Below are 57,671 nucleotides of genomic sequence, written 5' to 3' on the forward strand. Positions count from 1 at the left end.
CATCGACGGGCTTGAAGCCGATGTCGTGACGCTGGCGCTGGAAAGCGACATCAATGCGATCGTCCAGAACGGTGGCAAGATCAAGGCGGATTGGCGCGGGCGCCTGCCTGACAATTCCTCGCCCTATACCTCCACCATCGTCTTCCTCGTTCGCAAGGGAAACCCGAAGAACATCCACAATTGGGGTGACCTGGTGAAGGGTGACGTCCAGATCGTCACCCCCAATCCAAAAACCTCCGGCGGTGCGCGCTGGAACTACCTTGCCGCTTGGGCCTGGGCGAACGAAGAATTCAAGGGCGACCAGGACAAGATCAAGGCCTACATCGCCGACCTTTACAAGCGCGCCCCGGTGCTGGACAGCGGCGCGCGCGGCTCCACCGTCACCTTCGCGCAGCGCCAGATCGGCGATGTCCTGCTCGCCTGGGAGAACGAGGCCTATCTGGCCGGCGAGGAGTTCGGCAAGGACGCCTTCGAGATCGTCGTGCCACCGATTTCCATTCTCGCGGAGCCGCCGGTCGCAGTGGTGGATGCCAATGTCGACGCCAAGGGCACGCGCAAGGTGGCGGAAGCCTACCTGCAGTATTTGTACTCCAGTGAGGGACAGAACCTTGCCGCCAAGCATTTTTACCGCCCGGCCAAGCGTGACGTGGTCAAACCCGAGCTGCTGAAGGCCCTGCCGGACATCAAGCTGGTGACGATCGACGATCCGCTCTTTGGCGGCTGGAAGAAGGCGCAGCCCGAGCACTTCGGCGATGGCGGCATCTTCGACCAGATCTACAAGCCCGCGCGCTAGGGAGTCCGCTGCGAATGACATCCGCAACCGCATCGAAGCGGTGGCGAATGAAAGAGCCGAGCATCATCCCGGGCTTCGGGTTGACGCTCGGTTTTTCAGTCGCCTACCTCTCGCTCATCATCCTCATTCCGCTGGCGGGTCTCGTCTGGCGCGCCAGTTCGCTGTCCGGCGCCGAGTTCCTGGCCATCCTCACCGACGTCCGCACGCTCGCGGCGCTGAAGATCAGCTTCGGCACGGCTTTGATCGCAGCGGTCATCAATGCCGTCTTCGGCGTGCTGATCTGCTGGGTGCTGGTCCGCTATGAATTTCCGGGGCGCCGGCTCATCGATTCGATGGTTGATCTGCCCTTTGCGCTGCCGACAGCGGTCGCCGGCATTGCGCTCAGCGCGCTCTATGCGCCGCAAGGCTGGATCGGCTCCTGGTTCACGTCGTTCGGCATCCGCATCGCTTATACGCCGATCGGCATCACCATCGCCCTGATCTTCATCGGCCTGCCCTTCGTGGTGCGCACCGTGCAGCCGGTGATGGAGGAGATCGACCGCGAGGTGGAAGAGGCGGCGGCGACGCTTGGCGCCAACCGCTTCCAGACCATTTTCAAGGTGCTCCTGCCCAGCCTGACGCCAGCGATCCTGACCGGCTTCGCGCTGGCCTTCGCCCGTGGCGTCGGGGAATACGGCTCCGTCGTCTTCATCGCCGGGAATATTCCGTATGTCTCCGAGATCGCACCGCTTCTGATCGTCATTCGCCTGGAGGAGTTCAACTATGCCGGCGCGACCGCCATCGCGACGATGATGCTGGCGATCTCCTTTGCCATGCTGCTCGTCATCAACCTGATCCAGGCCTGGAGCCGTGGGAGATATGGACATGGCTGAGCGCCCATCGCGCACGCGCGCTTTCCGCAACCCCACCGACGAGACACCGCTGACCAAGCTGGTGCTGATCGGCATCGGCGGCGCCTTCCTCGCATTCTTCCTGTTTCTGCCGCTGATCACCGTCTTCGTCGAAGCCTTCCGTAACGGCGTCGAACGTTACGCGGAGGCGCTGGTCGAGCCGGATGCGGCTGCGGCCATCCGGCTCACTCTCACGGTCGCCGCCATAGCTGTGCCTTTCAACCTCGTCTTCGGTCTCGCCGCCGCCTGGGCCATCGCCAAGTTCGAGTTCAGGGGGAAGGCCTTCCTGATCACGCTGATCGATCTGCCGTTTTCGATCTCACCGGTGATTTCCGGTCTCGTCTATGTCTTGCTGTTCGGCAGCCAAAGCGTGCTTGGCCCGATGCTGAAGAGCTACGGGATCGAAATCCTGTTTGCCGTGCCGGGCATCGTGCTTGCCACCGTCTTCGTCACCTTCCCCTTCGTCGCGCGTGAACTGATCCCCCTGATGCAGGACCAAGGCACCGGTGACGAGGAGGCGGCGCTCTCGCTCGGCGCATCCGGCTGGCAGACCTTTTGGTACGTGACACTGCCCAATATCAAATGGGGCCTGCTGTATGGCGTATTGCTCTGCAATGCCCGCGCCATGGGCGAGTTCGGCGCGGTCTCGGTGGTCTCGGGTCATATCCGCGGGCTGACCAACACCATGCCGCTGCATGTCGAGATCCTCTACAACGAATACAACATGGCCGCCGCCTTCGCCGTCGCCTCGCTGCTGGCCGCCTTGGCGCTGGTCACGCTTGTCCTCAAGACCCTTCTGGAAATCCGCTTCGGCGCCGGCAATGCCGGCGGTCGCCGACACTGAAAGGCCTGAAAACATCATGGATGTTTCCGTTTCCCATGTGACCAAGGAATTCGCCCGCTTCCCGGCATTGAACGATGTCTCGCTCGATATCCGGTCCGGTGAACTGATTGCGCTGCTCGGGCCGTCCGGCTCCGGCAAGACGACTCTTCTGCGGCTGATTGCGGGTCTGGATCAGCCGACCGAGGGGCAGATCCTGTTCGGCGGCGAGGATGCCTCGCACAAAAGCGTTCAGGAGCGGAACATCGGCTTCGTCTTTCAACATTATGCGCTGTTTCGTCATATGACGGTGGCGGAAAACATCGGGTTCGGGCTGAGGGTAAGGCCTGCCGCGACGCGTCCCTCCAAGGCGGAAACACGCCAGCGGGTCGCAGAGCTTCTGGACATGGTGCAACTCACCGGTCTGGAAAAGCGCTATCCCAACCAGTTGTCCGGCGGCCAGCGTCAGCGCGTGGCCCTTGCCCGCGCCATGGCAATCGAGCCGCGCGTGCTGCTGCTCGACGAGCCGTTCGGCGCGCTCGATGCCAAAGTGCGCAAGGAATTGCGAAAATGGCTGCGCGAGTTCCACGACCGGACCGGACACACGACCGTCTTCGTCACCCATGACCAGGAAGAGGCACTGGAGCTGGCCGACCGGGTGGTCGTGATGAGCCAGGGCAGGATCGAACAGATCGGCTCCGCCGATGATGTCTATGATCGGCCGGGATCGCCCTTCGTGCACCGCTTTATCGGCGAGGCATCCGAACTTCCCGTCCGCGTGGAGAACGGCGTCGTCTGGCTTGACGACCGGCCGACCGGCCTCAAGAGCGAACAGGCCGGACGGGGCTCTCTCTTCTTCCGTCCGCACGATGTGGATTTCGTCGATGGCTGCGGCGGCTGCCTGAGCGGCGTGGTCATCGGCAGCCGAAGGCTTGCCGGCTCACGCCGAGTGGAGCTTGAACTCGGCGGTGGGCGTCTTCGTGTCGAGGTCGACATTGCCCTCGACAACCCAGCCGCACTGAAGACATCGGTATCGTTCAGACCGCGTCATTGGGCAATATTCCCGGCTGCAGGCGAAGATTATGCATAGGTCAGGAAGCCGCCAACGCTCACAGCTGCTGCCATCGAGCGGCAAACTGACGCTCCGTTATCCGTTAAACAGCGACTGGGCGACAAACACAGTTGCGTTGACGAACGGCTTGCAGTTGGGATCGAACTACACTCTCAAACGTCATGGGGACGTTAAGCGACGCCCTCAACCTGCGTCTTCCCAGGGCCACGGACCAAACATGCCTTGCTGGGCGCTTGTCGGATCGCTATTGCTTTTCGGCGCTTCGAATCAAAGAGGATAAAGATGGCAACTGGTACCGTAAAGTTTTTCGCTCAGGACAAGGGCTTCGGCTTCATCACCCCGGACAATGGTGGACCGGATGTGTTCGTCCACATCTCGGCTGTAGGCTTCGGCGCTTCGCTGACCGATGGCCAGAAGGTCAGCTACGACGTGGGCCAAGACCGGAAGACAGGCAAGTCGAAGGCTGAGAACGTTAGCGTCCTCTGAATTCAAAATCCCCGGTCTCGCTGAAAAGGCGAGATCGGGGGCCATAGGATCGTCTTCTCCTGGATGGGAGTTGAGCAGCTTGCGCGCGCCGAACTGGTGCAGTCGGCTGACCCATTTTTGCATGCCTTTTACGGCTTCGACATTGCCTTGCACTGAGCGGAAATGGCTCAGGAGCGCGGCATGGCCTTATCCAGAAAAGCCAGGACGTGCCTCCAGTTTTCCGCGGCGCCCACGGGATTGGCGTCATGTCGAAGGCTGGAGGAACCATGGACGCCGTGCCTTGGCACATATTGTTGCGCCAGACCGTTTGGCACAGCTTTCGCCAAGGCCATCGCACTCATCACTTCCTCGGCGTCCGGTGCAGAGGTGATAAAGACCGGAATCGTCAAACGGGATGCTTCTTCCTGGATCGAGTAGCCGCTGATATATTCGGCCGGCGAAAATGCCAGGAGCGCTTTGACCTCCGGATGGTGTGCCGCAACGACAAACACGAGCGCCGACGAATAGCTCGATCCCCACACAGCAATGGGAGCGCTGGTATGTGCTGTCGCGTAACCCAGGGCTGCCTCAAGATCAGGTAGGGCGTCCGCGTAGGTGTGGCTTGTCCGGGAATTCGCAGCCGTTTCGTTCACGGCCCCCCACAGGTCGCCGCCCGAACGTTGATCGACGGCAAGGGTCCCGAACCCCGCCTTGTTGAGGAGCGGCGCGAGAGGTTCATATTCGCTTTTGTTCGATCCGGCCATGTGGAACAGGAGGATCGTGCCTCGGCTGGTCCCGATCGGCTTGCGAAGATCTGCGTGGATCTGCACCCCATCTTTGGCCGCGAAGGACACGTCATCGGCGAGCGCCGGATACGGCGCGGTAAAGCTCAAGGCTACGGCGATGGCGAGACGGATAAGTCGAGGCAAGCGCATGGGAACTCCAGGGATTATTTGTGTTGAGCCCTTGGTTCGCACGCGCCTCTACCATTGTTACAGAGCGTATTGATAATCGTCGCAGGCTCACGAAGCTGTGACACCGTAACATTCCCGCATGTCTCAACGAATTCACTGTGTCACCTTGGATCCACCAGGGTGTGATGATCCTTTTCGGGAGCGTGCCATGGCTCATGTCAATGAAATTCAGAAAGCGGCCTTTGCCTTCTCTGTCGTCGTGGGGATGGCAATGCCTGCTCATGCGGCAGATCGGTCACTGACCGTCGTCGAACTGTTCACCAGTCAGGGCTGCTCGTCCTGTCCGCCGGCCAATGCCAATCTTGGCAAAATCAGCCGGCGGCCGGATGTTCTGGCGCTCAGTTTTTCGGTGACCTACTGGGACTATCTCGGCTGGAAGGACACCTTCGGAAAGCCGGAATTCACCCAACGGCAGATCACCTATGAGCCGGCTCTCAACCAACCCGGTCCTTATACCCCGCAGATGGTGGTGAATGGACTCGCCACCACCGTCGGCAACCGGCTCGACGATGTTGAAGCGCTTCTTGCCGCGGCTCAACCGCTGAACGGGCCAAGCCTGGCGCTGCGCGGAGGGACAGTGCAGGTCGGTTGGTCGGAGACAACACTTCCGGCCGATGTCTGGCTCATTCGCTATGATCCTGCCATTGAAGCGGTTCCGGTGGCGCGCGGTGAAAATCGCGGCAGCACACTGCCGCATACGCATGTGGTTCGCCGTCTTGACCGCTTGGGAATGTGGAATGGCCGGCGTGCGTCTTTCACCTTGCCGGCCTCGGAACATGGCTTGAAGACCGCAGTCCTCGTCCAACGCCCGAACGGCGGCCCGATCCTGTCTGCCGTTACGGACTAGAACCAACCGGCACCTGGGGTTGATTGGTCACAACCTCCGCTTCTGTTCAAGCTCTAGAAAGGTTTCACGACGGCCAGCCACGCAATCGCGGCGAATGCGACGAGCGTGGCGACCGGTGCGTGCCGCACCAACGCCGGCAACTTCACCTGTCCGCGGAGCGCGCGGCGAAGCATGTCAGCCCCGATGGTGTGGAGCCCCGTCAGGAAGACAACAGGTATCATCTTCAGCAGAAGCCATATCGACGTATCCCATCCCGCCCCGAACGCCATGGTGAAGCCCGCCAACCAGACGACCGCCAGGGCCGGTGTGGTTACGACGATATCCCACCTCAGGACGCTCTCAACGACGTGGCGGGATCGTTCATCAATCCGGGGATGGATGGTTCTCAACGTCATGGCGAGCAACAAAACGCCGCCGATCGTCAGAACGACGGCAAAAACATGAACAGTCTTTACAAGGAGATACATGCCGGCAGATCCTCTCCTTGTCCCCAGCGGACGCCAAAATTCTCGACGTCCTTTTGCGTGCCAGGCAGGGTCGTAACGGGCACAGCGTGACCATCAAGAGTTCGCGCGGAACGATATTGCCGATGGAGATAATATCCGCGTTGCATCTGCCAGTGCAGATGCAACTGGCCAGCGCCTCCCCGTCCGACGCAGAGCTTGCACACCAGGGGAGTTTCGGATGCCGACACAGCGGCTGTCGTTGTCATGAAGGCCAATGAGGGACATTCCGGCGATGCGAGGCAAGGCGATCATGATCCACCCGGTCACTTGGGTCTGACGGGATGCCCATCCGCGCGGCGGATGGGCTTTTGCCGGAGAGGCAGGCCAGGATCACGGCTCCGGCTGCAATTTGACCGTATCCCAGTTCGCATCGGCCTTCGCGATATTGCCGGGCACATCCTCTCGCCAGGCCTTAAGGACGCTGTCGTCGTAATTGAGGTAGAGCTTGTTCCCCACCACGGTGAACGCCTGGGGTTCGGTCGGGGCCTTGTGTCCCTGAGCGGTCCCGTACGCACAGTAGCCGCCATATTGTGGCGCGAAATGCGCCGGATCGGCGATGAATGCGTCCCGATGGGCCGCCGATGCGAAATGGAAGGTGGCTCCCTTATAGTTTGCTGTATATTTGTCCGAGCCTTTTACCGGCTTGTGATCGGTGAAATAGGCGACGGGATCATAACCATTGATCGCGACCCCTTTGGTCGCGAAGATTTCTTCCGCAAACGCGTTGGCAGCCAGGGAGAGCGTCAGAGCAGAGGCAAGCGGGAGTAGTTTTCGTAACAAGCCGGTCATTTTTCGATCCTTTTCCGGGATAATCACCACCCACCTATTTCGCCGTGGCCAGGGGAAAGGTTACATCCATCACGATCAAGCGTTTGTGCGGGCAGACCAGGAAACCGGACCTATTGGGAACACATGGCGAGCGCCACCTTCCCGGTGAGCTCTCGGATCAATCGGTCTTTTTCTGCGACTTCCCGGGTCAGGTTGCGGATCTGCGCTTCCGAAGACGGCGCAATCTCCCAGAACGTCACCGTAAAGATGATCGGAACCGTCATGGCGGCGCCATCGTGGGACTGCGGGTCCCATGGGGGCGCCTGTTCGTCCTTCGCAACACGGCCCCACAGCTTGAGAACGCAGGCATCCCCGACCTCGCATCGAAGCACTGCATCCGGCGTTGCCTCGGGGCTGCTCATCGCCTGGCGAAGTGTTGCGGCGTCGGCATGGAACCGGAAGGTTGATTGGTCGATGACGTGGGGTGTCATCACCTGACCGGACACAACCTGAAAAACGATCCCCGGCGCGATGCGCGCATAATCGATAGCAATCCGCCGTTGGGTTTGCACCAGATGCGCAATGCTCGGGGTGATTGCCTGCCCCCATACGGCAGCACCTGACGCAAAGTAGTAGACGACGGGATGTCCCCTGTTGGGCGTGACAACCGAATTCAGCATCGCTTTGCTCCTGTTGGGCACCGGCGCCACAATGGGGCCGGACCGATTGAAAACTGCGTGGGAGCACTTCCACTCTTGTCCGATACGTCTGGGGATGACAGTTTGTTACAGGCTGCGGAAGCAACTCATGAAGCGGCGGGGAGTGGCTATTTCGGGAAGCCCAGAACGGCAAGGCCAGCGTCGAGCCACCCCGCGCGCGCCTCGTGGCCGCGGTTGTGAAGACACATGATGCTGTCACCGCGAAGGCAATCGGGAACATCGTCACAGACGATACCGCCCACGACAATCTGTCTGGTCTCCGTCACATCGCATCGTGCCCGCTGGCGCATGATGGCAAGGCTTTTGAAGGCGTCCCCTTGATGAAAATGGTCGCCGATGGCCCGCCCTTCCAGGGGGAATGTGGTGTCGGCGCGACCGTGAAAGTGCACCATTGGCGGGATTTCGGACACGCAGTCGGAGGGCTTTGGTAACGGGTTCCAGAACACACCGGAGAACGTCACCATTCCGGCCGCCTTTTCACCCTGTTGGCATGCAGTATACCAAGCCATCGACGCGCCGATCGAAAACCCGCCGATGACGATCCTGTCCGGCGTAAAATGATACCGCTGCCTCAGATCATCGAACAGGGCTCCGATAAAGCGCCTTTCATCCCGCCGGACGGTCGGACTGCCGGGAAAGGACCATCCTCCCTCGATGCCATCGACCGCCACATAAGCGAGGTGATGAGCAAGCGTCATGGCGACCAGGGGCCGCTGCTCCATTTGCAGATCCGCCGATCCCTTCCATCCGTGAAAATAGACGAAGGCACCTCTCACGTCGCCGTCCGCGGGAAAGGCAATGCGATATTCTCCGCCCGGAATCGGACAGCCGGTACTTGCGCCGCATGGAACCTCTGCAGCGATTGGGGAAGCCAGCGCTGCCGCCAGCATGGCGAGAAGGTAGATACGCATCGCCGGCACCTCATCTCAATGGACAGAAGGAAAACCCTCGGTCGGCTTGGGGACCACTCCACCTCTCCGAACTGATGAACCCGAGCATTAAGCCCGTGTCCCCGAGGTGACATCGGTCATCTCGTGCACGGGGCGTCTGGCCTCGATCTGGTTCGCGGTGGCGCACGATGGACATTTCGTCAAGGAGGGGCGGTTCGTTACATCGAAGTTGGAGCGCGTCATCACATCGCCGTGCATCAAGGTCGGTCGCGCGCCTGCCATCGGAACGGCGGTGAGATTGTGCTGGTGAGAACGCCCGCACGGACATCCCCGGTGGTTGCGCAAATTCACTCCTGAACCGGTCGATCCCCACGGCGCTTGAGTTCCTCGATATCACGCTCCAGCGCCGCAATCTTGAGGTCACGTTCGGCGATTGCAGCCCGCAGAGGCTCCGGCTCCACAAGATGCGGGATATGCTGCGGACAATTGACATCCCATGTCTCGACCGTGAAAAGCATGGCTCGCTCGATCCGCGCCCGATAGTCGGGCGGCGACAGACGGGCAATCAGATCCCGGTCGCCCTCGACAACCAGAACCCGGCCCCACAGCTTGACGCGCTGACGCAGATCGTAATCGATCAGGAACAGGTGGGCCTTCGGGTTTTCCGACAGATTGCCTATGGTGATGTACTGGCGATTTCCCGCGTAATCGGCAAAAGCCACCGTACGCGGATCCAGCACCTTGAGAAAACCGGCAGGACCGCCACGATGCTGGATATAAGGTTGTCCGTCGGCGCTTGCCGTTCCCAGAAATGCGCTCTTTCTGCTTTCGATGAACCGAACAAGGTCCGGGGACAGATCCACCGGCCAGGAGCCATGGTCCTCCATGCGTGCATAAGCTGCCCTCGAATTCCTCCGGGTCTGGGCAGCCTTCACCGCAGACGTGAAGGCGACGTCGCTGGGGACAGGGTTTCTGATTTCGGACATGGACCTGATCTCCTTTATAACCCCAGTTCGCTCAACGACGGATGGTCATGCGGCCTGGGACCAGGCCTCCAATGAAAGACACGTTGACCGTCATGAATGGGCAAATCGTTGATGCTGGCGATGCGCAACCGCATCAGACCCTCGCCATCGAACTCCCAGTTCTCGTTTCCGTAAGACCGGAACCATTGGCCGGAATGGTCGTGCCATTCGTACGCAAACCGCACTGCGATGCGATTGTCCTGATAGGCCCATAGTTCCTTGATCAGCCGATATTCGAGCTCGCACGCCCATTTGCGCGCAAGGAAGCCACGGATCTGTTGCCGTCCCTCAATGAATTCCGATCGATTTCGCCAACGGCTGTCAGGGGTATAGGCCAGACACACAACATCCGGATCGCGCCCATTCCAGGCATCTTCGGCCCGGCGGACCTTGATGATGGCGCTTTCCTTGTCAAACGGCGGTAAAGGGGGTCGGGACATATCGCTCTCCGGTTCAAGCGGAAGTCGACCGCGATACCCGGCCGACTTCCATTCAGCGCTTCAGGATACGGCGGGAAAATCGATTTCCGTGCCAGCGACTTCGTTGATGTAATTCGTCCAGGTATTGAGGGCTACGTGCTGGACGATCTCGACGATCTGCGCGTCGTCGTAACCGGCTGCCTTGACGACACTGACATCCTCGCGGGTGACATGGCCGCGCTCAACCGCGACCTTGACGGCAAATCGGACGGCGGAATCCACCTTGGCGTCGATGGATCTGCCGCTGCGATTGGCTGCAATTTCAGCGTCGTCGATCTTTGCGAGGTTCTTGCCGATGTAGGTGTGTGCCGCAAGGCAGTAGCCGCAGCCATTGATCTGCGCCACGGCCAGGGCGATCCCTTCGCGGGTCTTGGCGGGAAGCCTGCCCTTGCCGAGCGCACCCGACATGGCGAGATAGCCTTCCAGGGCCGCCGGGCTGTTGGAGACGACCCGAAAGAGGTTGGGAACGCTCCCGAGTTGCGATTTGACCTGCTCCAGCAAGGAGCGGGATGCTTCGGGCGCATTGGCAATATCAGCGGGAGTTGCGATGTTGGTCATTGTCTTCTGCCTTTCGTGAGGTTCAAGCGACGACAACACCATCTCATCTTCCGTTTTTCGGGTATATCCGCTATCTTTGGAAGACAATCTCTCATTTTTTGGAAATCAAAATGGACCGTCTGGACTCCATGGCTCTCTTTCTCGACGTACTGGACATGGGAAGTCTTTCGGCAGTGGCGCGCGCGCGATCCATACCGCTTGCCACCTTGAGCCGGAAAATATCCGATCTCGAGGCCCATCTGGGGACACGGTTGCTGCAGCGCGCAGGACGCGGCCTGGTTCCGACTGACGTTGGCGTTGATTTTGCCACAGCATGCCGCCGCATTCTTGATGATGTCGCCGAAGCGGAACGGGTTGCGGGTGGAGAACTGTTCCGACCGAAAGGCAGCCTGATCATTACGTCGCCCGTTGTGTTCGGCCGACTGCACGTGCTTCCTGTCATCGCTGACTTTCTCAAGATGTATCCCGACATTCGGGTCCGCCTCATCCAGTCCGACAGGATCGTTGACCTGGCGGAGGAGCATGTCGATCTCGCCGTGCGTATCGGCACTCTCAGGGATAGCGGCCTTGCGGCCCGCACCATCGGCACGCTGCGCCAGGTCCTTTGCGCGAGCCCCGACTACCTTTCGCAGCATGGCCGCCCCACCCGACCGGAAGAGTTGGAGAACCACTTCTGCGTGAGTTTCCAAACGCTGACGAGTGGCAGCAACTGGACTTTCCGGTCAGCGGATGCGGATGTGCAGGTGGAGATCCATCCCCGGCTGACGGTCAATACGGCGGAAGCAGCCGTCGACGCTGCGATATCCGGTCTTGGTCTGACACGGGTCCTGTCCTATCAGGTGGACGATGCACTGCGGGCCGGCAGGCTCGAAACCTTCATGGAAGATTTTGAGGGGCCGGATTGGCCGGTGAGCCTCATGTACCCCAAACGCGGATCGGTGCCGAAAAAGATCAGGGTCTTCATCGATTTTGCCGCGGATCGGCTGAAGTCACGCTTGTCCGCCCTCGGCCAATCCAGTTGATCACATAACGATGAAACCTTACAAAATACATTTATAACGTTACTCTTCATGTTATGCAGCGCCACTCCCATAACATGAGGACTGAAATGAACCCGAAAAGTTCTCCTTATTCACACGCCATCATCATCGCACTGTCGTTGACCTCATCGTTTGCGCGGGCTGAGGATGCGTCGCCGAGACTGTCTCTTTCCGAGGCCCGCAAGTTGGTGGACAACGCAATCAGCGACTGCGAGGCGAAAAATTTCAAAGTCTCGGCTGCGGTGGTTGATGCGAGCGGCCAAATGATCGCCTTCGGGCGAGGCGATCGCGCCACACCGCACACGCAAACCTCAAGCTTTCGCAAAGCCTACACGGTCGCGACACTCGCGCCGATCTTCGGCTTCTCAAAGCTCGGCGACTTCGTGCAGAAGGTAGGCCAAACGCCCCAGGGTGCTGCGATCGCAACCCTTCCCGATATCCTGCTCCTGGCAGGCGCTGTGGCAATTGTGAAGGATGGCGTGGTCGTCGGAGCCCTGGGCGTGGGTGGAGCACCGGGAGGTGACCGGGACGAAGCCTGCGCCATTGAAGCCGTGAACTCTGCCAAATCTTGAACCGGCCTCGATCTTCAGATGAAACGACGCCAGCAGCGAGAACTGCTGGCGTCCACGGGCCACAGGTACTGGAGAGAGGATGCCAGCCACGGCATCCCCTCACGTTCATAAACAGGCATCAGTACGCCCGCGATTGCCCCGGGTTATCGGACGTTGGCCGCGAGGAAACGGTTTGTCGCAGCCGCAATCTCTTCCGCATGCGTCTCAAGCGCAAAATGCCCGGCGTCATAAAGCTCCGTGGTGGCATGCGGCAGCAAGGCTTGAAGAGCTTCGACACCAGCCATGGTGAAGAACGGATCGTTCTTACCCCAGGCGATCAGTGTGGCGGGCTGGTTGCGCTTCAGATAGGCCTGCCATGACTCATACCGCGCAAGATTATCCTGGTAGGACCAGAGATATTGCAGCATGACGGCATCAATGCCCGGGCGATCGAGCAAAGCCTGATCAAGCGTCCAGGCATCGGCATTCAAACGCTCTGCCCGGACCGCCCCTTGCGTGTACTGCCACTTCGTGGTCTCGGCGGCCAGGAAACCGCGCAGGGGCTTTTCCGTCTCCGCCGTGCGCGCTTTCCAGAAGGGCCCGAAATTCTTTGCGACATCCGGATTCCAGCCCTCGGCATGGAAGGTGGCATTCTGGACGATCAGACCCCTCACCCGCTCCGGATGCTTGACGGCAAGACGCATTCCGACCGGGCCGCCGAAATCCTGCATGTAGATGACGTAGGACGTCGCGCCCAAGACATCGAGGAAATCGTCCATCACGTCGGTGACCCGCGAGAAGTCATAGCTGAACTGGGCCGGATCAGGGGCCGCGCTATAACCAAAGCCGGGATAGTCGGGTGCGATGACGCGATATTTGGGATCGATCAGCGGCATCAGATCCCGGAACATGTGCGAGGACGAGGGAAAACCGTGGAGCAGCAGCAGCACGGGCCCATTCGGGGATCCGGATTCCCGATAGTGGATGTTGAGACCATCGACGCTGACATGATGGCTGAGCACGCGGTGATCTGCGGCCCCGGCAGCGCGTGGCGTTGCGGCAGCCAGCAAGCCGCTGCCGACTGCAAGGGCTGCGAGGCCGATTGAGAAACGAGAGGAGGATAAGGTCATTTACAGGCTCCATGTAACCGTTAATTTGAATTTTATCGGTTACATGGGCGCTGTAACTTGTCAACTCGATTTTTTTAGGTTACTTATCGGTGATGAATGACACAGACCCTTCCCGTCCGACAGCCGGTTCGCACTGGGCAATGCCAGCCATTGCCCTTGGCGATCATCTGGCGCTTGATTTTCTCAACTCCGTCGCCACCCCCCAAGGTGAGATCGTCGATTGGATACGCTCGGGCAAGGATCTGGTGGATTGGCTTGACGTGTTCGGAGCGATCAGCAAAAGCGACGCTGCAGACATCCACGCCACGTGGAATGCCGTGACTCTGGATGCGATTGCGCGCGAAGCCGTGGCCTGGCGCGAGGAATTTCGGAGCCTGGTTGGACGAATGGCATCCGAGGGGCGCTCGGCGCTGCGCATTGATGACTTGCAGCTTATCAACCGCTGGCTGCTGCCGGACAGGATGGCAAGCCAGCTTGTGACGGACGCGACCGGCGATGTGGTGCTGGTGCATCGGCGCTTGTGGACCGATGCTGCGCAAATCATGGCGCCCGTCGCACTTGCCGCCGCCGAGATGGTCGCCGGTGGCGACTGGGATAATATTCGTAAATGTGAAAATCCAGCGTGCTCGATCTGGTTTCAGGATCGAACAAAAGGGCACCGGCGCCGCTGGTGCAGTCAGGCCCTTTGCGGAAACCGCTTCAAGGTTGCCGCCTTTCGCGAGCGCCAAAAGCGCGGACGCTGAGCCCTGGTGCCACCGCTCCGAGCGTTTCGGCGGCGCCAGCCGGAGGCGGAACGACGCCAAGCCATTGTTTGCTTGTATTTCAGGCCCGCGCGGGACAGCCATGCGCGCCCAGTCTCACCGAGAGAAGCTTGCTATCGCATTATCTTCTCGAACAAAAATCCCTCGTCGTCCGGCAAATCACGCGGGCCGGGCTGGTGCGGATCCGGGTGCTTGGCGTGGTGAAACGCGGTGATCTTGAATCCGCATTTGTTTACATAGAAGTGGATGTTCCGTTTCTCGAAATACGGCGTATGGGTTTGCCAGGTGATTGTCTGCGGATAGCGCGCTTCAATGGCAAGCCAGGCTTTATGACCCAGACCCCGCCCATGCTCGCCGACCTTCAGGAAGAACAGGTCCAACGTGTTGTGATGTGTCTCTTCATCGATGGTCACCACCGCGCCGCCCACCGTCTTGCCGTCTGAACGAATGCGCAACGCGACAGCTCCCGATGCTTTGATGGCCTTGTCGAGATCCTCATCGGACGGAATGGGACCATCAGGCAACGCCCCGTATTCATCGATAACTGCGACGGAAAATGCCTCCTGGAGTTCCTCCTTGAAGTGCGGAAGATCATCTGGATCTGCAACGGTGAGGCTTACAGTTTGATGGGTCAAAACGTCTCTCCAACGGCCAATGAACAGGGGGCGGCCTTGCCCCCGTATGCGCCCTTTCCGTTCATCCCCGGCAGAACATCTTGAACGCCACTGGGATGATTGCGCACGACAAAAACTAGCAAGCCGGGTTTACGACTTCGTGGAGGCAAGGCGTACTGCTGAACCATCCGCAGACTTCCGCCCCGGAGCCGCAGTCAATGGAGGCTCAGGAGACTGGGTTTCCAAGAAAGATCTCGAACATCGCGCCGCCTTTTTCAGACGGCGCGTGGCGAACTGTGCCGCCATGCGCCTCGACGATCGCACGGACCACGGACAGACCGAGCCCATTTCCGCCCTTCTCCAGCGAGCCGGACGCTCCGCCTCTCTTGAAGGGTTCGAACGCGGAAGCGGCGATATCGGACGCAAGGCCCGGACCTTCGTCGGCGACACGCAGGATCACCTGATCCCTCTCCACACGAAGGCTGATTTCGATAAGGCCACGATGGGCGTAGCGGCGTGCATTGGTGATGAGGGCAAGAAGGACCTGCCGGATTCGCATGGCATCCACCCGGACCGTGACATCGGCCAGGTCGAGCTGCAGTCCAAAACCGTCCTGTGTCAGCTCCTCATCCAGCACCCCCGCCAGCCGCAGGATCTCTTCCTTCAGCCTGACCGGCTGAAGGCGAAGATCGAGGTGACCGCTATCGGCAAGCGTGACCGTTCGCAGGTCTTCCACCAGCCTGGCAAGCGAATCCACCTGAAGCACCAGGGCATGGAGCGACGTCTCGTCCGGTTCGAAGACACCGTCGATCATGCCTTGCAGGCGCCCTTTCAGGATGGTCAGCGGCGTTCGCAATTCATGGGCTATTTTGGCATTCCACAAGGTCATGTCCGCAGCCATATCCTGGAGACGCTGCGCCATGGCGTTGAAGTCTTCGACAAGAAGGGCGGTCTCGCCCAAGGAGTGGTCGCCGGGGATGGCACGGGCAGACAGATCACCCTCTTTGATGCGCCTCGCGCTCACCGCCAGCGATTCCAGCGGCTCGAGAATGCGGCGCGCGAGCCTGAACGCCGCGACCGCCGCAACGATGAGCGCGATGAAGATGAGGATGGCCAGGATGACAAAATCAAAGCCCGTCAGCCAGCCGTCGGTGTCTTCCGACCAGGGAGAAAAGTAGAAAAGGACGGTGAAGGCAAGGTAGGTTCCAAAGAACACCAGCAGGCCCGCGGCCACGGTGACGGACGCCATGGCGACGAGGATCTGCCGGCTGAGGCCCTTCCCGATCATGCATCGACCGCCAGACGGTAGCCGACACCTCGAATGCTGGCCAGCAATCCCTCGCCCCCAGCCTGCTCAAGCTTTTTGCGCAATTTGCTGAGGTGACTGTCAATGGTGCGATCCAGCGCATCGGAACCCGGCAGGCAGGCATCCACGAGTTCGCTTCGAGTGAAAACTCTGGTTGGAGTCCTCGCGAGATGCGCGAGCAGCCTGAATTCGGTCAGCGTCAGGGAAAGAGTGGTCATTGCACCGTCCCTTTCGATCTTCACCTGATAGCTGTCGAGATCGATTGTCAGGGTTGCGACGCGAATGACTGCACTTGTCTGGCCAAGACCGGCGCGGCGCAAGACAGCCTTGGCCCGCGCGACGACCTCGATCGGATTGAACGGCTTGACGATGTAATCGTCAGCGCCGATCCGCAACCCTTGAAGACGGTCGCCGTCTTCATCCAAGGCTGTGATCATGATGACGGGCGTGCGGTCTCGCCTTTGAATTTCAGCAAGAAGCTCCCAGCCATCCAGCCGCGGCATGGTGATATCCGCCAGAACGATGTCTGGTTTCAGTGCGCGATGCAGATCAAGGGCAATCTGCCCGTCGCGGGCATGCACCGTGCGAAATCCCTCACGGGTAAAATAGGCCTCGAGAATGCCCGCGATCTCCGCATCGTCTTCGGCAATCAGAACAAGCTCTGTCATGGTCATCGAACTCCTGGCAACATCAATGCCATCCAATTGTCCAGGGGTCGAGTGGGCGCCCCGCGCCTCCATACGTTCGCAACAGAACCTCCACAAAGCACCAATGCAACCCTTCTAAAGGATAGCCCTCAAGCTTTTCCTCGCACGAAGGACGATGCCTCCCATGCGGACTGTAACGCTGATCTGGATCTTTTGCTTGTGCTGCCTTCCGATGTTGGTTCTCGTTGCCTGCAGCGATCAGCCGAACGTCAAGGCGCATGCGTCCGCCGAAACGCCGCCAGTGCGCGTCAGCGTGATGACGGTGCTGCCGCAAGCCGTCACTGTTTATGACGAACTGCCGGGACGTGTCAGTGCCTTGCGCACGGCCGAGATCCGGCCGCAGGTCAGCGGCATCATTCAGAAGAAGCTCTTCCAGGAGGGCGCTTTCGTAAACGCCGATGCGGCACTCTTCCAGATTGACCCGGCCCCCTTTGCAGCCGATGTCGATGCGGCCACCGCCGTGCTGGCGCGTGCCGAAGCCGAATTCGTCAACGCGAAGGTCAAGTTCGAGCGTGCTCAGCTTCTCTCGGCGCAGAAGATCACCAGTGACGAGGCTTTCAACAATGCGACCGCGGTGCTCGCCCAGGCGAAGGCGAGCGTCGCCGAGGCCACGGCCAATCTGGCACGGCGAAAGCTCGAATTGGCAAATGCCACGATCCGCAGCCCGATCAGCGGGACGATCGGCCAATCCTTCATGACGGAAGGTGGGCTTGCCTCCACTTCCGCGAACTCGCCTCTCGCTGTCATCCAGCAGATCGATGAGGTCTATGTCGATGTCCGTCAATCGTCGATGAGCCTGGAAAGGCTGCGCGAAACGGCATCCGGATCCGATCTCGACGATCCGGAAAAGCTGCCCGTCCGAATCAAGACGATCATGGACAGGCCCTACGCCCATGTCGGCAGGATCGTCTTCTCCGACATCTCGGTGGACAGCGCCACAGGCAGTTTAGGCATCCGCTTCGTCGTACCGAACCCCGAGAACCAGTTGCTGCCGGGCATGTTCGTTCGCGCGATGGTCCCGCGGGAGGTCTATTCCGCCGCACTTCTGGTGCCGCAGGAGGCGGTGATACGTGACCTGACCGGAAAGCCGCAACTCGTCGTCGTGGCGGCGGACAAGACCGGCGAGAAACGCCGGGTCGAACTGGGTCCGCTGATCGATCGCCATTACCTCGTAACACGCGGTCTTGCGGCTGGTGAAACCATCGTCGTGCAAGGCCAGGAACGGATCCAGAGCGGTCAGCCGCTTGAGACATCGCCGGCGCATGCCGCAGCTGATACGCAGAGTTGAGAAAGCCACCATGCCGCAGTTTTTCATCGAACGGCCCGTCTTTGCATGGGTCATCGCGATCCTGATTGTGATCGCTGGCCTCATCGCCATCCCGCAACTGCCCGTCTCGCGTTATCCGGCCATTGCTCCACCAAGCGTCTCGATCTACGCCACCTACACGGGCGCCACTCCGCAGGTGATCAATGACAGTGTCACCAGTCTCATCGAACGCGAGATTTCCGGCGCAAAGAATGTGCTTTATTTCGATTCGTCTGCGGACTCTTCGGGATCCTCGAACGTCACCGTCACCTTCAAGCCGGGCACGGATCCGGAACTGGCACAGGTGGACATCCAGAACAGGCTGAAGGCCGTCGAGCCGCGGTTGCCCGAGGCGGTCCGCCGGGCTGGCCTGTCCGTCGAGTCCGCTTCGTCGGGCTTCCTGATGATTGTCTCCTTGAAGTCGAAGGACGGTACGATCGACGCGCTTTCGCTGGACGATTACCTCGTGCGCACCATCGCTCCCGAACTGAAACGCGTATCAGGCGTCGGTCGCGTCCAGTCCTTCGGCTCGGAGGCGGCCATGCGGGTCTGGATCGACCCCGTGCGGCTTCTTGCGCATTCCATCTCGATGGCCGAGGTCACGCAGGCGATCCAGTCGCAGAACCTGCAGGTGGCACCCGGCCGTCTTGGAGATGCGCCGACAGTGCCAGGGCAGAAGGTCAGCGTGCCGCTCAGTATCAAGGGCCAGTTGCGGACGGCCGAAGAGTTCGCTGACGTCATCCTCCGCTCGAACCCCGACGGTTCTCGCTTGACCCTCGGCGAACTTGCCCGGATCGAGGTCGGATCGCAATCCTCCAGCTTTGCCATCCTCGACGGGGGCCAGCCGGCCACGGCCGCCGCCATTCAGGTTACTCCCGGAGCAAACGCTGTCAGCACATCCAGTGGGATTCGTGCGCGGCTGGCAGAGCTATCGCTGACCATGCCGGCGGGGATCGAGTATGCGATCTCCTATGACACCGCACCTTTTGTGAAGGTTTCGATCCAGAAAGTGGCTCAGACACTGGCCGAGGCCATGGTGCTCGTCTTTCTGATCATGCTGCTCTTCCTGCAGAACATCCGATACACTCTCATTCCGGCCATCGTCGCACCGATCGCATTGCTCGGCACCTTCGCGGTCATGCTGGCGCTGGGATATTCCATCAACGTTCTCACGATGTTCGGCATGGTTCTCGCGATCGGCATCATCGTTGACGACGCGATCGTGGTCGTCGAGAATGTCGAACGGCTGATGGCGACAGAAGGTCTGTCGCCCCGTGAGGCCACGCGCAAGGCGATGGGCGAGATCACCGGCGCGGTAATCGGCATTACGCTTGTGCTCACGGCTGTCCTTCTTCCGATGGGACTGGCCTCCGGCTCGGTTGGGGCCATCTACCGCCAGTTCACGGTATCGATGGCGGTGTCGATCGTCTTCTCCGCGTTTCTGGCTCTCAGCCTCACCCCCGCTCTGTGCGCCAGCCTGTTGAAGCCGATCGAGCGCGGGCACCATCAACGGAAAGGGCTGTTCGGCTGGTTCAATCGCGGCTTTGATCGATTGACCGAGCGCTACACCGGTTGGATCGCCCGCCTGGTTCACAAGACGGGTCGGACGATGCTTGTCTATGGGGCGATCGTGGGCGCGGTGGCCTATGGTTACGGCGCGCTGGCCACGGCATTCGTTCCAGAGGAAGACCAGGGTTCGTTCATGACCTCTTTTACGTTGCCGGCAGAGGCAACGGCAGAGCGCACCCGCGACATCGTTGACCTCTTTGAGAAACACGTCCAGACGCGACCGAATATCGTCAACAACCTGACAATCATGGGTTTTGGCTTCTCGGGTTCCGGCGCCAACACGGCCATGGCGTTTACGAGCCTGAAGGAGTGGGACAAACGCTCGACCCGGATCGACGACGAAGTGAATGCAGCCACCGAAGCCATGGCTGCCGCGCCCGAAGGCGAGGTTCTCAGCATGAAGCCGCCGGCAATCGATGAACTCGGCACGAGTTCTGGATTTACGCTGAGGCTTCAGGATCGCGCCAATCATGGCGAACAGGCGCTTGCCGAGGCGGCAGCGCAACTCACGCAGCTTGCGTCACGCAACACCCAGCTCCGCGACGTGCGGGTGGACGGGCTTCCCACCGGTCCGAGCGTTACCCTTGTGGTCGATCGCGAGAAGGCCAGTGCCCTGGGGGTCGCCTACACCACGATCAGTGACACGCTCAGTGGTGCCGTCGGTTCGACCTATGTCAACGATTTCCCGCGCAACGGTCGGCTCCAGCAGGTCATCGTGCAGGCCGAGCCGGCAAGCCGGATGCAGGTCGATGACGTCCTCCACCTGCATGTCCGCAACGATGCTGGCAAGATGGTCCAGCTCTCCGAGATCGTGACGGCGGAATGGTCCACCATTCCGCTGCAGGTGACGCGCTATAACGGATATCCATCCCTCAGCCTGTCGGGCTCTGCCGCGCGCGGTGTTTCGAGTGGCAAGGCGATGGACGAGTTGCAGCAACTGGCGCTCAAGCTTCCCAAAGGCTTTGCCATCGAATGGACGGGGCAGTCCCTGCAGGAGCGGCAATCCGGCGCTCAGGCGCCGATGTTGATGGCCTTCTCGTTCCTCATCGTCTTCCTGGTGTTGGCAGCCCTTTACGAAAGCTGGACGATTCCGCTTTCCGTCATGCTCGTGGTCCCGCTCGGGATTCTTGGGGCGGTGATCGCTGTTCATCTGCGTGGCTTGGACAATGACGTCTTCTTCAAGGTCGGCCTGATCACCCTGATCGGCCTCTCCGCCAAGAACGCTGTTCTGATCGTCGAGTTCGCGCGCAAACGCCAGAGAGACGGACTTGGACTTGCCGACGCCGTTGTCGAAGCCGCACGCCTGCGCCTGCGCCCCATCGTCATGACCTCGCTCGCCTTTACCCTCGGTGTCGTGCCGCTGGTCATTGCATCAGGTGCAAGCTCGGAAACCCAGAATGCGATCGGGACCGGCCTGTTTGGCGGAATGATCTCCGGAACGGTGCTGGCGGTCTTCTTCGTCCCGGCCTTCTTCGTCGTCGTCACCCGGCTCGCCATTCGGCGCGAACCTTATCCGGCGCCAGACGGAAACCGCGAGCCTGCAGAATGAAGGCCGTTCCAGATCTATCCCTTCCAGCACAGGCAAGCCATTCCGCTCCGCTGATCGTGGAACTCTCTATAGGATCGTGCCCAGCACGGACGCCAGCTGCTGTTGGGAGTAGGGTTTAGCCAGTCTGGCGACGTCAATCTCCAGGCCCGAAGGCAGGTCAGCGTAGCCCGAAGCCAGCAGGATCGGCAGTTCGGGCGCGCGTTCACGGGCAGCTTTTGCCAGTTCCGCACCTGTCATGCCCGGCATGGAGTAATCCGTGATCAGAAGGTCGAATGTGGCTCCGCCGTCCATCAATGCGAGCGCTTCCTTTCCAGAATAGGCTTCGACGACCTCATGGCCGAGGTCGGCCAGCATATCGGCCGAGCTCATGGCAATCAGCATATCGTCGTCAACCAGAAGTATCCGTTTTGGACCGGCGGCGGCGGGACGTCCCGCCGGCAACTCATCCTGCTGTTTTTCCTGGACCTCGGAGGTGGAAACGGGGATCCACAGTTCTGCCGTTGTCCCCTTGCCCACGGCGCTCTTCAAGGTCAATCGGCCATGGAGCTGCAATGCCAACCCGTGGACCATCGACAGGCCGAGACCTGTCCCCTTGCCGAGTTCCTTGGTGGAAAAGAACGGCTCGATCGCCTTCTGCACGGTTGCAGCGTCCATACCCGAGCCTTGGTCGATGACCGACAGGACGACATAGCTGCCCGGCGCCAGTGAGTCCGATGGCGTTTTCTCCTCCACCCGGTTGAGCTCGATCCGTATCGTTCCGCCATCCGGCATCGCGTCGCGGGCATTGACGGCGAGATTGAGGAGCGCCAGTTCCACTTGGTTTGCATCGGCCGATACCGGAGGGAGATGCCCGCTCGCCGCAACCTCTACGGCAATCCGCGAGCCAACCGAGCGCTGCAGCAAATCCTTCATCTCCGCAACGAGCATGCCGAGGTCGACCGGACCGACCTGGAGATCCTGCCGGCGGGCAAAGGCAAGCAGCCGCTGGGTGAGCGATGCGCCGCGCTGCGCGCCCTGCAGCGCGCCGTCGATCAAGCGCGTCGCTTTCGCATCGCCCGCCACATGCTTGCGGAGAAGTTCAAGGTTGCCGAGCACAGCCATCAGCAGGTTGTTGAAGTCATGGGCCACGCCGCCAGTGAGTTGCCCGATGGCTTCCATCTTCTGGGCCTGGCGAAGCTGCTCCTCCGCCCGCTCCCGCTGGCTGACCTCGGCCAGCACAAGCCGGTGCGCGTCCAGCAGCTCGCGCGTCCGCTCCGCCACGCGTTCCTCGAGCATCTCGTTGAGTTGGCGCTGCTGCTCTTCCGCCAGAAGCCGTTCCGTGATGTCGACAGACACCCCGACAAGCTTAACGGGCTGGCCGGCGCGGTCGCGGTAGAGTTGGGCGCGGATCTCGGCGCCATGGATCGAGCCGTCGGGCCAGACGGTCCGGTAGGTGATCGCATAATCAACGCCCGTTTCCAGCGTGTTGCGGACCGCCTCCTGCATGCGCGCCAGATCGTCGGGATGAATGGCGTCCAACAAGTCGCCATAGGTGAAACGATCTCCGGGACTGCGGCCGAAAATTCCCCGGCAGGTCGACGACGACGTCAACACCTTCGTCGCCAGATCCAGCTCCCACGCGCCAAGTCGGCCCGCCTCCAGCGCTGTCTGAAGGCGGCGTTCGCCTTCGTCCAGTTCCTCCATGCGGGCACTCGCCTCATACTGCCGACGCCGAGCGCGCATCGCGGACCGGGTCACGCTGATGAATGTGGTTGGGTGGAAGGGGCGCTCAATGAAACTGACATTGCCAAGGATTTCAGACAGTCGGGCGGCGGCAGGATTTCGCTCGGGCCCGCCGCCATGAGCCGTCAGGATGATAAACGGGAGGTCGGACCAACTGGGCTGGCTTTCGATCCACGACACAAGCGGGCGCAGATCGGCGGAGTGTAAAGCCTCTTCCGTGATCACCGCGAAGGCAACATTCTCGCCCAGTTCCGCCACCAGCGCATCAAGCGTGGCGGCAACCTTTGCGGCAATGCCGGCATCCTGCAGCAAAGCCCTTGCAATACCGGCGTCACGGCCCAGCGGGGCGTGGATCAGGCCTAAGACATCACGCTCAGAAATGGCTGCCATCCTCATCAAGGGCCCGCAACAGGGAATGCCCGTCTCCGACCAGAACCGGAACCCCTCGCAGAATCCCCTGGAATCCGGCCAGCGGCTCGCCAAGCGTCAGTCCGGCACCGCTGATCTTGTATTCCCGGATCGTATCTTCGTGCATTCCGGTCCGCTTCTTGATCACCGAGATCGCCCGACGGACTCGACCTTCCGCCTCGAAATAGCGTAGCAGGATGACCGTGTCTGCAAGATAGGTCACGTCCACCGGTGATTTCATGTCGCCGACAAGACCATGCTGCGCGACGGTGATGAAGGTGTTGGCACCCTGCCGGTTCAAGAATTGCAGCAATTCGTGCATGTGCAGGATCAACGCATTTTCCTCGGGCATGGCAGCCTGGTAGCCATTGATGCTGTCAATCACAACCGTGGTGGCGTCGAAACTGGCGACACGGTCTCTGACGCGCTGGGCAAACTCACCGGGTGACAGTTCTGCTGCATCGACCTGTTCGATGTGAATGAGCTTTTGATCACGCAATGCCTCCAAGTCCAGCCCCATCTCCTTCGTCCGGGAAAACAGCAGGCCCAATTCCTCGTCGAACACGAAGACGGCGGCCCGCTCCCCCCGCCGGATGGCTGCCTCGACAAACTGCAGCGCCACGAGGCTCTTCCCGGTTCCAGCCGGCCCGATCAGCAGCGTGCTGGACCCGCGCACAATGCCGCCTCCGAGAAGATCGTCGAACGCGCTGATGCCGCTCGCCAGGACGGATCTTTCAAATCCTGATTTGTGCTCGACAGCGCGAAGCCGTGGAAACACGGCGACGCCGCCGGTCTTAATGATGAAGTCGTGATAGCCGCCACGAAAACCTTGACCGCGATATTTGAGCACCCGAAGGCGCCGACGCTCCGATCCGTAATCCGGAGCAAGCTGCTCAAGGTGAATAACGCCGTGCACGACACTGTGGACAGTCTTATCCATGGCATCCGAGGTCATGTCGTCCAACAGGAGGACCGTTGCATCGGACCGTGAGAAAAAGTGCTTCATCGCCAGGATCTGTCGGCGGTAGCGAAGCGAACTCTGCGCCAGAAGCCGGATCTCCGAGAGGCTATCGATCACAACGCGATGGGGCTTTACGCGCTCGAAGGCTTCGAAAATGAGCTTGGTCGTCTCGCCGAGTTCCAGATCCGAGGAATAGAGGAGACTTTGCTGCTGGTCGGAATCGAGCAGGCTCTCAGGCGGAACGAGCTCGTATATCTCCACCTGTTTGCCGATATCCTTGCCATGGGAGAGCGCGCTGTCACGCAGTTCTTCCTCGGTCTCCGAAAGGGTGATGTAAAGGCAGCGCTCATCGATTTTGGCGCCTTCCAGCAAAAATTGCAGGGCGATCGTCGTCTTGCCCGAGCCTGGAGCGCCTTCGAGCAGAAAGACGTGACGGCGGGACAGGCCTCCCAACAAAATGTCGTCCAGACCCTCGACCCCAGTCTTTGCTTTCTCACCCAAACTGCCTGACATAGATCCTCCCAGACGACTTTCGATATAGGACCAGCAAACTGACCTGCGAGCAGTAAGACGTTGGAAACGGCAGATTCGTTCCACCGCAGGCTTCAGACGATCTGCCCGGTTGGGCAACCGTCGTGTACGATGGCTGGGGCGCTTTTGAGGATGCAATACCGTAGGGGCGATCTGATCGCCGAAAGGATGGGCTCTTCTGCCTGATGCCCTGGATGCGTATTGCGCCGACCATCAGCGCCATCACAGCATGGGTTGGAGTGCCGAGCATCCGGAGCGGGATGAACGATGTCTGCGCCCGGCATCGGTTGGCCCATACTAGACAGGAACAGCCTTGATCGCCCCACCGCCCCACCTCAATGGGCAGGTTGCTGCCACGATTGCCGGCATTTACGAGAGGCTGTCACCGCTCGTTTTCAGCGACCTTGCCAAAGTGGCTGCTGTCTCAAGCTTCGCGCGATCGAGGCCAGTGGCAAAGCCTCTCTGCCGTAGCAGAGTATCGACTTTGATCGTGTCCACATTTCCTTCCGCCCCTGGCGCATATGGGCAACCGCCAAGCCCGGCGATGGCACTGTCGAACACCCGAAGCCCTTTTTCCAGGCTCACCTCAATGCTCTCGCACGCGCGTCCATTGGTGTCGTGATAGTGGCCTGCAAGGCGTGACGCAGGGGAGACGCCGAGAACTGCGTCCAGCATGGCGGCGACGGTTTCCGGCCGTCCCCTGCCGATAGTATCGCCAAGGCTCACCTCGTGGCAGCCGAGTTGCAGCAGATCGCTCGTCACCCTTGCCACTGCACCTGTGGCAACGGGTCCTTCGTAGGGGCATTCGATCACGCAGGAGACGTAGCCCCTGACAGGAATGGCGGCCGCCCTCGCAGCCTCCATGACCGGACGGAAGCGTTCCAGGCTTTCGGCGATCGAACAATTGATGTTCTTCCGACTGAAGCTTTCGGACGCGGAGGCAAAGATAGCAACCTCGTCGGCGTGCGTGGCAACCGCCATCTCCACACCCTTGAGGTTGGGAGTGAGGACTGAATAGACGATGTCCGGAAGGCGGTTGATGCCCTGCATGACATCGGCCGCATCGGCCATCTGCGGCACCCAGCGCGGCGAGACGAAACTGGTCGCCTCGATCCGTCGGAAACCGCATTCGCTCAGCAGATCAATGAGCCTGATTTTGAGGGTCGTATCGACGAAACCCTTCTGATTTTGAAGCCCGTCACGAGGCCCGACCTCGACGATCGTGACCTTGTTGTCTTCAATCGTGCTGCCGTTGCTCACCGCATATGCTCCGGAAGCCACGTGACAAGATCCGGCAGAGCGACGCAGATCAAAAGACCAACGACCTGCAGCAGGAAGAAGGGCAGAATACCCCGATACACCGTGGCCATGGTGATATTTTTCGGCAGTGTTCCCTTGATGTAGAACAGGGTGTAGCCGAAGGGTGGGCTGATATAGCCCATCTGGATCGTCAGTGCGAACAAAACGCCGAACCAGATCTGGTCGAAGCCGTAGAACTGGACCACAGGCAGGAAGACCGGGACGGTCAGCAGGATGATGCCGATTTCGTCCAGCACGGTGCCCAGGAAGATGAGGATCAGCATCATCAGCGCCAGCACGACATAGGGATTGGCATCAAGTCCTTCGAGCAGTTGGAACAGCGTGTCCGCGCCGCCAAGTCCGGTGAAGATCGCCACATAGGCTTTGGCGCCCAGGGTGATCCAGAGGATCATGCCGGTCGTCTTGAGAGTGCCGGTCGCGCAGTCATAGAGCATGCCTCGGCTGAGGTTGCCGCGCAGGACGGCCGCGATCGCGGCACCAAGGACGCCGACGGCGGCAGCTTCCGTCGGGGTGGCCACGCCGAAGAAAATCGATCCGAGGACCATGACGATGATCATCGTCGGAAGGATAAGGGTTTTCAGGGCTGAAAACTTCTCTCCCCAGCTGGCCTTGCGAGTGTCCTCGCGCGCCGGGATCATCTCGGGTCGGAAGTAGCCTATGATGAGAATGTAGCCGATATAGAGCAGACCAAGGAGCACACCCGGGACAATGCCGGCAATCAGCATCTTGCCGATCGAAACCTGGGCGGTAACCGAATAGACGATCGTCAGCACCGATGGCGGAATGAGGATGCCGAGCGTGCCGGATGCGCAGATCGTGCCTGTGGCGAGCCTTGGATCATAACCGCGTTTCAGCATCTCCGGCAGCGCGAGGATTCCCATGGCGGTGACGGCGGCACCGACCACGCCGGTCATGGCAGCCATGACAAGGCAGATGACCACAGTGCCAATCGCAAGACCGCCGCGAACCCGGCCGAACCAGAGCTCCATCGCAGTGTAGAGATCGCGGATTACGTCCGAGCGCTGCAGCAGCATGGCCATGAAGATATAGAGCGGAATGCCGAGAAGTGCTTCCGACTGCATGGTGTCGAACATCTGCAGGACGAGGACGACAAGCGCGCTCGAATCCCAGAATGCGACCGTGAAGATGACCGAGAGACCACCGAGCACGAAGGCGACCGGAAGGCCTGCGAGAAGGAAGAGGCTCAGGCCCCCGAACATGATGATGAGAATTTCTGTCGGCGACATCAGCTTGCGATCCCGTGATCGGATTGCGCCCCGGTGACGGCGGAAGGATCGAACAGCACGCGGATCCATTCGACTGCGGCCTGCAATCCGAGCAGCACGAGAGACAGCGGGATGAAGAGCTTCACCGGCCAGATGGGCGGGTTCCACGACGAATAGGACGTTTCGCCGTATTGCCAGGCCTGGAGGGCGAAGGGGATGGCATACAACAGCAGGATTACGCAAAAGGCGATGATGATGGGATAATTGAGAAGCTCCAGCAGCCGGCGGACCCTCGGTCCTGCCGCGTGCTGAACGAGGTCGAGGCTGACATGGCCACGCTCGTGCAGGAGGTGCGGCCCCGCCAGCAGGAAATAGGGGCCAAAAATCAATGTGGCCGTCTCCATCGCCCAGGATGAGGGTGAGTTGAACACGTAGCGTGAAATGACGGCAAACAGCATGACCGGCACGATGATGAACATCAGCAGGCTGGCTGCCCGGAAGATGAACCTATTGAGCGCGGTGACCGCGTCGTAGAGGATTTGGACCGGTTTGGGCATGATTGCTCGACGGCTGGAAGGATAAGGGGACGCGCCGCGGATGGCGCGTCCGGGAAAGATCAGGCGAGAAGCCCCAGCTTCTTCATCTGCGCAATCTGGCTGTCGAGGATCTTGTTGGCAAGCGCATCGCTCTTGGCGGCGGCCCGCCATGCCTCTGCCGCCTTGGCACGATTTGCGGTCACGTCGGCTTCGTCGAGTTCGATTACGGTGACGCCCTTTTCCTTGAAAGCTGCAAGCGCGCTTGCATCCGTCTTGGTCTTGTTGGCCTGATATTCGTCCGAGATATCCTTAGCGGCATCCGCAAGCGCGGCCTTGAAGTCATCCGGCAAGCTATCGAACGCAGCCTTGTTGGCAACATAGGAGGTGGCGGTCGTCGGCTGGTGCACGCCCGGCAGGATGATGAACTTGGCGACTTCGGCAAGCCCTGCATCAAGGTTGGCCTGAAGGTCACCCCGATCGGCAATGTCGATCAGGCCCTTGTCGAGCGCTGAATAGACCTCAGCCGTCGGCAACGGCGTGACCGCTACCCCAAACGCACCCATCACGGTCGAGGCGAGACCGGTGAAGCGGCCCTTCTTGCCGTTGAAATCGGCGATCGTCTTGATTTCCACCTTGGAATGGATGGGCTCCTGATCGTAGATCGTGGGAGCGATGTAGTGGAGACCCGCTGGCGCATAGGATTCACGCGCCATATCCAAACCGCCGAGTTCATAGAACCAGGCCGCATAGTCCTCCGATTTCTTGTAGCCGAAAGGAATGGTGCTGGTGAAGGCATGCGCCGGGATCTTGCCGGCGGTATAGCCGTCAAAGGTTTTCATCAACTGGAAGGCACCACCGCGCACGGCGTCGAAAGATTGCGCCGGCGGAACGATCTGGCCGGCGGAGAACAGCTTCAGTTCAAAGGCACCGCCGGTCTTTTCGGCAACCTTCTTGACGAACATTTCCTCGTATTTCTGCGGCGTGGTACCGCCGTCCCAGAGCGATTGCATGCGCCAGGACACTTTGCTGCTCTGCGCGATCGCAGGCGTTGCCAGCTTCGACGCCCCCACCACGGCGATACCGCCGGCGGTGAACTGCAGCAGCGAACGGCGTGATATGTTGATCTTTGTCATGTGTTCCTCCCTTGGAAAATTCATTGCCCCTGGGGGCATTCCTCCCTTTGCCGGATACCGGCACAGACCTCACGGATCCCGTCCCTCGCTCCGCCACGGTCATCCGTTGCGCAGCGTTGCCAGCAGATCGCGAGCCCGCTCTACGCGGACATCGTGGGCTGCTGCAAGCTGCTTGGCCACTGCCTCGATTTCCTCGCCGACGGCGCCAGCCACGATCGCAATGTTGCGGGCATGCAGCGCCATGTGACCGCGCTGGATGCCTTCGGTCGCGAGCGCACGCATCGCTGCCATGTTCTGTGCGAGGCCCAGCGCCACGCAGAGTTGGGCAAGTTCCGCCGCCGTGCTGATGTTCAAGATCTTCAACGCCAGCTTGGCCAACGGATGGGTCTTCGTCGCACCGCCGACGATACCGACTGCCATCGGCAGTTCCAGCGTCCCGACGAGACGTCCGGACTTGTCCTTCTCCCAGGTTGTCAGCGAAGTGTAGTGGCCCTTGCGGACGGCCCACACATGGGCACCGGCTTCGATTGCCCGCCAGTCGTTGCCGGTCGCCACGATCAGGGGATCGATACCATTCATGATGCCCTTGTTGTGGGTCGCGGCCCGATACGGATCGATGGCCGCAAACTGGTAGGCGGCAACCATGCGGTCGATCATCTCTTCGCCGGAGATGTCCTTCGTGGCCAATGCTTCCGGTGTGACCGCAATACGTGCCCGGGCCAGCCGGAGATCGGCGAGGTTCGACAGGATCCGCAGCCTGACGGTACCCCCGGTCAGTTCCGCGACCAGAGGTGCGACCCGTTCGGCCATGGTGTTGACTGTATTGGCACCCATGGCGTCGCGCACGTCGACGATCAAGTGCATCACCGCCATTGCGCCGCCTGGCGTGTCCGGAAATACATGAACCTCGATGTCGCGGCAGCCGCCACCGAGTTCCACTAAAACCTTGTCGCAGGCATTGGCGGCCGCGATGATGCGCGTGCGCTCGGACAGGATCTTGAGTCGAGCACCGTAGGGATCCGACAGATCGATCAACTGCACTTGGGCACGCATGAGAGGATCCGTTACGGACGCCTCGAAACCGCCGCAGCCACGCACGATCCGGGCCATGTATGAGGCGGCGGCAACGATGGAGGGCTCCTCGACCGCCATCGGGATGATGTAGTCGCGGCCGTTGATGGTGAAGTTGGCAGCAACACCCATGGGCAGTTCGAACGTGCCGATGACATTCTCGATCATGCCGTCAGCCGTCTCGATCGGCAGAGCCCCGGGCTTGGCGAGCAATGCTGCCTCGCTTTCGTCAAGGCCGACAGCCTCGACGACTTGCTGCCAGCGTTGCTGCGGGGTGAGATTGCGGAAACCTTCCAGACGCGAGTTTGCGACGCCCGACTGCACTTTCACTGTCATCCTCCCAAAGCATTTTCGGCTGCACATCTTCTGATATGCGCATCCGTCTTTCCTTAACTTTGGTCGTATTGTACCATCACCACAAGGTACAGTCAGGGCTGGTAACGGCAAACTGTACCTGTCGAACTAAGGAGACAGTCGCGCGATGTCAGCGGAAGATAGCAAGACCGATCAGATCGCCGCTCGGATTGCCCTGTCTATCGATGAGGGTGTCCTTCCTAAGGGCACGAAACTCAGATCGTTGCGGGCGGCGGCCGATGCGTATGGCGTCTCGAAGAATACGGTGGTCGAGGCCTATGACCGGCTGGTGGCGCGGGGCTATGTGGAGCCGCGGCACGGAGCGGGTTATTATGTGACAGGAATCCGCCCCCGCTCGCAAGATCCCGTCACCGCCCGACAGGCCGAGGCGGTCGATATTGCGACACTGCTGCGGGAACAACTGGACCACAGCTTCACCACGCGCCTTGGCGAAGGACGTCCGCCGGCGGAATGGGTGGAAGGCTCCGTCCTCAAGAGCCATTTGCGCAATATCGCGAGCGGACAAAGGGGGTTGTTCGAGCACGCTTATGAAAGTCCCATTGGCTATCTGCCGCTGCGCGAAACACTGTCACGGACCCTGGACGAACGCTCCATTGCCGTTCGGCCGCAGAACATCCTCCTCACCCTCGGCGCCAATCACGCCTTTGACCTGATCATCCGGCAGTATCTGCGCCCGGGCGATGCCGTCTTAACCGACAGCCCTGGATATTATCCACTTTTTGCCAAATTGAAGCTTGCCGGTACGCGTCTTGTCGGCGTTCGTCGCGGCCGAAACGGCCCAGATCCCGACGATCTTGCAGCAAAGGCACAAGCGAGCGGCGCCCGTTTCTTCTTTACACAGTCGCTGGCACACAATCCGACCGGCAGCTCGCTGACGCTTGGGCGGGCACACGACATACTCAGAATCGCAGAGCGCCTGGATTTCATGATCGTGGAGGACGATGCATTCGGCGATCTCATGCCAGCAAGTGCTGCCCGGCTTGCAGCACTCGATCAGCTACGCCGCGTCATCTATGTTGGCACCTTTGCCAAAATCCTGTCGGCCAGCCTTCGCGTCGGCTACGTCGCGGCCTCAGCGGATATCATCAATCACCTCGTCAACATGAAAATGCTGACGATCGTCAATTCGTCCGGCTATGTCGAACGTATCGTCCACACAGTGCTGAACGACGGCCATTATCGCCATCACCTCAAGCGCCTGAATGGGCGGATCAGAGATGCGCAACTCGCCGCAGTCCGCACCCTGCGCAAACTTGGCCTCACCCCCTGGATCGAGGAAGTCGATGGCTATTATCTCTGGATCGAACTGCCCGAGGGACTCGACGACATAGAGTTGACCCGGCGCGCGGCGCGCGAGAGCATCTTCCTCGCTCCCGGATCGGTATTCGAGATCGATCGCAATCCGGGAGACCGCGGACACCTTCGACTGAATGTGGCCTATGTCGGAGATCCAAGATGCGCCAGTTTCTTTGCCCGTGAACTTGCCGCCACCTAAAAGACAAGGCGTCACGGCCCGCACGCGCGGAGGCGCTCACAGCCGACCGCGATCGACTTGTTCAGGAGCACGGACCCGGGGCCACATCATCCCGCTCCCGCCAAAAGACATTGCCTTGCCATCAGGTGCCAAGCGACATCGATGGGACGGATACGAAGGATTGAATGTACCCAAAACTTTGATATGCAAGACTCGTAGCTACTTAACCGGCAGGAGACGATGAGTCGCAATTTTCTTGTAGTGGATCCCGAGCAGCGCCTCGACGTTTTGAAAGCCTTGGCCTCTCCGATCAGAATCCAGATTCTCAAGCTGTTGCGCACGCAATCCGCAATGAATGGCAGCGATATTGCTGACAAACTCGAACTACCGCAATCCACGGTTTCCACCAATCTTCAAATTCTCGAAGCCGCGGGATTGATACGAACCGATACCCAGAAAGCCCGAAAAGGCAATCAGAAGATCTGTCACTCGACCTTTGATGAGGTGCTGGTGATGTTTGATGACGACATCGCGCCGCTACGGTCTCCAATGATCGAGGTTGCCATGCCCCTTGGTCTTTACACCAGTTGCGAAGTCTCGGCACCCTGCGGGATCTGTTCTGTGGATGGCATCATCGGCATGCTGGATGTGCCGGACACATTCCTGGAGCCAGACCGGATGAAGGCCGGGCTGGTTTGGTTTACGCAAGGCTATCTCGAATACAAGTTCCCGAATAACGCGCGGCTTTCCCAACATACCGTCGAAGCAGTAGAAATCTCGCTCGAGCTCAGCTCGGAGGTCCCCGGCACCTCAGCCGACTGGCCGAGTGATATCACGATCTCGATCAATGGGATCGAGATCGGCACGTGGATGACCACCGGCGATTTCGGCGACAAGCGCGGGGTCTATACGCCCAGCTGGTGGAAGCTGAAGGGAAGCCAATACGGTAAATTGAAGAACTGGCGCGTGACGAAGGACGGAACCTTCGTGGATGGCATGAAAATTTCACCCGTTTCCCTGATAGACTTGGATCTTTCAAACCATCATTCGCTTCGGGTTCGGATCGCGGTCAAACCTGACGCAAAACATCCGGGTGGTATCAATATTTTCGGTCGCGGGTTCGGCAATTACGACCAGGACATCATCCTGCGCCTCTACACGGCGACCTGAGTACGTCATCTCTTATCATTAGCGCGACGATCCCTCCTTGGGCGAAGCTGACGTGTGCAATTTTTGCGCACGCCAGCTTGCATTTTCATCAGCATTCGAATTATAACCGAAATCGTGATGCACATCACATAATCGGATTTCGAGGAGAACACCATGCAGGCGAGCGTCATTGCGAACAAGGATTACACGATATCCGAGATTGATGATCGTGTTTATGGAGCCTTCCTCGAACATCTTGGCCGCGCCATCTACGAGGGAATCTATGAACCCGAGCACCCCACTGCAGACGCCAACGGGATGCGCGGCGATGTCATTGAGCTTGTGAAGCGCCTGAACGTGCCGTTCGTCCGGTACCCGGGCGGGAACTTCGTCTCGGCCTACAACTGGGAAGATGGGATCGGTCCCCGCGACCAGCGTCCGGTGCGTCTGGACCTTGCGTGGCACACCTCTGAAAGCAATGCCGTCGGGATCCACGAGTTTGCTGATTGGTGCGCAACGGTCGGCACGGACATGATGCTGGCCGTCAACCTCGGCTCGCGCGGCGTCGATGAGGCCCGGAACTTTCTGGAATACTGCAACCATCCGGGCGGCTCGTACTGGTCCGATCTGCGGATCAAGAACGGCCGGAAGGATCCCTGGAACGTTAAACTGTGGTGCCTCGGCAACGAGATGGACGGACCCTGGCAGGTCGGCCACAAGGACGCGCACGAATATGGGAAACTGGCCGCGAACACCGCGCGTGCGATGCGCATGTTCGACAAGTCCCTGGAACTGGTCGCCTGCGGCTCCTCGAATTCCGATATGGTCACCTATCCCGACTGGGAGCGGATCGTGCTTGAGCATACATTTGAGCACATCGACCACATCAGCCTGCACATGTACTTCCGCAACTATGAGAAAAACACCGCAAATTACCTAGCGCTAAGCGAAAAACTCGACCGCTACATCGATACGATTGCGGCAACGATCCGCTACGTCCAGTCGAAAAAGAAGTCGCGGCACAAGGTCTTCATCTCCTTCGATGAATGGAACGTCTGGTATCACTCGAACCAGCAGGACCGTGCCATTCGCGACGGTCACCAGGGCTGGCCGCACGCGCCAGCTCTGTTGGAGGACATCTATAATTTCGAAGACGTTCTGATGGTTGGCCTCGCGTTGAACACGTTCATACGCCGATCCGACGTGGTCAAGATCGCTTGCATCGCGCAGCTGGTGAATGTGATTGCGCCGATCATGACCGAACGGGGCGGCCCGGCCTGGGCGCAGACGATCTATTATCCGTACTACTACGCATCGATCCATGGCCGAGGGACCGCGCTGCAACTTCAGGTGAAGTCGCCCGGCTATGAAAGCGTCCATGCCGATCATACACCCTATCTCGACATTGCGGGCGTCCATAACGAGGCCACAGGCATCGTCACATTCTTCCTGATCAACCGGCATTCAGTTGAAACCATCCGAACCGAAGTCGCCCTGCAGGGATTCACGCAAGGCACCATCCTTGAGCACAAGGTGATGACGCATAGCAACTTGGAGGCCGTCAATACGGCAACTAGCCAGCAGGAAGTCGCGCCGCGCGACGGCAAGGGTGCAGCCCTGACCGAAGGGACACTGACGATCGAGCTACCCCCGTATTCCTACCAGATGGTGCGGGTAAAGGTCTGACAGACGGCCATTGGACGCAGGCAAGACGCATTCTTTCATATATCACGATCTTCGATGTACATCATGTAATTCGTTGACAGCTAGGGCATCCTGATTATCATTCAGATGGGAAATTGGCCTGAGGGAGCGGGTCAACTCCCATAAACCGGGAGGAAACAATGAACAGACGTCGATTTCTGCAGACGACTGCGCTGGGCGCGGTCTTTATGGCCGGCGGTCGTTTTGCCGGTGCCCAACAGGCATCCGCACCGGATCTGGCCCGTTTTCCACGAGACAAGACCATCATCATCCAAAATCCGGAAGGCGTGATCCGCAATCCCGGCTGGTTCAACATCTGGGTGAACGGTGGCGGCGGCCAATCGACTGGCCTTCAGCAACTGGCGCTGGATACGCTTTGGTACATCGATCCGGATGCCGGCATCGAAGGCGCCTCGCAGAACGGCATCTACAATTCGCTCGCCTCCGGTCCTTGGCAGTATAACGACGATTTCACCAAGATGACTGCCCCGCTGCGCGAAGGAATGCTGTGGAGCGACGGCAAACCCTTCACATCCGCCGATGTCGCCTTTACCGTCGATCTGCAGATGCGCACGCCGGGCATGATCTGGTCGAGCACTTTTGCAAACCAGGTCCAGTCCATCGAAACGCCGGACGAAAAGACGGTCATCTTCAACTTGAAGAAACCGAACTCGCGGTTCCATACGCTATTTTCGGTGCGCTGGAATGCCTGCTGGATCATGCCGAAGCACGTCTTCGAAACAGTCAAGGATCCGCTGACTTTCGCCTTCAACCCGCCAGTCGGGCTCGGCGCCTACACCTTGAACAGTTTTGATCCCAACGGGACCTGGTTCATCTGGGACAAGCGGCCCGACTGGGACAAGACGCCGATGGGCCTCGTCGGTGAACCGAAGCCGCAACATGCGATCTACCGCAACAACATCTCGATCGACAACCGGCTGATCGAGATGCGCAACGGCAATCTGGATATGATCCACGACCTGACGCCCGAGGGCGCCTTCTCGATCGTGCAGCAGGATCCGACGACACAGGGCTGGTTCCCGAGCTTTCCCTACGCCCATCCCGACCCGACGCTCATCCATGTCCTGTTCAATCACCAGTCCGGCGCATCTTTGTTTGGTGACAAGCGCATCCGCTGGGCGCTTGCCTTGATGCTCGATGCCCGGGCGATGAGCATGGCGAGCTATCGCGGCGCAGCAACACTGTCAGCGATCGCCGTGCCGCCCACGGGAACCCATCCGCGCGACTACCATATGAAACTGCAGGATTACCTGACCAATTACGAAGTCGACACCGGCAAACGGAAGGTGAAGGTCTACGATCCGGACATCGGGATGCAGATCGCCGACATGGTCCGGCGGCAATTCGGCGCGGCCGTTCCGACAGACCCAGTCGCCGTGCGCAATGCCTTCGGTTATGGTTGGTGGAAACAGGATGTGGCTGCCGCCGAAGAACTGCTGCTTGCTGCCGGATGTACGAAAAGCGGCCGGCAATGGATGCTGCCGGACGGAAAGCCGTTCCGCTTCAACCTGATGGTGCCGCCAGATGGCGTCGTCAACCGGCTTGGCACCGTCATCGCCCAGGCCTGGAGCCAGAACGGGATCGAGGTCACGCCCGAAGCTGCCCCCGACATCCGGGAACGCCTGACGGCCGGAGACTATGTCGCATCGGTACGCTGGGCGATCGAAACCTTCGGCGGTCACCCGGATCTGAGTTTCTTCCTCGACAGCTACCATTCGCAGTACGTCGCGGCTCAAGGCAAACCGCAGGCGCCGCGCAACCTCATGCGCTACAGCGCGCCGCAACAGGACCAGATCATCGAAAAGATCCGTGGCACTGGATTCAACGATCCGCGCAGCCTCGAACTCGGCCATGACTATGTGAAGTACTATATCGATGAGATGCCGGTCATCCCGATCATGTCCTTCAACGTCTTCTCGGTACAATCGAACCGCTACTGGACCGGCTGGCCGAACGCGCAGAAACCCTATGCAAACCCGGTCACGAACTGGGGCAACAGCCGGTACATCCTGACGCAGATCCGCTCTGCCAAGTGACGCCACAGACGTGAAAAGACAAGAAATCGGGAGGCACGCTCTGCCTCTCGATGCTCTGCGCAACTGCTGCGCGGTCTTTGACCGCGGATACCAGCCGCAAAGGGAATCGCATGAAATCGTATTTCTGGTTCGTCGCCAAACGAGCGGTGCTTCTGGTCGCGGTGATCTTTTTTGGCGTGTCGGCCACGTTCTTCATCACCCATCTCTCGCCAATCAGCCCGGTTGAAACCGCGCTGGGCCGCATCATGAACCAATCCAGCTTCAGCCCGGACGCCATAGAAGAGATGCGACGGGTTCTGACCGACTTGTACGGCACCGACAGGCCGCTGCTGCAACAGTATCTGACCTTTTGGCAGAAGCTTGCCGCGGGGGATCTCGGCCCCTCTCTGATCGCCTTTCCCACGCCAGCCATGACACTTGTGATGCAAGCCCTGCCCTGGACGGTCGTGCTGCTTCTCGTGTCCACCATGATCACCTTTGCAATCGGCAATCTGATGGGTGCGATGGCCGGATATTTCCAAGACAACATCGCTCTCAAGGCATTTGGCGTCGTGGCCGTCGTCCTGCAACCCATTCCGTATTACGTCGTCGCCTTTGTACTGCTGATCCTGTTCGGCTTTGTTTGGCCGGTCCTGCCGATTTCCGGTGGCTACGCGATGGATGTCGCGCCCGGCTTTACGCTGAGCTTCGTTCAATCCGTTCTCATGCATGCGATCCTGCCGGCCGCCTCGCTGGTGCTCGTCGGCTTTGGAAGCTGGTTCCTCGGCATGCGGGCGCTCGTTTCGACCGTCGTCACCGAAGACTTTGTCACCTATGCCGAACTTGCCGGCGTCCGAAACTCCACCATCATGGGTGGCTACGTCATCCGTAACGCGCTGATTCCACAGGTCACCGGACTGGCCATGAGCCTCGGCGCCGTCTTTTCCGGTACGATCATCACGGAACAGGTCTTCAACTATCCGGGACTCGGCTCGCTGCTGATCGATGCGGTCTTCGGGGGCGACTATGCGCTCGTCCTTGCCGTTTCGACCATATCGATCGCCGCTGTCGGCATCGCCATCTTCATCGTCGACCTGCTCTATCCCCTGATAGACCCACGCGTGAAAGCGGAGTGACCCGATGTTTGCCGTGCTGCGCGACCTCATCCGTTACAATGCCGAATTTGCCATCGGGCTGGTGCTGGTTCTCTCCATCATCATCTTTGCGATGCTCAGTGTCTTCAACCCTGTCGATGCGCGCCTGATCTTTACCACCATTCCCGACCAGCCGCCTTCGGCGGAATTCTGGTTTGGGACCAATTCGCGCGGACAAGACATGTTCTGGCAGCTGTCCGAAGCGTTTCGCAACAGCCTTATGTTTGGTCTCACGGTCGCCGTCATCAGCCGCATCCTGTCGATCAGCGTCGGCCTGTTGTCCGGCTATATCGGTGGCTGGACCGACCGCATCCTGATGTTCATCAACGACATCTTTGTCGCCATTCCGATCTTTCCGGTGCTCGTGCTGTTCTATTTCGTGCTGCGCAGCGACATGAACGCCGTCACCCTTGCCTTCATCATGGCCTGTCTCGGCTGGCCCTATGATGCGCGCCTGATCCGATCCGTCGCTCTTGGATTGAAACATCGCGAATTTACCCGCCACGCCGTGTTTGCCGGCATGAGCACACGCAAGATCCTGCTCGAAGAGCACCTTCCGTTTGTCATGCCGATCGTCTTTTCGACCTTCATGAACAACATGCTGTGGTCGATCGGCCTGGAAGTGACGCTCGCGGTCCTTGGCCTGACGGACATCAACACACCGACGATCGGCACGGTCCTTTATTGGGCAAATTCGCATTCGGCCATGGTGGTTGGTGTCTGGTGGTGGATCGTCATACCCGTGGTCCTGACGGCCCTCACCTTCCTGGGCATGTTTCTCCTGGCGGTCAGCACCAACGAGTACATCGACCCGCGCAGCCGTTTGCGCCGGATGGGAGTGTAAGTGATGAGCGACACAATTCTGCAGGTCAAAGGCCTGAAGGCCTACTACCAGATGCACTATTTTGGCGTTCAGAGGGAAGTTCGGGCCGTCGACGATGTTACCTTGTCGATCGGGCGCAACGAGGTCTACGGCATCGCTGGCGAGAGTTCGTCAGGCAAGACCAGCCTGATCAAGGTTTTGGCAGCAGCCGCTCGCCCGCCTTTGCGGGTCGTTGAGGGCGCGGTGAACTACAACTTCAAATCCGGGCCCATCGACGTCGCCAGTGCCAATAAGACGCAGATCGACCGGGTTCGCTGGAAAAGCCTGAGTTACATCATGCAAGGCTCGATGAGCGTTCTCAATCCTGTTCGCAGGATCGGACAGACCTTCCACGACTTTGCCTACCGCCCGCTCAGCCTCCCCCGTGAGAGCTTTGACCGTCGTGTCCTGGACCACCTCTTGCGCCTGAAACTGCCGCCAGACATTCTTCGCGCCTATCCGCATGAATTGTCCGGCGGCATGCGCCAGCGCGTGACGATCGGCTTGGCGACGATCTGCCATCCTGAGTTCATCATTGCCGACGAGCCGACAACGGCGCTCGATCTCGTGGTGCAGAAGGAAGTCCTCCACCTCATCCGGGACATTCAGGCCGAGATGGGCGCGTCCGTCGTCTTCGTCACGCATGACATGAGCGTGCATGCCAATGTGACCGACAGGATCGGCATCTTCTATGCCGGACGGCTGGTGGAAGAAGGACCGACACGCACGATGTTCTTTACGCCGAAACATCCCTATACGGCGCATCTTGTCGCCAGCCTGCCGCGCATTGGGGATACGGCGCCACGCCCGTCACTTGAGGGGCGACCACCCAATCTGGCAACACCGCCTGACGGATGCCGCTTTCACCCCCGCTGCCCGCTCGCCGTCGATCGCTGTCGCGTCGATGTACCTCCGCTTGTCGAGGTGGCGCCGCATCAGCGCTCGGCCTGTTGGCGATGGAAGGACGTCGTGCCGCTCGATGCATCGGTGGCAACAGCACACAGGGCTACTCCATGACAACTCATCTTGAAATCCGCGAGGTGTCGAAGACCTTCAATCTGGGTGGCATCTTCGGCCGCAAGACGGTGCGCGCCGTACAATCCGCCAGCCTTTCCCTCAGAGAAGATACCCCCGAAATCTTCGCGATCATCGGGGAATCCGGCTCGGGAAAAACCACGCTTGCCCGGATGATCCTTGGTTTGGAAGATCCGAGTGAGGGCAGCATTCTTTTTCGCGGCGAACCTGTACGCCGCCGCATGGGAGAGAGTGAACGGCACCGTTTCATGGCCAGCGTTCAGCCGGTGTTTCAAAATCCCTTCGAGGCCTTCAATCCGCTCAAGCTGATCGATCGGTATCTGGATAGCACCGCACGCGCGTTTCTGGGGGCATCTGATCCGGTAGCGATTGACGCTGCCAAGGATGAGGCATTGCAGAAGGTGGGCTTGAGCCTCGCCGAAGTCCGCGGGCGTTTTCCGCATGAACTGAGCGGAGGGCAGCTGCAACGCGTCGCCATCGCCCGGGCACTCATCCCGAAACCGGCGCTGTTGATCGCAGACGAACCCGTGTCGATGGTCGATGCCTCTTTGCGCATGAGCATCGTCAACCTTCTCAAGAGCCTGCGAGACGAGTTCGGCGTCTCCGTCATCTACATCACCCATGACTTGGCGACGGCCTACTATATCTCGAATCGGATCATGATCATGCAGCGCGGTTGCGTGGTCGAAATGGGTGACGCTCGCGCCGTATTGGACAGGCCGGAGCATCCCTACTCCCGCCTGTTGCAAGCCAGCGTGCTATCGACGGCGGATGCCGGAAACGGCCAGCTGGAGGTCGACAGGGCGCTGCTGAGTGCAGCATCGGACTGCGTCGGTCGCGTGGGCAAGCTCGTCACGCGACCCGACGGCCGGTCGGTAATGCAATATGCGCCTGCTTGATTGAGTTGGTGCCTGAGGGCCATCCCAGCAAGGAGACCGGACATGTCCAAGCCGATCTATCGTGACCCCGTGCAGGATGGCGCCGCCGATCCGACGGTTATTCGCAACGTTGAAACAGGCGCCTGGTGGTTGTTCTACACCAATCGCCAGCCGGCTGCCGAAGGCGGCAAGCGCTGGATTCACGGCTCCCCGATCGGCATTGCCATCTCGAAGGATGACGGAGCAAGCTGGCGGTATTATGGAACCGTCCGAGGCCTGGATGCGCCGGGAGATCCGGTGCGCAATACCCATTGGGCGCCGGAGATCATCCATGACGGCGCACTTTACCATATGTATCTGACCTATATTTCGGGCGTGCCGGACTCAACGCTTGCGCAGCATCCACGCAGCATCGTGCATTTCACCAGCCTCGATCTAGAGACCTGGACGCGGATCGGGCCCATCACGCTGTCCAGCAACAGGGTGATCGACGCCTGCGTCTTTGCTTGTCCCGACAAGCTGTGGCGGATGTGGTACAAGAACGAGGCCGATGGCGACAGCACCTGGGTCGCCACCAGCCCAGACCTCTACGCCTGGACCGTCGTTGAACGGGTCATCCCCGGCAAGCCGCACGCGACGCCGCATGAAGGGCCGAATGTCTTTTACTTGTCAGGCTGGTATTGGATGGTGGTGGACGAATGGCACGGGCAGGCGGTCTATCGCTCGCCGGACACACTGTCCTGGAAGCGACGCGGCATTTTTGGGAATGAGCCAGGGAGCGAGCCAGACGACCTGCGTTATGTACGTCATGTGGATGTCGAGGTCGTCGCTGATTATGCCGTCTGCTACTACTTCACCCATCCGGAATGGGACGAGACAAGCCAGAGCGCCGGCCCACAATCGGTGAACGCCAGAAAAACGGCAATACACCATGCGATCCTGCGGGTTGTGAACGACGATCTGCAGTTCCAGCGCGATGTGGACCTAAAGCTCCCGCTGCTCAATGAAAAGAGCGCCTTCCAGAGTGTCAGGACCACAGGCTCAAAGGGTCATACATAATTCGGCTGGGGCATGTCTGGGACGAGTTTGATCAGACCATAAGGAATGCCTTGATGGAATTCGAACCGGCGGCCGGTCACTCAAGCTTGCCGACCGGTTGGAAGGGATATCATGTTGCGTGTGTCCGGCAGTCGCCAATCCGGATGTGACGCGAATTGTGCTGGTTGACAGCATGAGCACATGCGGACCGAGGGTCCGGCCGGCAGGAAGAGAAACGTTGCCCCGCTTCAACGGCGGCAGAAGCAACGACTAGCCTCGCTTCGGCTGGCCGTAGACGGCCTGATAGGACAGGGCGATGAGGGCGCCGCCCAGAATGTTGCCGATCGTTGCGGGCAAGAGGTTTGCGCCAATGGCGCTCGCCGCCAGCAGCGTCGGCGCCGTCTCAACCGTGCTCTGCACAAGAAACGCGTAGGTGAGCAGGTACATGTTCGCGATCGAGTGCTCGAAGCCGGCGGCGACGAAGGCGGCGATCGGCAACATCAGGCCTATGACCTTTTGCGTCACCGACTGTCCCGCATAGGCAAGCCAGACACCGAGGCAGACGAGCATATTGGCAAGAACACCGCTTGCCAGCACCGTCCAGAAGCTCTTGCTCGTCTTGGTGTCGGCGAGATTGACCGCCGCACGCCCCACCGCACCGTCGCCGGCCTCGTGAAGACCTGACAACAGAGCAATCACGGCAAGCAGGGCGGCTCCAACAAAGTTCGAGAGATAGACAATGGCGAGTGCGCGTGCGGCACGGCCAGCCGGGAGACGGCCCGCGGCCACCGGCCCGATCATCAGCGTGTTCCCGGTGAAGAGTTCAGCGCCGGCAAGGATGACCAGGGCAAGACCAAGGGAGAAGACGACACCCGCAACCACCTGCGACAAGCCAAAGGGGACGGCATCGGCACCGGCCAGAGCAACTGTGGCAAACAGGCCTCCGAAGCCGATGTACAGACCGGCCAGTATCCCGAGGACCAGCATTTTCGCGAATGGCAGTTCAGCCTTGTCCTCGCAAGCCGAAAACACGGCATTGCAAATCTCTGATGGCTGCAGCATTGGGCCTTGGTCTGCCATGACTGCTCCTCCCCCTTCAATTGTCGCACGCCAGGAGGTAACTGTGAGGGAAAGCAGATCAGGAAAGGGCACGAAGGCGTGATAGATCTGTGAAGTCAGCAAGGCGTCAGCCAGAAGACACCGGCAAAACAGAAGATGACCGCCACGATTGCGGCAATAGAGACCCGACTGCCGACCGTTCGCAGAAAGCGATCCGCATCCGACGCCTCGGCAAAAGTCTGGCGACGCATGTATCTCGCCAATGCCACGACGCCAGCAACGCTGAGGATGGCAAGACCGCACAGCACGATCCGCAGCATTGTGATCGCATTGGCCCGCTCGGCACTGATATGGCATCCGGTCGCCTGCGTGGCGTAGAGTACCAGGAAGGCAAGGGACCATGCGATAAAGGTCGCGGTGATCAGGACAAGCGGATGCCGCATCGTCAGCCCCCTCCTGTTCGCGCAAGGCTGTCGAGCACGTACGGAAACACCAGCGCGACGAGCCCCGCCAGTACCGTATAGCCATGCCAGAGCCGCCCGATGCGCAGAGTGAGCGTGCAGAGCGGCCCGCGATGCAAGGTTGACCATAGGGCGTGTCCGGCAAAGACGGTGCCAATCCCATGATGAAGCACCGCGTAGACCAGAACGACGACCATGGAGGCAATGGCGGCGTGACCGGATGGTGCTGGCATGTCTATAAAGGCAACCGTCAACAGCAGAAGACCGGCGGTCAGATGCCCAGCAAGCACCAGCGCCATGCCGGGTGCGGGGTGAGACGCGGACCAGCGGCTTCCCATCGCCACGGCCAGCATTGCGGCAACCGCGCCCAACGTGAGGCCAAACCGCGGCAGCGCCAGATCGGCAGGCGGCCAGTTGGGTGCCGATACCCAGAGAAACATGCAGCCGAACAGCAGCGATATATAGAGCGTCGCATCGGCCACCAGCGTCAGCACCATAGCCAGATGCGATGGAGGCGAGGCCGCCTTGACATGGACCGGCAATGATTTGCCGTGCCCGATGTCGAGCATGTCGCCGCCCTCCAGGGCGGCACTGGATCGATTCCACAGCAGAAAGAGTGCGACGATTGCGACAAGCGCAAACGGCGTCGCCCAGTAAAGCTTGAACAGCATCAGCAGGAAAAACGAGCCGGTCGCGAGCGCCGTCCACACCGGTAGATAGGTCTGCCGCGGCAAGATGACGACCTGGTCCGGCTCGCCGGTGATGCTGTCGACACCGAGCACCTCCATACGGTCATGCCGCACGAAACCGAGATAGCCTTTGCCGGCCGCCAGATGTGGGCCTATCGCTTCCGGATCGAGCAGATCGGCGCGATTATCGATATACGGCAGCGAGGCGAAATTATAGCTGGGCGGCGGCGTAGGCATGGCCCATTCGAGGGTGCCCGCCTTCCACGGGTTGCGGCGGAACGCCCGCCCGAACCGGAAGATCAGCAGAAAATCGAGCGCCACGAGAGCAAAGCCCATCGCCATGACAAAGCTGCCAACAGAGGACAGAAAGTTCAGCGTCTCCCACCCCGATTCCGGCGGATAGACAAAAACCCGTCGGGGCATGCCGCGCAGTCCGGTGAGGTGCATCATGAAGAATGTCGTATTGAAGCCGATGAAGATCATCCAGAACGCAGCGTTCGACAAATGCTGGACCGGCTGCTTGCCCGTCAGGTGCGGCATCCAGTAATAGGCCATGGCGAGCATGGGAAAGATGAAGCCCCCGACCAGCACATAGTGAAGATGTGCGACAACGAAGTGCGTGTCGTGCGCCTGCCAGTCGAACGGCACCATGGCCAGCATCACCCCGGTCAGGCCACCGATGACGAAGACGAAGAAAAAGCCGAAGATGTGGAGCAAGGGAATGGAGAAGCGCGGACGGCCGTGAATGATCGTGGCAAGCCACGCGAAGACCTGGATTGCGGTGGGTATGGCCACAAGCGCACTGGCGGCGGAGAAGAACGACAGCGCCAGATGCGGGATGCCGACCGTGTACATGTGGTGCACCCAGAGGCCGAAGGACAGGAAGGCCATCGACACGATGGAGGCGATGATCAGCCTGTAGCCTGCCAGCGGGGTGCCGGACAGCACGGGCAGGATCGTCGAGATGGCACCGGCGGCGGGCAGGAAGATGATGTAGACCTCCGGGTGGCCGAACAGCCAGAACAGATGCTGCCAGAGCAATGGATCGCCGCCCCGGTTCGGATCGAAAAACGGAAGGTCGAAGGCGCGCTCCACCTCAAGCAGGATCGAACCGAGGATCAGCGGCGGAAAGCCGACCAGCATCATGGTGGCAACGACCAACATGTACCAGGCAAGGATGGGCATCTTGTCGATCGACATGCCTGGCGCGCGGATTTTCAGGATCGACACGATCAGTTCGACTGCGGCGGACAAGGCGGAAATTTCCACGAAGGTAATGCCGAGCAGCCAGACGTCGGAATTGATGCCCGGAGCATAGACCGCGGACGAGAGCGGCGTGTACATGAACCAGCCGCTATTGGGGGCGACGCCGCCGATCAAAGCCGCGATCAGCATGGTGCCTCCGAAGAGGTAGCACCAATATCCATAGGCGCCCATGCGGGGGAAAGCGAGATCGCGGGTGCCGAGCAGCTTTGGCAGGAGATAGATCGCCATCCCTTCGAAGAACGGAATGGCGAACAGGAACATCATGATCGACCCGTGCATGGTGAAGACCTGAGCATAGGTCTCCGCATCCATGAAGGCGCTGTTGGATGAGGCGAGCTGGGTGCGGATCAGCATGGCAAGCAGGCCGCCAATGGCAAAGAACACCAGCGCCGTCAGCATGAAGCGACGGCCGACGACCGTGTGGTTGACGGCGGCCAAGCGCCCCCAGCCGGGTTTGGTGCCCCAGATGTGCTCGAGTTGGCGATGCAGCGCAATCGCCTCGCTGTTTGTCCGGTTGGTCTGGCTCACGGCGTGCTCCCCCGGCCGATGGCCAGTCTAAAATCTTCTTCCGTATGAGCCTGCACCTCAAAGCGCATGCCCGCATGCCCGGTGCCGCAATATTCCGAGCAGACGCCCCCATATCGCCCAGGCTGGTCGGCGCGGATGCGCAGGATATTCGCGTGTCCGGGTATGGCGTCGATCTTGCCGCCGAGGCGCGGCACCCAGAAGCTGTGGATGACGTCCTGACTGGTCGTTGTGATTTCTACCGTTTTGTTGACCGGGATGTGCAGCACGGCCGTGGGTGGGGCTGCGCTGAGATCGGGATACGAAAATTCCCACTGCCACATGCGTCCAACGGCGCTGATGCGCACGACCTCGCCGCCGTCGCGGGAGGCACCATCCAGCAGGAACTCCCCTTGGGCAAAGGCATAGAAGGTCAACCCGGCAAGGATTGGGATGGGCAGGATGAGCCCGCCCGCCATCGTCCAGTGATGCGCGGAGATGCTGCGCCCGAAGTGCGGCAGGCTGACGGCTGCCAGGAAAAGGCCGAGCACCAGGGAAAAGAGGCCAACGGCGGCCCAGAACATCACCCACCAGAGATCCGCGATCGAAGCCGCCGAGGGACCCGCCGGATGAAGCGCGGAGAGGTCGCCGGTGCAACCGGACAGCGCCAGCATCGGCCCGATGACCATCCAATTCGGGAACCGGCGCGCCCCATGACGAATTGAGTGGGTAAATGGAGAACCGCTATGCAAGACGACGTCGAGCGAGAAAGCCCTGTCATTACCGAGATCGAGCAAAAGGATGCCAGTTCCGCCGTCGCAGTGGCCGGCCATCCTCTGCATGGCATGACCGTGCACTTCCCGATTGCGCTCGCCTTCGCCACGCTGGCTGTGGACAGTCTCTACTGGTATGGTGGGGACCCTTTCTGGTTGCGCGTCGGCCTCTGGAGTTCCGGCGGCGTCTTCTTCCTGGGGTTCGCGGCAGGGCTCATCGGCACGATCGAATTGATCCTGGTTGCCGGCATTCGCGGACGCGTTGCGAGCTGGGCGCATGCGATTGCCGCTGTCACGCTGATCGCGCTGGCAGGGCTCAATTGGGGCATGCGCGTCACCCATGCTGCGGACGTCCTGCCGCATGGTTTTTTCGTCTCGGTCTTGACCTGCGTGATGACCGGTATGGCCGGCTGGCATGGGGGAAAGCTGATTTTCGATCATGGTGTCGGCCTTATGGTATCGGCCAAGGACTGAGGCGCTGGATCAGACTTCGCAGCCCGCCGGGCTTGAAAAGCCCGTCGGCCACCGCGACGTCGATGTCCGGCTTTGCCAGCACGATGACGAAAATTGTTACCACGATCCCGGACGTCACGATGGTCGCCACTAGAAACCGCCAGACCGGATAGCCCTCGCCCTCACGAAAGATCCGAATAATCACCAGTCCCGTCAGGACGTGCAGGATCACCAGTGACGCAACGAACAACAGCTTGACGGAGAACCAAGGGGCATAAACCTGGCGCAGGAAGATCAGCACGATGCCGCTGAGGACCGCGATGAAGGCGGCAGGCGAAATGACATTCACATACGAAAAACGGACGATCTTCTGCAGGCGGTGGAGGGCATCTCGGTTCGCGACCGTTGAGCGCTGGACATAAAGGCCCGGCAAGCTCACGAGACCGGCAGCCCAGAGGCAGATTGAAGCCACATGGACAAATTTTATCAATGCGACCAAAACCGCTGTCCTCGTGCGCCAAATGACCTGTTCCCGCCCTGGTAGATGGAGCGCGCCGCTGTGGATGGAAGAACACAATTTTGTGACGATGGAACCGAGCGTTCGCCGACCTGGGGCGGAGACCGCTGTTGGACGGATGATCCACGGCTCCGCGAGCGAGGCGAGCTTGCGCATGAGGGCTCGATGCTGGTGACGGACCTGTTTCGATCCACGCCTCCGAGAGGGAGGCGACGCCAGCGACCAGATCATGAAACCGATCACCGCGCAGTTTCGATCCACGCCTCCGCGAGGGAGGCGACTTGGTCGGCATGGCGTTCTTCCTTCATGTCAGAGTGTTTCGATCCACGCCTCCGCGAGGGAGGCGACCGGGCGCTATTGCCAAGATTTCGGGCGGTGGATCGTGTCCCAGGACGTGGTGTAGGTTAGACGACCACGGCTCATCCCAGAGGGCCGGATGAGTGTCAGCTTGCTGCTGGCAAGTTGATGAGCGGATCATCGCTCATCGTGGCGATGGTTTCCAGCGTCATGTAGCGGGACCGTTGGACAGCCCACTTGATGGCATGGACCGCTCCCTTCCCCTCGGCGAATATGGCGGTGTCTTTTAGCCAGAAGGAGCGTTTCCATGCCTGTTGTTACCGTTGGTCTCGACCTTGCAAAAACAATCTTTCAAGCGCACGGCGTTGATGAGGCCGGTCAAACCGTTCTGCGCCGTCGCCTTGGACGAAGTGAGTTGCTTGCATATTTCGCCAAGCTGCCTCCTTGCCTGATCGCGATGGAAGCATGCTCCAGCGCCCATCACTGGGCTCGTGAGCTGGTTATTCTTGGACATGATGTTCGGCTCATTCCGCCGCAATACGTCAAACCCTATGTCAAACGGAATAAGACCGACGCGGCAGACGCAGAGGCGATATGTGAGGCGGCGGGTCGGCCAAGCATGCGCTTTGTTCCAATCAAGACCCGAGATCAGCAGGCAGTGCTCGTTTTGCATCGGTCTCGTTCATTGCTGGTTCGGCAGCGAACAGCATCGATCAACGCTGTGCGGGGATTGGTTGGTGAGTTTGGGCTGATCACATCAAAAGGCCGCTACCGCATGTCAGAGTTGCGGCAGCGCATGAACGCAATGACGCCAGACCACCTACCAGCGATCGCCTGCCAAGCTATCAATACCCTGTTTGATCATATCGATGTACTTGAAGAACAAATTGCTGCTGTCGAACGACAGATTGTCGAGTGGCATAAGAGCAACGAAGACAGCCTTCGTCTGGCGACTGCGCCAGGTGTTGGCCCAATCACGGCGAGCGCTATCGTTGCCGCTGTGGGAGATGGTCGTCAGTTCCAGTCGGCGCGGCATTTTGCGGCCTGGCTTGGATTGACCCCAAGGATGCATGCAAGCGGGAAAAAAGAGCGGATCGGAAGGATCAGTAAAGGAGGCGACCGATATCTGCGGGCGCTTCTAATCCATGGCGCAAGAGCGATTGTCGGAACGCTGTTCCGCAATAACGTGACGCCTCGTCCGTGGCTGGTTGCACTGGCGGCACGCCGACCGACCAACGTCACCGCTGTCGCCGTCGCGCACAAAACGGCACGCGCCTTGTGGGCAATGCTGACGCGTGAAGAAAAGTACCGCAAACCAATTGCGGCGGCACCGTCTGCAGCATAACAGCTTCAGCACTGTTCCTATGATCAGTGCTGGCTTGCGAGGGTAAGCGAATGTGATGGCAAACCGGTATGATCCGGGTTCGGCAAAGGCCCATGAAACGATGCGAGCCATATGAGCTCGTCCATTTGTCTGGCCGCCGATCCGCGAATACCATCAAGGCCAGCGGCCGAGCGGCTCGCATAAACAGGCCGGATACACGACCGCAAGCACCGTCTCTGCCGTGACGTTCAAATTACTCCTTGCAAACCGGGAGCGGTCCATACACGTCGTTTTGTTCGAGGAGCAGCGCCCCCACGAGCCTGACGATGGCGTCATCGTTGGGGAAGATGCCGACAACCTCTGTGCGGCGCTTAATCTCGCCGTTGAGGCGTTCGATCGGATTAGTGCTGTGGAGCTTGGTCCAGTGCTGCTTGGGAAAGGTCATGTATGCGAGCACATCCTGTTCGGCACTATCCATCAGCGTGGCGAGTTTCGGCACCTTCGGCCTGATCTGGTCGGCGACATTACGCCATTGGGTGCTTGCGGCCTCGGGCGTGTCCTGGGCAAACGCCGTGGCGATGAAGGCGGAGACGACGCGCCGTCCGCTCTTCCCTGCATGGGCCAGCGCGTTGCGCATGAAGTGAACCCTGCACCTCTGCCAGGTGGCCGAGAGCACCTTCGACACCGCGGCCTTGATGCCCTCATGTGCATCGGAGACGACGAGCTTGACGCCACGCAGGCCTCGTCTGGTCAGCTTGCGCAGGAATTCGGTCCAGATAGCTTCAGCCTCCGACGTGCCGATTTCCATGCCGAGCACCTCGCGTCGGCCATCGGTGTTCACACCCACGGCGATGATGACCGCAACAGAGACAATACGACCGCCGCGACGAACCTTCAGGTAGGTGGCATCGATCCACAGGTATGGCCACTCGCCTTCGATGGGGCGATCGAGGAAGGCTTTGACCTTGTCATCGATCTCTTCGCAGAGCCGCGATACCTGGCTCTTGGAGATGCCCGACATGCCCATGGCCTTGACGAGATCATCGACGGATCGGGTCGAAACGCCTTGGATATAGGCTTCCTGGATGACCGCCGTCAGGGCCTTCTCCGCCATGCGGCGCGGTTCAAGAAAGCTCGGGAAGTAGCTGCCTGTGCGAAGCTTAGGAATGCGCAGCTCGACGGTGCCCGCGCGTGTCTCCCAGTCTCGGTCGCGGTAGCCGTTGCGCTGGGCAAGTCGGAAGCCGTTCTTCTCGCCATAGCCCGCGCCGGTCTTTGTGCCGACCTCCAGCGCCATCAGCTTCTCGGCAGCAAAGCCGATCATCTCGCGCAGCAAATCGGCGTCGGCGCTCTTCTCAACAAGTGAGCGCAGGTTCATCATGTCGTCGGTCATCGGTGGTGTCCCTCAGGTTGGTCTTGAACAACCCGACCCTACCGGAAATCACCGATGGCTATGAAATCCAGCTACACCACTCCATGGGACACGATCGAAAACATCTGCTGACGGGTAGCACACCCCTCATACACTTTGCGGATTGAGATAGGGGCGGACATTGGTTGTTCCTTGCGATGTTGCGGACCGAAGCGCCGAGATCCTAGCGACCTCGTCTTTTTCTTCAGTCCTTCAAGACACCTTCCGGAACGCCGAATTGCCGGTCGGCCGGGTCAAGGGCCGGCGCAGCCGGGCGAAGCTTCCCTTGACGTGGCGGGCCGGCATGCGGCACGCCTCCTATTCCTCTTCTTCTTTCGCTCTTCTCCTTTTCCCGTTCCTTCAGGACCTCGTTCCAGTCGTCTGCGGGTGGCCGCAAACGAAGCCAGGCACAGCCGACATCCTCGGACAGAGCACGGAGCCGATCCGCAAAGGCATCGCCCTGAGAATTGCCGTCTGTCGCTGCAACCAGCTGAGTGTCCGGCGCCGCGGCAAGGCGCTGCAGCGCTGCCGCAGTCGCCGGCGCCCATCCGCCGCCCGTGCTGAGATAGAGTGTTCCCTCTCGCATCCCCTCGATTGCAACAAGGCTCATGGCATCGATCGCGGCCTCGGTAACACAAAGACGATTGGCCCGGCCGTCACCAAGACGAAACAGGATCTTGCTCCCGCCCGTGGCGAAGCCGCGCCATTCGGGGCCACGCCCTTCCCATCCGCTGATGGCACCGCCGTCGTCGGTATGGGCAGCCCACATGCTGCCATAGGGGCCCTCCCGCAGAAGATTGCGATTGATCGCTGCGCGAATGACGAAGGCGGGGAGGCTGCGATCCCACCGGAGATAACGCCAGGTGGCCGAACTTGGCCATGGCGCTCGACGGTCGGCCCAGTCCTCGGCGATGGATCGGAGGGACTTATGCCCTCCGTCGCCCTGAAGCCACAGTGTGTTCGATAGCTGGAAACCGGACAGATCGGCGATACGGTGGCACCCTTCGAAAAAATCGCACCCCTCAAGCGCGATCATCAGGCCGAAGACGTCACCTTTCCCGTCACTTAGAGGATCAAACCATCCACGCCCGGCATGCGTGACGATGATGATCTCCCCACCTCGGCGATACTTCATCGCACGTTTCGTACTTTCCTTCACATCAAGGGCAAACCCGGCATTTTCCAGCACCGCCTGGCAGCCGACAGTTTCGCGAAGACGTTCGATCTCTTCTCTCTTCATGTTCGTTTCCGGCCGCATGGCGGTTGACCCTTCCTCTCGCTTCCTCCCGCAACATGCGGGACCACTTTCCGAAAGGCGCGAAGAGCAAAGGCTGCAAGGGCGCGCCTGGCAATTGTAAGATCCGACAAATGGGCGATCAGGCGCGGCGGAGCTTCCCTTGCGGCCGCTGGCTCGCAAGCGGCAGCCGGAACGGCAAAAACGGGGCTCAATGAGCCCCCCATGGATGGAATTCATGGATGACCTCGAGGTCGTCGCCTGCGTCGATCTCGTCAGAAGGAAGGACGCCATACTCGCCGTCGACTTCGAAGACGGTGACCGGGACCATCAGGTCGCGGCAAAGCTGGAAGGCGTGGGACTGTGCAAGAGAAAGATCGTGTGACATTTGAGAGGCTCCATCTGGGAGCGGGCCAATTCCCGCTCGATGGCTCCGACGGGGCGCAGGGGCGGGCGCGATCACAGCGCAGGCGAATGCCGAAGCGGCCGCAGCTCGCTAGCGGACCCCTTGCGGGTTGATCGTGGAAGATCCGGACCTGCGCCAGGACGCCATCAGAAGAGAGCGGGATTGGTTTGCTTCAGGACTGGATCGTCCGGGGGCGCTCGTTCTTGTCGCTTCAAGTCCTGTTTCCGAGTTGTCCAAACGTCACGATACCGGGTATACAGTCACACTATGGACCCGGTTTGTGTATAATCGGCTGACGTCGTCCCGACACGAATCCCTCGAGCTCACCAGTCCCAGCGCCTTCGAAACAGCTCTGCGGCAGGTGATGAGCCGTCGCGTTATCCGCTGATCAAAATGGATGTATGGCAATTAAAATTGCGTCTTTCAGCCATTATTGTTGTTATAAAATAATATTTTATCTTGTGCAGGGTAAGCATAATTATGGAACGACAGTGCTGCAGCCGTGCTTTCGGAATACCCGGCGTTTGACGCGCTGCGAGCTATCACGCAGGCGCCGTACTGCGAGCTGCTAATCAAGCCCAGAAATCTGGGTCGCTAAGTAGCTCTGGTGCTGCTCAGCAGCACTCGACTTCCACGGGCGATTCGATCCGCATCAACCGGATAGCGCACAATGTGATGTGAAAAGATGATCAGCCCTCGGTGCGAGCGACGCCTTGTTCGCATGCCATGCCAGAGCGCTGGTCGGAAACAAGAGCCCGTTGAAGCCATTTCCAGTGGAACCGGCGCGCTGGCCTGCGCAATTTGTTGGTGCCGGGGTGAGTTGGCTGGAGACCACCCTGCTTTCACGAGTTTGCAGAACGGTAGGCGACAGTGTGGTAGTCACGGAACTGGATGGACCTGGCAGAGAACTCCGCATGCGAGTCCTACCCATTCTAGATCCGAGACCGAGCGTGGCCTGCCTCTTGATTTTGGCAGACCAGGCGACAGACCGTTCATGGACTGACGAAGGAGTTCCCGCCTCGCCCGCTGGCTATCCTCGTGCGAAGCTGCCTTTGGCAAGACTGCTTGGAGGCTCAACTCGCGCGCGATAGCTTTAGTTTTTCTATAGCTACGGTTAGATCATTTCACTTTTTGTGGATGTAAATTCGCGCCAATGTCGGGTGCGCGCCTGATCGGCGAGCATGGGAGGAAACATGTTAGAAGCTTTTCAAACGCTGGTGGGATCATCCGCGCTTTTATACTTATTGTTCGGCGCATTGCTCGGCCTGTTTGTGGGGATTTTGCCTGCCCTTGGCGGCGCGGCAGGAATGTCGCTACTGATCCCGTTCCTGTACGGCATGGAACCGGCCGCTGCCATGGCCATGGCGATCGGAATGCTGGCGACCGTCAGCACCGGCGACACAATTAGCTCTGTACTCCTGGGTGTCCCAGGTTCGGCCTCCTCGCAAGCAACAGTCCTTGACGGTTTTCCGATGGCGAAGAACGGGCAAGGCGCGCGTGCACTGGCGGCCGGCTTTCTAAGCTCGGTTATCGGCGGCCTGTTTGGTGCCTTTGTCCTGACCTTAACGCTGCAAGGGGCGAAACAGGTCATTCTCTGGTTCGGCATGCCGGAGATACTTATGATGATTCTCTTCGGCGTAGCTAGCGTGGCGGCACTGTCGGGTAAAAGCCTCGCAAAAGGCATTTCGATTTGCGCCTTCGGCATGCTCGCGGCTTCTATTGGGTTCGCGCCTGCAAGCGGCGAACAGCGCCTTGATCTCGGCCTGTTCTATCTGAGTGAAGGGCTACCCCTGCTCGCCTGTGTGATCGGGGTCTTCGTCATCCCGGAAATTGTGGACCTCATTCAGCAAAACCGTTCTATATCCGATCGCCCGAGCCTTGGAAGCGGTATGCGCCAAGGCGTCGTCGATGTTCTTCGCAACAAATGGATCGTATTCCGTTCAGCTATTGTCGGCTGCCTGGTCGGCGCCATGCCCGGAGTGGGTGGCTCCGTAGTGGACTGGATTGTCTATGGCCAAACCGTACGCTCAGCGCGTGACAAGTCGATGTTTGGCAAAGGTGATGTGCGGGGCGTGATCGGGGTTGAAAGCTCGAACAATGCCGTACTGGGGGGTGCATTGGTGCCCACTCTGCTTTTCGGCGTCCCGGGGTCCGGATCGACAGCCCTGCTGCTTTCCGCGCTGATCCTGATCGGCATTCAACCCGGCCCGGGCATGTTGACGCAAGACATCAACTTGACCTACTTGATGATATGGAGCCTCGCGCTCGCGAATATCATAGGTGCCGGTACCTGCTTTCTTTTCGCGCGCCACCTCGCAAAGCTGACGCTCATCCCGTTCGCATGGATCGCGCCATTTCTGATCGTAGCCATCACCTTTGCGACGCTGCAGATCAACCGCGATCCGCGTGACCTGTTTCTTATTCTCGTCTTCGGCGCCATTGGCATTGCTATGCGGCGCTTCGGTTTCTCGCGCCCAGCGTTTCTGATCGGCTTCGTTCTACAGCAAAACCTCGAAAAGTCGCTGTATCAGACAGCGCAATTGTATAGCCTCGGTGAGTTCCTTTTCCGACCGATCGTTCTCGTTTTGCTCGCTGTTATCTTGGCGGTTTTGGCTTCGTCCGTCTGGCAGCAACTTCAGAAGCAGCCCGAAGACCGCGAGGAAATTGAAGCAATAGCGAAAACGAGGCCGGTCCAGTTTATCCTTCCCATACTGCTTTCGGTCTGCTTCGCCAGCGCGCTCGCCATGGTCAATGACCTGCAACCGCTGGGTCGTCTGTTCCCACAGGTTGCGGCGGGCATTGGTCTGGTCTCGGCTCTCATATTGCTCTGGCAGCTCGCGGTAGGGACCCCTTCTGTGCTGGAAGACCAGCGGGTGACAGGTCCGCGCTACTCTATTTCGTTTCTTCATACGATCGCCTGGGTCGTGACCGCCGTGCTGCTGATTGCCTGCTTTGGCTTCTTTGCAGGTGCATCGCTTTTTCTAGGCGCTTTCCTTGCCTTCGAAGCGCGCGCCAAACCGCTGGCGATCGCAGCCGGGGTTGTTGGCATCATGGGCGTCTATCTGTTCCTGACCTTCCAGGCCGGGACATACCTTCCGGATGGCTGGGTTCTGAGCCTAAACCCCTGGGACTATTACTGATGAGGAGGAAACTATGAACTTTAAATCGATAATCACAGCCACAGCTATCGCGGTTTCGTTGGCCCTGCCTGCTGCGGCCCAGGAGCTGGCCATCGGTCGGATCAATGTTACGGTTCCCTTTGGCGAAGGGGGAGGCAGCGATACTCTGGTCCGGGCAGTAGCGCCGTATCTTACGAAAGCATTGGAGAACGAACCAACCGTACTCATCCGTAACGAGCCCGGCGGTGGCGGCATACCTTCAACCAATCGCTTCGCTAGACGCGCGAAGTCCGACGGATCGGACATCCTAGCACTGTCATCTTCGATCTTCCTGGCAAAGACACTTAAATCGCCTCAGATCGATTTCCAGTTCGACGAATTCGTTCCTGTGTTCATCGCGCCAATGGCACCAATCTTCTACGTTTCTCCAACGACCGGTGCCAGAGCAAAGGGCGACGTGGAAGGCATGAGAGGCGCCCAATTGGTGTTCGGCGGAGGGCGTCAAGATTCTGCTGATATAATGACGGTCCTGCAATTTGATCTGCTCGGCTTCGACATTAAATCGGTGTGGGGCTTGGAGCGCGGCGGAGGCCGTATCGGCTTCGAGCGCGGCGAATTCAATGTCGATCATCAGACCACCGCCGCCTATGTGCGAAGCGTGCAGCCGCTCGTAGACGAAGGAAAAGCGATAACCTTCATGACGACTGGAATCATCGATCCGTCCGGCAAAATCGTACGAGATCCAAACTTCCCCGACGTCCCGACCTTCCTTGAACTCTACCAGAAGGTCCATGACAAGCCGCTCTCGGGTCCTGCATACGAAGCCTATCTCGGTTTGATGGGCGCGACGATAACGACGGGCAAATCTATAGTACTCCCGTCTTCCGCCACTCGAGAGGTAGTCAAGGCGTATAGCGAGGCCTTTTCTCAGGTTGCAGGAGATCCGGCTTTCCGCGATGCGACAAAGGAATCTTTGGGCGGCTACCAGCTCTATACCGGCAAAGATGCACAGGCGCTCTGGGGCACGGTCACTGATCTCTCGCCGGACGCTTATGCTTGGCTCGCCAACTGGTACGAAACAAAGGTCGGCTTCAAGTTGCCCCGTTGATCAAACTAGGGTCCGGGCAGCGTCCGGGCCCACTTCAGAGAAAGCAGACGAACTCATGATGCAACCCTCCTTAAAACCGCAGCACAAAGGCACTGATATCCCGTTGCCGGCGGTCCCACCAGGCGTATGTGTAATCCGCGACGTGAGTTTTGGTCCGCACGAGCGTCAATCCTACGACGTTTATCTGCCGGAGAATGCACCACGGCCAATGCCGGTCGTGGTGTTTTTGCACCCAGGGGCGTGGTCCCGGCGAGACAGGCGGGCAGTTCGGACAATGTTCGTCTTAGAACATGGTTTCGCGCTCGTAAGCATCGGTTATCGCCTTGCGCAACATGCCCGTTTTCCCGCCCAGATTAACGACGTGAATGATGGTTTGCGTCATTTGATTGCTCATGCCGATCGCTATGGGATCGACTGCGATCGCCTTGTTATGGCCGGCACATCTGCAGGGGCGCATCTTGCAGCGCTTGCGGTTCTCGCTCGTGAAAACGAGCCGTTTCGGCCCGTCAGTCATTTTGCGCCTCGTGGGGTGGTTGCGGTCTACGGAGCCTATGACATGGCAAGACTTCTGCGCGACGAATGCAAGGTCGATATCGACCAGACGAGTCCAGAAAGCCCGCTCGGGCTAATGTTCGGAGAGGCTCCAGCCGGACGCCCCGACCTGCTGCGCGAAATCAGCCCGCGTACTTTCGTGGCATCGGAGGCTCCGCCGTTCTTGATCATGCATGGTCACGAGGACCGTGTCCTGCCTTGGACCCAAAGTGCAGAGATGGCGACAGCGCTCATAGAACAAGGTGTTGACGTCACATTGCGGGTCATACCGAAGGTCGGGCATGGCGCGGAGGCGTTTCGGACGCCCCCTGTATCGGATCAGATCGTCGCATTCATGCAGAATGTCACAGCTACGCCTCAGCTCGTTTCAGCTAGGTAGGACTCCGTTCTCTCACGCAGCAGAGCTGCCTCGGACAATAACCAAGTCCGAAACGCCATGGGGGCTCCGCGGTGCGCACGCGACGTCGGTAGAACTATTGAGATTGGTTCGTTCGCCTCGATAACTTCCGGAAAGGGACGAACGAGCCGGCCCGCAAGCAAATCGTTTAG

General features: G+C 59.8%; 52 protein-coding genes and 1 pseudogene (2 of these 53 cut by a window edge). 26 read left to right on the forward strand and 27 right to left on the reverse strand.

Going from position 1 to position 57,671, the window contains the following annotated elements:
- From G6N78_RS20290 to G6N78_RS20310, 5 genes are all read left to right on the forward strand, one after another.
- A protein-coding gene (locus G6N78_RS20290) for a sulfate ABC transporter substrate-binding protein (RefSeq protein ID WP_234906110.1) crosses the window boundary here: on the forward strand, positions 1-793 show its 3' portion. It extends 158 nt beyond the left edge of the window; 793 of the gene's 951 nt are visible here — the last part of the coding sequence; its start codon lies beyond the left edge, outside the window; its stop codon occupies positions 791-793.
- Between the two features lie 14 nt (positions 794-807).
- Entirely contained in the window at positions 808-1,665 is an 858-nt protein-coding gene (gene cysT / locus G6N78_RS20295) for a sulfate ABC transporter permease subunit CysT (RefSeq protein WP_165223137.1), read from the forward strand.
- The gene (cysW, locus tag G6N78_RS20300; RefSeq protein ID WP_165223140.1) at positions 1,658-2,527 is read left to right on the forward strand and encodes a sulfate ABC transporter permease subunit CysW; all 870 of its coding nucleotides are present in this window, start codon (positions 1,658-1,660) and stop codon (positions 2,525-2,527) included. The genes cysT and cysW overlap by 8 nt, the downstream gene beginning before the upstream one ends.
- Before the next feature lie 16 nt (positions 2,528-2,543).
- Positions 2,544-3,593, forward strand: coding sequence for a sulfate/molybdate ABC transporter ATP-binding protein (locus tag G6N78_RS20305; RefSeq protein WP_165223143.1), 1,050 nt, complete (start codon positions 2,544-2,546; stop codon positions 3,591-3,593).
- A gap of 264 nt (positions 3,594-3,857) precedes the next feature.
- On the forward strand, positions 3,858-4,061 hold the full coding sequence (locus tag G6N78_RS20310; RefSeq protein ID WP_148171087.1) for a cold-shock protein: 204 nt from the start codon (positions 3,858-3,860) through the stop codon (positions 4,059-4,061).
- 167 nt (positions 4,062-4,228) lie between these two features.
- On the opposite strand, the gene G6N78_RS20315 is transcribed toward G6N78_RS20310, so the two are convergent.
- Positions 4,229-4,975 (reverse strand): alpha/beta hydrolase, encoded by a 747-nt coding sequence (locus G6N78_RS20315; RefSeq protein WP_165223146.1) that lies wholly within the window; start codon positions 4,973-4,975, stop codon positions 4,229-4,231.
- A 187-nt stretch (positions 4,976-5,162) separates the two neighbouring features.
- Between G6N78_RS20315 and G6N78_RS20320 the strand changes: the two genes are divergently transcribed.
- Positions 5,163-5,861: a DUF1223 domain-containing protein gene (locus G6N78_RS20320; protein WP_165223149.1), complete on the forward strand. Its 699-nt coding sequence runs from the start codon at positions 5,163-5,165 to the stop codon at positions 5,859-5,861.
- 53 nt (positions 5,862-5,914) lie between these two features.
- On the opposite strand, the gene G6N78_RS20325 is transcribed toward G6N78_RS20320, so the two are convergent.
- From G6N78_RS20325 to G6N78_RS20355, 7 genes are all read right to left on the reverse strand, one after another.
- On the reverse strand, positions 5,915-6,328 hold the full coding sequence (locus G6N78_RS20325; protein WP_165223152.1) for a CopD family protein: 414 nt from the start codon (positions 6,326-6,328) through the stop codon (positions 5,915-5,917).
- Positions 6,329-6,697: 369 nt separating this feature from the next.
- On the reverse strand, positions 6,698-7,156 hold the full coding sequence (locus G6N78_RS20330) for a YHS domain-containing (seleno)protein (protein ID WP_165223155.1): 459 nt from the start codon (positions 7,154-7,156) through the stop codon (positions 6,698-6,700).
- Positions 7,157-7,266: 110 nt separating this feature from the next.
- Positions 7,267-7,815: a hypothetical protein gene (locus G6N78_RS20335; protein ID WP_165223158.1), complete on the reverse strand. Its 549-nt coding sequence runs from the start codon at positions 7,813-7,815 to the stop codon at positions 7,267-7,269.
- A gap of 146 nt (positions 7,816-7,961) precedes the next feature.
- A complete protein-coding gene (locus G6N78_RS20340) occupies positions 7,962-8,765 on the reverse strand; it encodes a CE1 family esterase (protein WP_165225278.1) in 804 nt (267 codons plus the stop codon).
- A 326-nt stretch (positions 8,766-9,091) separates the two neighbouring features.
- Positions 9,092-9,730: a pyridoxamine 5'-phosphate oxidase family protein gene (locus G6N78_RS20345; protein WP_165223161.1), complete on the reverse strand. Its 639-nt coding sequence runs from the start codon at positions 9,728-9,730 to the stop codon at positions 9,092-9,094.
- A gap of 14 nt (positions 9,731-9,744) precedes the next feature.
- On the reverse strand, positions 9,745-10,209 hold the full coding sequence (locus G6N78_RS20350) for a nuclear transport factor 2 family protein (protein WP_165223164.1): 465 nt from the start codon (positions 10,207-10,209) through the stop codon (positions 9,745-9,747).
- 60 nt (positions 10,210-10,269) lie between these two features.
- Positions 10,270-10,806, reverse strand: coding sequence for a carboxymuconolactone decarboxylase family protein (locus tag G6N78_RS20355; protein WP_165223167.1), 537 nt, complete (start codon positions 10,804-10,806; stop codon positions 10,270-10,272).
- Here G6N78_RS20355 and G6N78_RS20360 point away from each other — a divergent pair.
- Positions 10,806-11,828, forward strand: a complete 1,023-nt coding sequence (locus tag G6N78_RS20360) for a LysR family transcriptional regulator (protein WP_306416226.1) — start codon at positions 10,806-10,808, stop codon at positions 11,826-11,828. The two genes, G6N78_RS20355 and G6N78_RS20360, sit on opposite strands and share 1 nt — an antisense overlap.
- A gap of 86 nt (positions 11,829-11,914) precedes the next feature.
- Positions 11,915-12,418: a GlcG/HbpS family heme-binding protein gene (locus G6N78_RS20365; RefSeq protein WP_165223170.1), complete on the forward strand. Its 504-nt coding sequence runs from the start codon at positions 11,915-11,917 to the stop codon at positions 12,416-12,418.
- Between the two features lie 143 nt (positions 12,419-12,561).
- Here the strand turns inward: G6N78_RS20365 and G6N78_RS20370 are convergent, their stop codons facing one another.
- The gene (locus tag G6N78_RS20370; protein WP_165223173.1) at positions 12,562-13,527 is read right to left on the reverse strand and encodes an alpha/beta fold hydrolase; all 966 of its coding nucleotides are present in this window, start codon (positions 13,525-13,527) and stop codon (positions 12,562-12,564) included.
- Positions 13,528-13,619: 92 nt separating this feature from the next.
- On the opposite strand from G6N78_RS20370, the gene G6N78_RS20375 reads away from it, so the two are divergent.
- Positions 13,620-14,270 carry a CGNR zinc finger domain-containing protein gene (locus G6N78_RS20375; protein WP_165223176.1) on the forward strand — a complete coding sequence of 217 codons (651 nt, stop codon included), beginning with the start codon at positions 13,620-13,622 and terminating at the stop codon, positions 14,268-14,270.
- Positions 14,271-14,401: 131 nt separating this feature from the next.
- On the opposite strand, the gene G6N78_RS20380 is transcribed toward G6N78_RS20375, so the two are convergent.
- The 3 genes from G6N78_RS20380 to G6N78_RS20390 form a co-directional block, all read right to left on the reverse strand.
- Positions 14,402-14,923 (reverse strand): GNAT family N-acetyltransferase, encoded by a 522-nt coding sequence (locus G6N78_RS20380; RefSeq protein ID WP_165223179.1) that lies wholly within the window; start codon positions 14,921-14,923, stop codon positions 14,402-14,404.
- A gap of 205 nt (positions 14,924-15,128) precedes the next feature.
- Complete coding sequence (locus tag G6N78_RS20385; RefSeq protein WP_165223181.1) at positions 15,129-16,190, reverse strand: ATP-binding protein; 1,062 nt, start codon at positions 16,188-16,190, stop codon at positions 15,129-15,131.
- The gene (locus G6N78_RS20390) at positions 16,187-16,876 is read right to left on the reverse strand and encodes a response regulator (RefSeq protein WP_165225284.1); all 690 of its coding nucleotides are present in this window, start codon (positions 16,874-16,876) and stop codon (positions 16,187-16,189) included. Before G6N78_RS20390 ends, G6N78_RS20385 begins: the two co-directional genes overlap by 4 nt.
- A 211-nt stretch (positions 16,877-17,087) precedes the next feature.
- On the opposite strand from G6N78_RS20390, the gene G6N78_RS20395 reads away from it, so the two are divergent.
- Positions 17,088-18,203, forward strand: a complete 1,116-nt coding sequence (locus G6N78_RS20395) for an efflux RND transporter periplasmic adaptor subunit (protein WP_234906058.1) — start codon at positions 17,088-17,090, stop codon at positions 18,201-18,203.
- 10 nt (positions 18,204-18,213) lie between these two features.
- On the forward strand, positions 18,214-21,339 hold the full coding sequence (locus G6N78_RS20400; protein ID WP_165223185.1) for a multidrug efflux RND transporter permease subunit: 3,126 nt from the start codon (positions 18,214-18,216) through the stop codon (positions 21,337-21,339).
- Positions 21,340-21,405: 66 nt separating this feature from the next.
- Here the strand turns inward: G6N78_RS20400 and G6N78_RS20405 are convergent, their stop codons facing one another.
- The 7 genes from G6N78_RS20405 to G6N78_RS20435 all read right to left on the reverse strand — a co-directional run bounded on the left by G6N78_RS20405 (position 21,406) and on the right by G6N78_RS20435 (position 30,583).
- On the reverse strand, positions 21,406-23,451 hold the full coding sequence (locus G6N78_RS20405; RefSeq protein ID WP_165225291.1) for a hybrid sensor histidine kinase/response regulator: 2,046 nt from the start codon (positions 23,449-23,451) through the stop codon (positions 21,406-21,408).
- Positions 23,435-24,943, reverse strand: coding sequence for an ATPase domain-containing protein (locus tag G6N78_RS20410; RefSeq protein WP_165225287.1), 1,509 nt, complete (start codon positions 24,941-24,943; stop codon positions 23,435-23,437). The genes G6N78_RS20405 and G6N78_RS20410 overlap by 17 nt, the downstream gene beginning before the upstream one ends.
- A gap of 387 nt (positions 24,944-25,330) precedes the next feature.
- A complete protein-coding gene (locus G6N78_RS20415) occupies positions 25,331-26,221 on the reverse strand; it encodes a hydroxymethylglutaryl-CoA lyase (protein ID WP_165223187.1) in 891 nt (296 codons plus the stop codon).
- Entirely contained in the window at positions 26,218-27,528 is a 1,311-nt protein-coding gene (locus G6N78_RS20420; RefSeq protein ID WP_165223188.1) for a TRAP transporter large permease, read from the reverse strand. Before G6N78_RS20420 ends, G6N78_RS20415 begins: the two co-directional genes overlap by 4 nt.
- Complete coding sequence (locus tag G6N78_RS20425; protein ID WP_165223189.1) at positions 27,528-28,064, reverse strand: TRAP transporter small permease subunit; 537 nt, start codon at positions 28,062-28,064, stop codon at positions 27,528-27,530. The genes G6N78_RS20420 and G6N78_RS20425 overlap by 1 nt, the downstream gene beginning before the upstream one ends.
- Positions 28,065-28,123: 59 nt before the next feature.
- Positions 28,124-29,176 (reverse strand): TRAP transporter substrate-binding protein DctP, encoded by a 1,053-nt coding sequence (gene dctP, locus G6N78_RS20430; RefSeq protein WP_165223190.1) that lies wholly within the window; start codon positions 29,174-29,176, stop codon positions 28,124-28,126.
- Between the two features lie 99 nt (positions 29,177-29,275).
- Positions 29,276-30,583 (reverse strand): hydroxymethylglutaryl-CoA reductase, degradative, encoded by a 1,308-nt coding sequence (locus G6N78_RS20435; protein ID WP_165223191.1) that lies wholly within the window; start codon positions 30,581-30,583, stop codon positions 29,276-29,278.
- Positions 30,584-30,728: 145 nt separating this feature from the next.
- Here G6N78_RS20435 and G6N78_RS20440 point away from each other — a divergent pair, with 145 nt between their 5' ends.
- From G6N78_RS20440 to G6N78_RS20480, 9 genes are all read left to right on the forward strand, one after another.
- Entirely contained in the window at positions 30,729-32,117 is a 1,389-nt protein-coding gene (locus G6N78_RS20440) for an aminotransferase-like domain-containing protein (protein ID WP_165223192.1), read from the forward strand.
- 219 nt (positions 32,118-32,336) lie between these two features.
- Entirely contained in the window at positions 32,337-33,266 is a 930-nt protein-coding gene (locus tag G6N78_RS20445; RefSeq protein ID WP_165223193.1) for an ArsR/SmtB family transcription factor, read from the forward strand.
- A 153-nt stretch (positions 33,267-33,419) separates the two neighbouring features.
- A complete protein-coding gene (gene arfA, locus G6N78_RS20450; protein ID WP_165223195.1) occupies positions 33,420-34,931 on the forward strand; it encodes an arabinosylfuranosidase ArfA in 1,512 nt (503 codons plus the stop codon).
- Positions 34,932-35,089: 158 nt separating this feature from the next.
- Positions 35,090-37,006: an ABC transporter substrate-binding protein gene (locus G6N78_RS20455; protein WP_234906059.1), complete on the forward strand. Its 1,917-nt coding sequence runs from the start codon at positions 35,090-35,092 to the stop codon at positions 37,004-37,006.
- A 110-nt stretch (positions 37,007-37,116) separates the two neighbouring features.
- Positions 37,117-38,121: an ABC transporter permease gene (locus tag G6N78_RS20460; RefSeq protein ID WP_165223197.1), complete on the forward strand. Its 1,005-nt coding sequence runs from the start codon at positions 37,117-37,119 to the stop codon at positions 38,119-38,121.
- A gap of 4 nt (positions 38,122-38,125) precedes the next feature.
- Positions 38,126-38,983 carry an ABC transporter permease gene (locus tag G6N78_RS20465; protein ID WP_165223199.1) on the forward strand — a complete coding sequence of 286 codons (858 nt, stop codon included), beginning with the start codon at positions 38,126-38,128 and terminating at the stop codon, positions 38,981-38,983.
- Between the two features lie 3 nt (positions 38,984-38,986).
- On the forward strand, positions 38,987-40,018 hold the full coding sequence (locus tag G6N78_RS20470; protein WP_165223202.1) for an ABC transporter ATP-binding protein: 1,032 nt from the start codon (positions 38,987-38,989) through the stop codon (positions 40,016-40,018).
- Positions 40,015-40,935 (forward strand): ABC transporter ATP-binding protein, encoded by a 921-nt coding sequence (locus G6N78_RS20475; RefSeq protein ID WP_165225297.1) that lies wholly within the window; start codon positions 40,015-40,017, stop codon positions 40,933-40,935. Before G6N78_RS20470 ends, G6N78_RS20475 begins: the two co-directional genes overlap by 4 nt.
- 42 nt (positions 40,936-40,977) lie before the next feature.
- Positions 40,978-41,973 carry a family 43 glycosylhydrolase gene (locus G6N78_RS20480; RefSeq protein WP_234906060.1) on the forward strand — a complete coding sequence of 332 codons (996 nt, stop codon included), beginning with the start codon at positions 40,978-40,980 and terminating at the stop codon, positions 41,971-41,973.
- Positions 41,974-42,222: 249 nt separating this feature from the next.
- On the opposite strand, the gene G6N78_RS20485 is transcribed toward G6N78_RS20480, so the two are convergent.
- The 4 genes from G6N78_RS20485 to coxB form a co-directional block, all read right to left on the reverse strand.
- Complete coding sequence (locus G6N78_RS20485) at positions 42,223-43,032, reverse strand: formate/nitrite transporter family protein (protein WP_165223205.1); 810 nt, start codon at positions 43,030-43,032, stop codon at positions 42,223-42,225.
- Between the two features lie 95 nt (positions 43,033-43,127).
- A complete protein-coding gene (locus G6N78_RS20490) occupies positions 43,128-43,454 on the reverse strand; it encodes a hypothetical protein (protein WP_165223208.1) in 327 nt (108 codons plus the stop codon).
- A 2-nt stretch (positions 43,455-43,456) separates the two neighbouring features.
- Positions 43,457-45,955, reverse strand: a complete 2,499-nt coding sequence (gene ctaD, locus G6N78_RS20495; RefSeq protein ID WP_165223211.1) for a cytochrome c oxidase subunit I — start codon at positions 45,953-45,955, stop codon at positions 43,457-43,459.
- Entirely contained in the window at positions 45,952-46,605 is a 654-nt protein-coding gene (gene coxB / locus G6N78_RS20500; RefSeq protein ID WP_234906061.1) for a cytochrome c oxidase subunit II, read from the reverse strand. The genes ctaD and coxB overlap by 4 nt, the downstream gene beginning before the upstream one ends.
- Before the next feature lie 72 nt (positions 46,606-46,677).
- Here coxB and G6N78_RS20505 point away from each other — a divergent pair, with 72 nt between their 5' ends.
- Entirely contained in the window at positions 46,678-47,178 is a 501-nt protein-coding gene (locus G6N78_RS20505) for a DUF2231 domain-containing protein (RefSeq protein WP_165223217.1), read from the forward strand.
- Here the strand turns inward: G6N78_RS20505 and G6N78_RS20510 are convergent.
- Entirely contained in the window at positions 47,156-47,830 is a 675-nt protein-coding gene (locus G6N78_RS20510; RefSeq protein WP_441398024.1) for a CopD family protein, read from the reverse strand. The genes G6N78_RS20505 and G6N78_RS20510 overlap by 23 nt on opposite strands.
- Before the next feature lie 448 nt (positions 47,831-48,278).
- On the opposite strand from G6N78_RS20510, the gene G6N78_RS20515 reads away from it, so the two are divergent.
- A complete protein-coding gene (locus tag G6N78_RS20515) occupies positions 48,279-49,316 on the forward strand; it encodes an IS110 family RNA-guided transposase (RefSeq protein WP_165223220.1) in 1,038 nt (345 codons plus the stop codon).
- Positions 49,317-49,581: 265 nt separating this feature from the next.
- Here G6N78_RS20515 and G6N78_RS20520 read toward each other — a convergent pair.
- Both G6N78_RS20520 and G6N78_RS20525 read right to left on the reverse strand, forming a co-directional pair.
- Positions 49,582-50,685: pseudogene (locus tag G6N78_RS20520) on the reverse strand (IS256 family transposase); the annotation flags it as partial.
- 223 nt (positions 50,686-50,908) lie between these two features.
- A complete protein-coding gene (locus G6N78_RS20525; RefSeq protein WP_206531679.1) occupies positions 50,909-51,943 on the reverse strand; it encodes a DUF3991 and TOPRIM domain-containing protein in 1,035 nt (344 codons plus the stop codon).
- 232 nt (positions 51,944-52,175) lie between these two features.
- Between G6N78_RS20525 and G6N78_RS20530 the strand changes: the two genes are divergently transcribed.
- From G6N78_RS20530 to G6N78_RS20545, 4 genes are all read left to right on the forward strand, one after another.
- The gene (locus G6N78_RS20530) at positions 52,176-52,322 is read left to right on the forward strand and encodes a hypothetical protein (RefSeq protein WP_165223226.1); all 147 of its coding nucleotides are present in this window, start codon (positions 52,176-52,178) and stop codon (positions 52,320-52,322) included.
- Positions 52,323-53,536: 1,214 nt separating this feature from the next.
- Positions 53,537-55,483: a tripartite tricarboxylate transporter permease gene (locus G6N78_RS20535; protein WP_165223229.1), complete on the forward strand. Its 1,947-nt coding sequence runs from the start codon at positions 53,537-53,539 to the stop codon at positions 55,481-55,483.
- A gap of 13 nt (positions 55,484-55,496) precedes the next feature.
- Positions 55,497-56,570 (forward strand): type 2 periplasmic-binding domain-containing protein, encoded by a 1,074-nt coding sequence (locus tag G6N78_RS20540; protein WP_165223232.1) that lies wholly within the window; start codon positions 55,497-55,499, stop codon positions 56,568-56,570.
- 55 nt (positions 56,571-56,625) lie between these two features.
- On the forward strand, positions 56,626-57,501 hold the full coding sequence (locus tag G6N78_RS20545) for an alpha/beta hydrolase (protein ID WP_165223235.1): 876 nt from the start codon (positions 56,626-56,628) through the stop codon (positions 57,499-57,501).
- On the opposite strand, the gene G6N78_RS20550 is transcribed toward G6N78_RS20545, so the two are convergent.
- On the reverse strand, positions 57,480-57,671 hold the 3' portion of the coding sequence (locus G6N78_RS20550; protein ID WP_165223238.1) for a LysR substrate-binding domain-containing protein. It continues 801 nt past the right edge of the window; only the last 192 of its 993 coding nucleotides appear in the window; its start codon lies beyond the right edge, outside the window; the stop codon is at positions 57,480-57,482. The genes G6N78_RS20545 and G6N78_RS20550 overlap by 22 nt on opposite strands.

Source organism: Allorhizobium pseudoryzae (assembly GCF_011046245.1).
Classification (GTDB): Bacteria; Pseudomonadota; Alphaproteobacteria; order Rhizobiales; family Rhizobiaceae; genus Neorhizobium; species Neorhizobium pseudoryzae.

Coding starts and splice junctions, on each gene's coding strand:
- G6N78_RS20325 (WP_165223152.1), bottom strand. CDS start 6,328: ATGTATCTCCTTGTAAAGACTGTTCATGTTTTTGCCGTCGTTCTGACG.
- G6N78_RS20425 (WP_165223189.1), bottom strand. CDS start 28,064: ATGCCCAAACCGGTCCAAATCCTCTACGACGCGGTCACCGCGCTCAAT.
- arfA (WP_165223195.1), top strand. CDS start 33,420: ATGCAGGCGAGCGTCATTGCGAACAAGGATTACACGATATCCGAGATT.
- G6N78_RS20535 (WP_165223229.1), top strand. CDS start 53,537: ATGTTAGAAGCTTTTCAAACGCTGGTGGGATCATCCGCGCTTTTATAC.
- G6N78_RS20330 (WP_165223155.1), bottom strand. CDS start 7,156: ATGACCGGCTTGTTACGAAAACTACTCCCGCTTGCCTCTGCTCTGACG.
- G6N78_RS20405 (WP_165225291.1), bottom strand. CDS start 23,451: ATGGCAGCCATTTCTGAGCGTGATGTCTTAGGCCTGATCCACGCCCCG.
- cysT (WP_165223137.1), top strand. CDS start 808: ATGACATCCGCAACCGCATCGAAGCGGTGGCGAATGAAAGAGCCGAGC.
- G6N78_RS20525 (WP_206531679.1), bottom strand. CDS start 51,943: ATGAAGAGAGAAGAGATCGAACGTCTTCGCGAAACTGTCGGCTGCCAG.
- G6N78_RS20410 (WP_165225287.1), bottom strand. CDS start 24,943: ATGTCAGGCAGTTTGGGTGAGAAAGCAAAGACTGGGGTCGAGGGTCTG.
- G6N78_RS20510 (WP_441398024.1), bottom strand. CDS start 47,830: ATGCGCAAGCTCGCCTCGCTCGCGGAGCCGTGGATCATCCGTCCAACA.
- G6N78_RS20485 (WP_165223205.1), bottom strand. CDS start 43,032: ATGGCAGACCAAGGCCCAATGCTGCAGCCATCAGAGATTTGCAATGCC.
- G6N78_RS20400 (WP_165223185.1), top strand. CDS start 18,214: ATGCCGCAGTTTTTCATCGAACGGCCCGTCTTTGCATGGGTCATCGCG.
- G6N78_RS20435 (WP_165223191.1), bottom strand. CDS start 30,583: ATGACAGTGAAAGTGCAGTCGGGCGTCGCAAACTCGCGTCTGGAAGGT.
- G6N78_RS20390 (WP_165225284.1), bottom strand. CDS start 16,876: ATGACAGAGCTTGTTCTGATTGCCGAAGACGATGCGGAGATCGCGGGC.
- G6N78_RS20350 (WP_165223164.1), bottom strand. CDS start 10,209: ATGTCCCGACCCCCTTTACCGCCGTTTGACAAGGAAAGCGCCATCATC.
- G6N78_RS20305 (WP_165223143.1), top strand. CDS start 2,544: ATGGATGTTTCCGTTTCCCATGTGACCAAGGAATTCGCCCGCTTCCCG.
- G6N78_RS20515 (WP_165223220.1), top strand. CDS start 48,279: ATGCCTGTTGTTACCGTTGGTCTCGACCTTGCAAAAACAATCTTTCAA.
- G6N78_RS20310 (WP_148171087.1), top strand. CDS start 3,858: ATGGCAACTGGTACCGTAAAGTTTTTCGCTCAGGACAAGGGCTTCGGC.
- G6N78_RS20345 (WP_165223161.1), bottom strand. CDS start 9,730: ATGTCCGAAATCAGAAACCCTGTCCCCAGCGACGTCGCCTTCACGTCT.
- G6N78_RS20335 (WP_165223158.1), bottom strand. CDS start 7,815: ATGCTGAATTCGGTTGTCACGCCCAACAGGGGACATCCCGTCGTCTAC.
- G6N78_RS20320 (WP_165223149.1), top strand. CDS start 5,163: ATGGCTCATGTCAATGAAATTCAGAAAGCGGCCTTTGCCTTCTCTGTC.
- G6N78_RS20440 (WP_165223192.1), top strand. CDS start 30,729: ATGTCAGCGGAAGATAGCAAGACCGATCAGATCGCCGCTCGGATTGCC.
- coxB (WP_234906061.1), bottom strand. CDS start 46,605: ATGCTGGCGCTGTCCGGTTGCACCGGCGACCTCTCCGCGCTTCATCCG.
- G6N78_RS20540 (WP_165223232.1), top strand. CDS start 55,497: ATGAACTTTAAATCGATAATCACAGCCACAGCTATCGCGGTTTCGTTG.
- G6N78_RS20340 (WP_165225278.1), bottom strand. CDS start 8,765: ATGCGTATCTACCTTCTCGCCATGCTGGCGGCAGCGCTGGCTTCCCCA.
- G6N78_RS20455 (WP_234906059.1), top strand. CDS start 35,090: ATGAACAGACGTCGATTTCTGCAGACGACTGCGCTGGGCGCGGTCTTT.
- G6N78_RS20465 (WP_165223199.1), top strand. CDS start 38,126: ATGTTTGCCGTGCTGCGCGACCTCATCCGTTACAATGCCGAATTTGCC.
- G6N78_RS20375 (WP_165223176.1), top strand. CDS start 13,620: ATGAATGACACAGACCCTTCCCGTCCGACAGCCGGTTCGCACTGGGCA.
- G6N78_RS20315 (WP_165223146.1), bottom strand. CDS start 4,975: ATGCGCTTGCCTCGACTTATCCGTCTCGCCATCGCCGTAGCCTTGAGC.
- G6N78_RS20490 (WP_165223208.1), bottom strand. CDS start 43,454: ATGCGGCATCCGCTTGTCCTGATCACCGCGACCTTTATCGCATGGTCC.
- cysW (WP_165223140.1), top strand. CDS start 1,658: ATGGCTGAGCGCCCATCGCGCACGCGCGCTTTCCGCAACCCCACCGAC.
- G6N78_RS20480 (WP_234906060.1), top strand. CDS start 40,978: ATGTCCAAGCCGATCTATCGTGACCCCGTGCAGGATGGCGCCGCCGAT.
- G6N78_RS20475 (WP_165225297.1), top strand. CDS start 40,015: ATGACAACTCATCTTGAAATCCGCGAGGTGTCGAAGACCTTCAATCTG.
- G6N78_RS20470 (WP_165223202.1), top strand. CDS start 38,987: ATGAGCGACACAATTCTGCAGGTCAAAGGCCTGAAGGCCTACTACCAG.
- G6N78_RS20355 (WP_165223167.1), bottom strand. CDS start 10,806: ATGACCAACATCGCAACTCCCGCTGATATTGCCAATGCGCCCGAAGCA.
- G6N78_RS20545 (WP_165223235.1), top strand. CDS start 56,626: ATGATGCAACCCTCCTTAAAACCGCAGCACAAAGGCACTGATATCCCG.
- G6N78_RS20445 (WP_165223193.1), top strand. CDS start 32,337: ATGAGTCGCAATTTTCTTGTAGTGGATCCCGAGCAGCGCCTCGACGTT.
- G6N78_RS20460 (WP_165223197.1), top strand. CDS start 37,117: ATGAAATCGTATTTCTGGTTCGTCGCCAAACGAGCGGTGCTTCTGGTC.
- G6N78_RS20420 (WP_165223188.1), bottom strand. CDS start 27,528: ATGTCGCCGACAGAAATTCTCATCATCATGTTCGGGGGCCTGAGCCTC.
- G6N78_RS20385 (WP_165223181.1), bottom strand. CDS start 16,190: ATGATCGGGAAGGGCCTCAGCCGGCAGATCCTCGTCGCCATGGCGTCC.
- dctP (WP_165223190.1), bottom strand. CDS start 29,176: ATGACAAAGATCAACATATCACGCCGTTCGCTGCTGCAGTTCACCGCC.
- G6N78_RS20365 (WP_165223170.1), top strand. CDS start 11,915: ATGAACCCGAAAAGTTCTCCTTATTCACACGCCATCATCATCGCACTG.
- G6N78_RS20370 (WP_165223173.1), bottom strand. CDS start 13,527: ATGACCTTATCCTCCTCTCGTTTCTCAATCGGCCTCGCAGCCCTTGCA.
- G6N78_RS20530 (WP_165223226.1), top strand. CDS start 52,176: ATGGATGACCTCGAGGTCGTCGCCTGCGTCGATCTCGTCAGAAGGAAG.
- G6N78_RS20505 (WP_165223217.1), top strand. CDS start 46,678: ATGCAAGACGACGTCGAGCGAGAAAGCCCTGTCATTACCGAGATCGAG.
- G6N78_RS20395 (WP_234906058.1), top strand. CDS start 17,088: ATGTTGGTTCTCGTTGCCTGCAGCGATCAGCCGAACGTCAAGGCGCAT.